41 protein-coding genes (2 of these 41 cut by a window edge) are annotated in these 57,671 nt (G+C 59.4%); 14 read left to right on the plus strand and 27 right to left on the minus strand.

Annotated elements, in window-relative coordinates:
- From purF to dut, 4 genes are all read right to left on the minus strand, one after another.
- Positions 1 to 938, minus strand: partial view of an amidophosphoribosyltransferase gene (gene purF / locus P4G45_RS16095; RefSeq protein WP_373694209.1) — the 5' portion only. It extends 535 nt beyond the left edge of the window; only the first 938 of its 1,473 coding nucleotides appear in the window; the start codon lies at positions 936 to 938; its stop codon lies off the left edge, out of view.
- Between the two features lie 14 nt (positions 939 to 952).
- A complete protein-coding gene (purL, locus tag P4G45_RS16100) occupies positions 953 to 3,280 on the minus strand; it encodes a phosphoribosylformylglycinamidine synthase subunit PurL (RefSeq protein WP_348267490.1) in 2,328 nt (775 codons plus the stop codon).
- Positions 3,281 to 3,357: 77 nt separating this feature from the next.
- A complete protein-coding gene (locus P4G45_RS16105; RefSeq protein WP_348267491.1) occupies positions 3,358 to 4,281 on the minus strand; it encodes a DUF5996 family protein in 924 nt (307 codons plus the stop codon).
- A 56-nt stretch (positions 4,282 to 4,337) separates the two neighbouring features.
- Positions 4,338 to 4,835, minus strand: a complete 498-nt coding sequence (dut, locus tag P4G45_RS16110; protein WP_348267492.1) for a dUTP diphosphatase — start codon at positions 4,833 to 4,835, stop codon at positions 4,338 to 4,340.
- A gap of 85 nt (positions 4,836 to 4,920) precedes the next feature.
- Here dut and P4G45_RS16115 point away from each other — a divergent pair, with 85 nt between their 5' ends.
- The gene (locus P4G45_RS16115; protein ID WP_348267493.1) at positions 4,921 to 5,886 is read left to right on the plus strand and encodes a glycosyltransferase; all 966 of its coding nucleotides are present in this window, start codon (positions 4,921 to 4,923) and stop codon (positions 5,884 to 5,886) included.
- Here the strand turns inward: P4G45_RS16115 and P4G45_RS16120 are convergent.
- The gene (locus P4G45_RS16120) at positions 5,883 to 6,710 is read right to left on the minus strand and encodes a methyltransferase domain-containing protein (protein WP_348267494.1); all 828 of its coding nucleotides are present in this window, start codon (positions 6,708 to 6,710) and stop codon (positions 5,883 to 5,885) included. The two genes, P4G45_RS16115 and P4G45_RS16120, sit on opposite strands and share 4 nt — an antisense overlap.
- A 389-nt stretch (positions 6,711 to 7,099) precedes the next feature.
- On the opposite strand from P4G45_RS16120, the gene P4G45_RS16125 reads away from it, so the two are divergent.
- Complete coding sequence (locus P4G45_RS16125; protein WP_348267495.1) at positions 7,100 to 8,203, plus strand: D-alanine--D-alanine ligase; 1,104 nt, start codon at positions 7,100 to 7,102, stop codon at positions 8,201 to 8,203.
- Between the two features lie 34 nt (positions 8,204 to 8,237).
- Here P4G45_RS16125 and P4G45_RS16130 read toward each other — a convergent pair whose 3' ends face one another.
- Positions 8,238 to 11,150: an aconitate hydratase gene (locus P4G45_RS16130; protein ID WP_348267496.1), complete on the minus strand. Its 2,913-nt coding sequence runs from the start codon at positions 11,148 to 11,150 to the stop codon at positions 8,238 to 8,240.
- A 346-nt stretch (positions 11,151 to 11,496) separates the two neighbouring features.
- Here P4G45_RS16130 and P4G45_RS16135 point away from each other — a divergent pair, with 346 nt between their 5' ends.
- The 3 genes from P4G45_RS16135 to P4G45_RS16145 all read left to right on the plus strand — a co-directional run bounded on the left by P4G45_RS16135 (position 11,497) and on the right by P4G45_RS16145 (position 15,040).
- Positions 11,497 to 12,525, plus strand: coding sequence for an MBL fold metallo-hydrolase (locus tag P4G45_RS16135; protein ID WP_348267497.1), 1,029 nt, complete (start codon positions 11,497 to 11,499; stop codon positions 12,523 to 12,525).
- Positions 12,526 to 12,641: 116 nt separating this feature from the next.
- Positions 12,642 to 14,387 carry a hypothetical protein gene (locus tag P4G45_RS16140; protein ID WP_348267498.1) on the plus strand — a complete coding sequence of 582 codons (1,746 nt, stop codon included), beginning with the start codon at positions 12,642 to 12,644 and terminating at the stop codon, positions 14,385 to 14,387.
- A 242-nt stretch (positions 14,388 to 14,629) separates the two neighbouring features.
- Complete coding sequence (locus P4G45_RS16145; RefSeq protein ID WP_348267499.1) at positions 14,630 to 15,040, plus strand: hypothetical protein; 411 nt, start codon at positions 14,630 to 14,632, stop codon at positions 15,038 to 15,040.
- Positions 15,041 to 15,180: 140 nt separating this feature from the next.
- On the opposite strand, the gene P4G45_RS16150 is transcribed toward P4G45_RS16145, so the two are convergent.
- The gene (locus tag P4G45_RS16150) at positions 15,181 to 16,842 is read right to left on the minus strand and encodes a M28 family peptidase (RefSeq protein WP_348267500.1); all 1,662 of its coding nucleotides are present in this window, start codon (positions 16,840 to 16,842) and stop codon (positions 15,181 to 15,183) included.
- A 10-nt stretch (positions 16,843 to 16,852) separates the two neighbouring features.
- The gene (locus tag P4G45_RS16155; protein ID WP_348267501.1) at positions 16,853 to 18,019 is read right to left on the minus strand and encodes an A/G-specific adenine glycosylase; all 1,167 of its coding nucleotides are present in this window, start codon (positions 18,017 to 18,019) and stop codon (positions 16,853 to 16,855) included.
- A 56-nt stretch (positions 18,020 to 18,075) separates the two neighbouring features.
- Between P4G45_RS16155 and P4G45_RS16160 the strand changes: the two genes are divergently transcribed.
- The 3 genes from P4G45_RS16160 to P4G45_RS16170 all read left to right on the plus strand — a co-directional run bounded on the left by P4G45_RS16160 (position 18,076) and on the right by P4G45_RS16170 (position 23,590).
- Complete coding sequence (locus P4G45_RS16160) at positions 18,076 to 19,443, plus strand: alpha-L-rhamnosidase (protein WP_348267502.1); 1,368 nt, start codon at positions 18,076 to 18,078, stop codon at positions 19,441 to 19,443.
- A gap of 26 nt (positions 19,444 to 19,469) precedes the next feature.
- Positions 19,470 to 19,892, plus strand: a complete 423-nt coding sequence (locus P4G45_RS16165) for a helix-turn-helix transcriptional regulator (RefSeq protein ID WP_348267503.1) — start codon at positions 19,470 to 19,472, stop codon at positions 19,890 to 19,892.
- 356 nt (positions 19,893 to 20,248) lie between these two features.
- On the plus strand, positions 20,249 to 23,590 hold the full coding sequence (locus P4G45_RS16170; RefSeq protein ID WP_348267504.1) for a TonB-dependent receptor: 3,342 nt from the start codon (positions 20,249 to 20,251) through the stop codon (positions 23,588 to 23,590).
- Positions 23,591 to 23,613: 23 nt separating this feature from the next.
- Here the strand turns inward: P4G45_RS16170 and P4G45_RS16175 are convergent, their stop codons facing one another.
- The 3 genes from P4G45_RS16175 to P4G45_RS16185 form a co-directional block, all read right to left on the minus strand.
- Positions 23,614 to 24,246, minus strand: a complete 633-nt coding sequence (locus tag P4G45_RS16175; protein WP_348267505.1) for a YdeI/OmpD-associated family protein — start codon at positions 24,244 to 24,246, stop codon at positions 23,614 to 23,616.
- An 11-nt stretch (positions 24,247 to 24,257) separates the two neighbouring features.
- Positions 24,258 to 26,012 (minus strand): L,D-transpeptidase family protein, encoded by a 1,755-nt coding sequence (locus P4G45_RS16180; protein WP_348267506.1) that lies wholly within the window; start codon positions 26,010 to 26,012, stop codon positions 24,258 to 24,260.
- Between the two features lie 86 nt (positions 26,013 to 26,098).
- On the minus strand, positions 26,099 to 27,301 hold the full coding sequence (locus tag P4G45_RS16185; RefSeq protein ID WP_348267507.1) for a hypothetical protein: 1,203 nt from the start codon (positions 27,299 to 27,301) through the stop codon (positions 26,099 to 26,101).
- Positions 27,302 to 27,404: 103 nt separating this feature from the next.
- Between P4G45_RS16185 and P4G45_RS16190 the strand changes: the two genes are divergently transcribed.
- Positions 27,405 to 27,842 carry a DUF2251 domain-containing protein gene (locus P4G45_RS16190; RefSeq protein WP_348267508.1) on the plus strand — a complete coding sequence of 146 codons (438 nt, stop codon included), beginning with the start codon at positions 27,405 to 27,407 and terminating at the stop codon, positions 27,840 to 27,842.
- Between the two features lie 74 nt (positions 27,843 to 27,916).
- On the opposite strand, the gene P4G45_RS16195 is transcribed toward P4G45_RS16190, so the two are convergent.
- Together P4G45_RS16195 and P4G45_RS16200 are read right to left on the minus strand one after the other, a co-directional pair.
- A complete protein-coding gene (locus tag P4G45_RS16195; RefSeq protein ID WP_348267509.1) occupies positions 27,917 to 28,444 on the minus strand; it encodes a 5'-3'-deoxyribonucleotidase in 528 nt (175 codons plus the stop codon).
- 30 nt (positions 28,445 to 28,474) lie between these two features.
- Positions 28,475 to 29,254, minus strand: a complete 780-nt coding sequence (locus tag P4G45_RS16200; protein ID WP_348267510.1) for a C4-type zinc ribbon domain-containing protein — start codon at positions 29,252 to 29,254, stop codon at positions 28,475 to 28,477.
- A 340-nt stretch (positions 29,255 to 29,594) separates the two neighbouring features.
- Between P4G45_RS16200 and P4G45_RS16205 the strand changes: the two genes are divergently transcribed.
- Together P4G45_RS16205 and P4G45_RS16210 are read left to right on the plus strand one after the other, a co-directional pair.
- Positions 29,595 to 30,881, plus strand: a complete 1,287-nt coding sequence (locus tag P4G45_RS16205; protein ID WP_348267511.1) for a hypothetical protein — start codon at positions 29,595 to 29,597, stop codon at positions 30,879 to 30,881.
- Positions 30,882 to 31,064: 183 nt separating this feature from the next.
- The gene (locus tag P4G45_RS16210) at positions 31,065 to 32,717 is read left to right on the plus strand and encodes a DHA2 family efflux MFS transporter permease subunit (RefSeq protein WP_348267512.1); all 1,653 of its coding nucleotides are present in this window, start codon (positions 31,065 to 31,067) and stop codon (positions 32,715 to 32,717) included.
- 74 nt (positions 32,718 to 32,791) lie between these two features.
- Here P4G45_RS16210 and P4G45_RS16215 read toward each other — a convergent pair whose 3' ends face one another.
- The 6 genes from P4G45_RS16215 to prfA all read right to left on the minus strand — a co-directional run bounded on the left by P4G45_RS16215 (position 32,792) and on the right by prfA (position 42,486).
- On the minus strand, positions 32,792 to 34,639 hold the full coding sequence (locus P4G45_RS16215; RefSeq protein ID WP_348267513.1) for a beta-galactosidase family protein: 1,848 nt from the start codon (positions 34,637 to 34,639) through the stop codon (positions 32,792 to 32,794).
- Between the two features lie 161 nt (positions 34,640 to 34,800).
- Positions 34,801 to 38,202 carry a carboxypeptidase regulatory-like domain-containing protein gene (locus tag P4G45_RS16220; protein ID WP_348267514.1) on the minus strand — a complete coding sequence of 1,134 codons (3,402 nt, stop codon included), beginning with the start codon at positions 38,200 to 38,202 and terminating at the stop codon, positions 34,801 to 34,803.
- 179 nt (positions 38,203 to 38,381) lie between these two features.
- Positions 38,382 to 39,236, minus strand: coding sequence for a peptide chain release factor N(5)-glutamine methyltransferase (gene prmC / locus P4G45_RS16225; RefSeq protein ID WP_348267515.1), 855 nt, complete (start codon positions 39,234 to 39,236; stop codon positions 38,382 to 38,384).
- Between the two features lie 34 nt (positions 39,237 to 39,270).
- Complete coding sequence (locus tag P4G45_RS16230) at positions 39,271 to 40,128, minus strand: VOC family protein (protein WP_348267516.1); 858 nt, start codon at positions 40,126 to 40,128, stop codon at positions 39,271 to 39,273.
- Positions 40,125 to 41,306 (minus strand): alpha/beta hydrolase-fold protein, encoded by a 1,182-nt coding sequence (locus P4G45_RS16235; protein ID WP_348267517.1) that lies wholly within the window; start codon positions 41,304 to 41,306, stop codon positions 40,125 to 40,127. Before P4G45_RS16235 ends, P4G45_RS16230 begins: the two co-directional genes overlap by 4 nt.
- A 103-nt stretch (positions 41,307 to 41,409) precedes the next feature.
- Positions 41,410 to 42,486, minus strand: coding sequence for a peptide chain release factor 1 (gene prfA / locus P4G45_RS16240; protein ID WP_348267518.1), 1,077 nt, complete (start codon positions 42,484 to 42,486; stop codon positions 41,410 to 41,412).
- Positions 42,487 to 42,722: 236 nt separating this feature from the next.
- On the opposite strand from prfA, the gene P4G45_RS16245 reads away from it, so the two are divergent.
- A complete protein-coding gene (locus P4G45_RS16245; protein ID WP_348267519.1) occupies positions 42,723 to 44,534 on the plus strand; it encodes an ATP-dependent DNA ligase in 1,812 nt (603 codons plus the stop codon).
- A 50-nt stretch (positions 44,535 to 44,584) separates the two neighbouring features.
- On the opposite strand, the gene P4G45_RS16250 is transcribed toward P4G45_RS16245, so the two are convergent.
- Entirely contained in the window at positions 44,585 to 45,085 is a 501-nt protein-coding gene (locus P4G45_RS16250; RefSeq protein WP_348267520.1) for a PEP-CTERM sorting domain-containing protein, read from the minus strand.
- A 220-nt stretch (positions 45,086 to 45,305) separates the two neighbouring features.
- Between P4G45_RS16250 and P4G45_RS16255 the strand changes: the two genes are divergently transcribed.
- Complete coding sequence (locus P4G45_RS16255) at positions 45,306 to 46,340, plus strand: aldo/keto reductase (protein ID WP_348269277.1); 1,035 nt, start codon at positions 45,306 to 45,308, stop codon at positions 46,338 to 46,340.
- 143 nt (positions 46,341 to 46,483) lie between these two features.
- A complete protein-coding gene (locus P4G45_RS16260; RefSeq protein WP_348267521.1) occupies positions 46,484 to 46,834 on the plus strand; it encodes a DUF4440 domain-containing protein in 351 nt (116 codons plus the stop codon).
- Between the two features lie 9 nt (positions 46,835 to 46,843).
- Here P4G45_RS16260 and P4G45_RS16265 read toward each other — a convergent pair whose 3' ends face one another.
- The 7 genes from P4G45_RS16265 to P4G45_RS16295 all read right to left on the minus strand — a co-directional run.
- Positions 46,844 to 48,541, minus strand: coding sequence for an NAD(P)/FAD-dependent oxidoreductase (locus P4G45_RS16265; protein ID WP_348267522.1), 1,698 nt, complete (start codon positions 48,539 to 48,541; stop codon positions 46,844 to 46,846).
- Positions 48,542 to 48,692: 151 nt separating this feature from the next.
- Entirely contained in the window at positions 48,693 to 51,311 is a 2,619-nt protein-coding gene (clpB, locus tag P4G45_RS16270) for an ATP-dependent chaperone ClpB (RefSeq protein ID WP_348267523.1), read from the minus strand.
- Between the two features lie 108 nt (positions 51,312 to 51,419).
- Positions 51,420 to 51,941 (minus strand): Hsp20/alpha crystallin family protein, encoded by a 522-nt coding sequence (locus P4G45_RS16275; protein ID WP_348267524.1) that lies wholly within the window; start codon positions 51,939 to 51,941, stop codon positions 51,420 to 51,422.
- A 175-nt stretch (positions 51,942 to 52,116) separates the two neighbouring features.
- Positions 52,117 to 55,446, minus strand: coding sequence for a carboxypeptidase regulatory-like domain-containing protein (locus tag P4G45_RS16280; RefSeq protein ID WP_348267525.1), 3,330 nt, complete (start codon positions 55,444 to 55,446; stop codon positions 52,117 to 52,119).
- A gap of 326 nt (positions 55,447 to 55,772) precedes the next feature.
- Positions 55,773 to 56,765, minus strand: coding sequence for a transaldolase (locus tag P4G45_RS16285; protein ID WP_348267526.1), 993 nt, complete (start codon positions 56,763 to 56,765; stop codon positions 55,773 to 55,775).
- A 97-nt stretch (positions 56,766 to 56,862) separates the two neighbouring features.
- Entirely contained in the window at positions 56,863 to 57,660 is a 798-nt protein-coding gene (locus P4G45_RS16290) for a fumarylacetoacetate hydrolase family protein (RefSeq protein WP_348267527.1), read from the minus strand.
- A gap of 2 nt (positions 57,661 to 57,662) precedes the next feature.
- Positions 57,663 to 57,671, minus strand: the end of a protein-coding gene (locus P4G45_RS16295; protein WP_348267528.1) for a fibronectin type III domain-containing protein. The gene runs 1,101 nt beyond the window's last position; 9 of the gene's 1,110 nt are visible here — the last part of the coding sequence; its start codon lies beyond the right edge, outside the window; it ends in the stop codon at positions 57,663 to 57,665.

Consider the following 57,671-nt stretch of genomic DNA (forward strand, 5'->3'; position numbering starts at 1 on the left):
CCTGAGTCCGGCACTGGAACGATCAGGTCGGCAGGAACGCCCGACTCCCGCGCGAGTTGCCGCCCCATCTCCGCCCGCGACTGCTGCACCCATCGTCCAAAGACCTTCGAGTCGGGCCGCGCAAAATAAACATGCTCGAAGATGCAGCTCGCCTGCTCGGTCGTCGTATCGAAGTACCGCGAAGTGACTCCATCCTCCGAGACCATAATCAGCTCGCCCGGCTTCACGTCGCGCTCGTACTTGGCATGAAGCAGGTCGAAGGCACAGGTCTCAGAAGCAAAGACAAATGTATCCGGAGCGCCATCAACTCCCGGAATTCTTCCCATCGACAGCGGCCTGAAGCCATGCGGATCGCGCGCCGCGAAGATGCGGTTGCGCGTCATCATCACAATCGAAAACGCTCCCTCGACCTGCCGCAGAGAATCGGCGATGCAGTCCACCAGTGTCGAATGTTTCGAGTGCGCGATCAACTGGATGATGATCTCCGAGTCGCTCGTCGTCTGGAACAGCGCGCCATCGCGCTCCAGCCGCTCTCGGGCCGTGCCCAGGTTTACCAGGTTGCCGTTATGCGCAATGGCTATCAAACCCTTGGTGCTGTCGACCGAGATTGGCTGCGCATTCAGCAGCGCCGAATCACCCGTAGTCGAGTAGCGCGTATGCCCAATCGCGATATGCCCCGGCAGCTTGGCCAGCACCTCGTCGGTAAAGATCTCCGACACCAGGCCCATGCCTTTGATGTCGTTCACATTCTGCCCATCAGCCGAGGCAATGCCGCCGGACTCCTGCCCACGATGTTGCAGCGAGTACAGTCCCCAGTAAGTCATCCGCGCCGCATCGGGATGGTTATAAATCGCCATCACCCCGCACTCTTCGCGCAGCTTATCGAACGGGGTACCGTCTTCCTCGCCCAACTCCAATTCCACTTCTCCCAGCGCCACTGATTTCAAATCGCTCACGCCGTCACTACCTCCGCCGCCAACTGCGACTCCATTGCCAGGCTCCAAGGCTCTTTCAGCCCGTTCAATGCCGCCTCAACCAGAGGGACCTCGCCCGCAAAGATCTCTACTCTCTCGGGAATCGTCTCACCAAGATCGAGCGGCCAGATATCACCCGCCTCATCCAACAGTGTGCAAATGATTCCGTAGTCCTCCACGGAACAGGTCACCAGCACTTCCGTTGCATTCTCTGCGAACAGAGCGGTCACATACTCGGCCTCCGATAACGCGCCAAGTGTCGCCTTCACTCCGATATTGTGTTGAAAGCCGGACTCAGCCAGAGCCACAGCCAATCCACCATCCGCAATGTCCTTCGCCGAGTGAATCAGTCCACGCTCGGCGAGTAGCGCCAGCGCCTTATGGAGTGCTGCCTCGGCGCTCAGATCCAGCCATGGTGGGCCACCCCACAGCGCTCCGTACGTCGACTTGGCGTACTCCGAACTTCCCAGCTCGTGCTGCTGTGATGCGGGAGTCTCAAGGGTCGATTGCAGCAGCAACACCTTGTCCCCGACGCGCTGAAAATGTGCCGGCACGCTCTTCGTTACATCGTCAATAATCCCAACAATTCCCAACACCGGAGTCGGATAGATCCCCTCGCCCTTGGTCTCGTTGTAGAGCGAAACATTCCCACCTGTAACCGGCGTTCCCAGGGCGATACAAGCCTCAGCGATGCCATCGATTGCGCTCGAAAGCTGTGCCATAATCTCCGGCTTCTCCGGATTCCCAAAGTTCAGGCAGTTTGTCGCCGCGACCGGCTTAGCGCCGGTACAAGCAACTTTTCTAGCAGCCTCGGCTACAGCGTGCATCGCTCCCAGCTTCGGATCGAGGTAGGTCCAGCGTCCATTCCCCGCCAGAGCCATAGCCAGCCCGCGCTGTGTGCCCTTGATGCGCATCACGCCAGCTTCGCCGCCCGGCCCCTGCACAGTATTGGTCTGCACCATCGAGTCATACTGCTCAAACACCCAGCGCTTATCGCAGATATTCGCGCTGGCCAGCAGCTTCTTCAAATCGGCGGTGTAGTCCCGCGGCTTCTTCAAATCTTCCAGAACCGCTGCCGGAGGATCCACCGGCACCGGAGCCGTCCACGTTCCCACGGGGCGGTGGTACACCGGAGCGTCGTCAGTCAAACTCTTGTTCGGAATATCAGCGACCAGTTCGCCATGCTGCGTAATCCGCATGTTCGGCTCAGCCGTGACTGTCCCGACGATCGAGGCATCCAGTCCCCACTTCGTGAAGACGTCGAGAACCTCCTGCGCCCGAGGCTTGTCCGCCACCAGCAGCATCCGCTCCTGCGACTCAGAAAGCATAATCTCGTAGCTCGACATCCCTGTCTCGCGTTGCGGCACCAGATCAAGCTCGACTGTCAAACCCAGATCGCCACGAGCGCCCATCTCGCAGGTCGAGCATGTCAAACCCGCTGCGCCCATGTCCTGAATCCCAAGAACCGCTCCGGTCGCCATCGCCTCAAGGCATGCTTCCAGCAGCAGCTTCTCCATAAACGGATCGCCCATCTGCACATTGGGCCGCTTCTGCTCACTGCCTTCGGTGAACTCCTCCGAGGCCATCGTGGCGCCATGAATCCCATCACGTCCGGTCTTGGCGCCGACATAAATCACCGGATTGCCCACACCGGTCGCCTTGGCATAGAAGATCTCGTCGCGCTTTACCAGCCCCAGCGCAAACGCATTCAGCAGCGGATTGCCGGAGTAGCAGGTCTCAAACCGTGTCTCTCCACCCAGATTAGGAACCCCAAAGCAATTCCCATATCCGGCTACGCCGTGAACAATGCCAGTGGCCACGGCATGGTTCCGCCGCCGCAGCGTCTCATCCGGCTCGGCTTCGTCCAGAGGTCCAAACCGCAGCGAATCCATCACCGCCAGCGGGCGCGCATTCATCGTGAAAATATCGCGCAGAATACCGCCGACGCCTGTAGCCGCGCCCTGATATGGCTCGATATACGAGGGATGATTGTGCGATTCAATCTTAAAAGCGCAGGCCCAGCCATCGCCTACGTCGATGATCCCGGCATTCTCTCCGGGCCCCTGCACCACCAGATCGCTCTTGGTCGGCAGCCGCTTCAAATGCACGCGCGACGACTTATAAGAGCAATGCTCCGACCACATCACGGAAAAAATCCCCAGCTCGGTCAGGCTGGGCGTACGTCCAAGCGCAGCTTCAATGCGCGTGTACTCGTCCGGCGTAATGCTGTGCTGCTTAAGCAGCGCCGGAGTAATGGTAGCGGGGGAGGGTGTCTGAACTGGGTGCTGAACTTGCGTATTGGGCATGGCTCGCTATTAAGATTGTCGCACGTGCGGCGACCCGTCGTTGCCCCTTGGCGTTCGTACGGCACTAAACCCTTTCCCTACTGCCGTTCGAGCGCGGCGCGGTCCCACTTCGCCGCATCGGCCGCAGCCGCATACGCACTTTCTAAAAACTCCATCAACGCCGTCTCCGGCGAGGCCTGCGACCGCACATCTTCGTACTTCAAGATGAACTCCCCCAATGCCTTATCCCATCCAGCCGCAGCCGGTCGAATCTTCGCCTCCGCCAATCCCTCAGGGACCGGAGCCGCATAGCAATAAAACGCCGCCGCGCCGTAACCCCCATTCCCCGGCCAGAATCCCGCACTGATGACCTCATGCGAGTAAGCCTCCCGCTGGATTGCATCCGCCCCTGCACGCGGAGGAGCCGGCCGCCCCGAGAACCTCGTCACCGCCAAATCAAAGCTGCCCCAGAAGAAGTGCACCGGGCTCACCTTCCCCAGAAACCCCGTGCCAAACCGTCGAAAGACCTTCTCCGTCTCCATCAGCACCCGCCAGAACCGCTGCGCGTACTCCCGGTCATACGACCTATGCTCCGTATCCAGATCAAACCGGATCGGATTCGCCAGCTCGCAAGGCATCGGATCGATCTTCACGTCAACCCCCAGCGAAACCAGGCATCCTCGATACTCCTTATAGAAATCCGCCACCGTCTGCGCCCTCAACGGCACCGACATTGCCTTCCCCGATCCCATCCGAAAGTGCAGCTCGTGCGCCACAAAATCAAACTCGATATCCAGCACATCGTCGCCCCCCTTACCGACATAGTCCATCGCGGACGTGCCAAGCCCCCGCGCGGTCACATACAGCGGCACATTCCACCAATGATTCTGAAGAGGAGTCAGCGCCAGCCGTGTCTTGCCGACGATCTGCGTCCACATGTGCAGCGTATTCGCCGTTGCTGCCCACTCGTCCCACACCAGCGACGGCCACGCCGCCGCGCCGTTCGTCACCATCCCGGCCATAGCATCCTCCTTCAGAAACAGTGGAGAAAAGCATACTCCGTCGCCATGCCGTGGAGCTAAGCGCCCGTACTCCCAAATCCTGCAGACCCACGCGCCGCCTCGTCCAGTTCCGCCACCTCTTCAAACTGCGCCTCAATCCGCTGCACGATGCGAAGCTGCGCGATCCGCTCCCCGGCCTTCACCTCAACCGTGGCCGCGCTCAAATTCGTGACCACGACCTTCAACTCACCGCGATATCCGGGATCGATTACGCCAGCCAGCGTGGTCACCCCACGCACCGCCAGCCCTGAGCGGTCTTCCACCAGCGCTCCATGTGTCGAAGGAAACTCCATCGCAATGCCGGTCGGCACCGCTACCGTCGCCCCAGCGGCAATCGCCACGTCGGCTACGGCATAAACATCGGCCGCCAGGTCCCCGTAGACGCCGGTGTGCGCGTATTTTGGCAGTTGAGCCTCCGGATGCATCTTCAAAACCTTAATCTTCGGAGACTGGCCCCGCGGCGAGCCCACACCACTCTGCAAATCATCCAACTCCATCGCTGCAACAGAAGCCATTCGTGTGCTCTCTCAATCGAAATTTGGCGTACCACTCCATTGTCACCGAAACACGCCGTCAGCCGCTGTGAGTTAATAGTCAAATATGGCCGTCAGCGTTGCAGCAACCGTCCTCAACGAAGTGGACGACATCCCCGGTCTCGTAGCCAGCCTCACCGACCAGATCCTCGTTCCCGCCGAGATCATCATCGTCGACGGCGGCTCCGCCGACGGCACCTGGGAGTGGCTGCTCAATGCCAAAGCTCAATACCCCACCCTCATCCCCATCCGCGACGAGAGCTGCAACCTGAAACAATCTCCCGGCCCCATTGCGCGTGGACGCAACGTAGCGATCGCCGCCGCCACCTCCGACGTAATCGCCTGCGCCGACGCAGGCTGCACCTACCGCCCCGACTGGCTCAGCCGCCTGACCGCCCCCATCGTCGCCGGTGCTTCCGAATATGCGGTAGGCGGCTCCTGCATCGACCCCGCCTCCTCCACAGTCTGGGACATAGCCTCCGCCCCCTTCTTCGGCGTCAAGCTCAATCCCAACGAGCCCACAAAATCCTGCACTGCCCGCTCCATGGCCTTCCGCAAAGAACTCTGGCAGCGCGTAGGCGGCTTCCCCGAGACCGTCTTCCTTGGCGAAGATACCCTATTCGACGCGAAGGTTCGCAAGCTTGTCACTCCAGCCTTCCCCGAGCGCGCCAAGGCCTTCTACCGCCCCCGTCACGCCTTGAAATCAGCGCTCAGCCAGCTCGCAAGCTACGCCATAGCCGACGGCGCAATTGGTATCCGTCCCGCGCGCCTGTTCCGCAACCTGGCACGCTGCGTCGTCGAGGTGCTGGCCATCATCGACCTGCGTTGGAACCCCATCCCGCTGTTGTGTATCCTCGCGCTCGAAAACTACTTCGCCTTCCGCCTCGACTGGCGCAGCCTGCAAAAGGCGACCTTCCGTGTTCTGGCAGCCCGCTTAGTCTTCTCCCTGATGGTGCCGTGGGTGGTCAGCTGGAATCAGATCAAGGGTGGAATCACAAAAGCTCACCAGGCCAACCGTCAAAACGCGAGTTAGGCCTTCTTTCGCAACGTAAAGATCACAAAGCTGTACTCCAACCCGAACTGCTCCCAACGCACCGGCCGCTCACTGCAGTCCAGATCAACAGGACCGGTGCTCTCGAATCCAATCTGCTCCGCCAGTCGCAGAATCTCCTGAATCTCTGCCTTGGTAAAGACTTTGATTGCAGCCCCATGCGCCATCTTCCCCCGCGTATCGATCGCCGTCGGATAGTAATCCGTCGAGGTAATCAGCAGTCCCCCGGGCTTGAGCACCCGATGCATCTCCCGCAAATAGCCCTCCAACGGAACCCCATGCTCGATCACACTCATGCAGCTCACGGCGTCAAAGTAGCCGTCGGCAAAAGAGGTCTGCGTAATATCGCCGTGCAGGTAGCGAATCGGCCCCCGGCGAGCTTCGCCGGTAAACGAAAGATTGATCCCATAGAGGTTGCGGTAACCATACGCAAACAGCGTCGGCAGCACATTGCTGTAAAACTCCGCGCCCGCATCGAGGACCCGCGCCGAGGTCGTCGTTGAGCCGAGAATGGCAAACACCGCCGCAAGATGGTCCCAGTTCTTCTCATCCCCCCGGTGCAGTGGAAGCCGCGCCACTTTGGCCTCTTCCAACGCTCTCTCCCATTCAGCCCGGCTCTTCAGGGTTCCATTCGGCAGCGGCAGCTTCGGTTTCGCCACAGGCTGTCCCGTGCCGAACTTCAGTTTGAGATAGAGCCGGTAGGCGGCCTCGGGCCGTAATGCGCCGCTCTTGATACGGCGAAAAAGCCTCCGCGACAATGGCATCGGAGAAGCAGCAGGTTGCGGCGAAGGGTTCGGCTGAGGCATCAGCTTTACTATAAGGTGACTTGGCCATTGCCGCCGCATGTTGAAAGAGGTGTCATCTGCGCTAATCTGATTGCCATGGAGAGTCTATCCACCCAGCAGAGGGCAACCGAGCAACTCCCCGAGGAGTGCCCGCTCGAAACTGAGCACCACAGCCGCTTCTGCCCGACATGCAGCTCTCGCCTTGAAGACAGCCGCTGCAAGCTGGTCTGCCGAACCTGCGGCTTTTTTCTCAGCTGCGCGGACTTTTACTAGGCAAACACCTAAACCATCGTTCACCTTCGGTCTTCAACGTTGTGAGCGACCGTATCAGCCGTGGTTCGAGATGGATGATCCACAGCGATGCGGAAGTCATTCTGTCAGAAACTGAAGGTAGGAAATTCGACGAAAATATGAAGAAAAAACAACGCATTGGCATTCTCTTCGGCGGTCGCTCCGGCGAACACGAGATCTCCCTACTCTCCGCTGCCTCCATCCTGAAAGCGATCGACAAAAAGAAGTACGAAGTGGTTCCTATCGGGATCACCAAACAGGGCCATTGGGTCGGCTCCGACGAAGCGCAGGCTTTGCTGACCGGCAATGGAAGCCAGCCTGAACCGCTGCAGCTAAGTGCCGGTTCAGACCTCGTTCACCAGAGCAACAATCTTACGCAGACAGTCGATGTTGTCTTTCCCGTGCTGCATGGAACGTTTGGAGAGGATGGGACGATTCAGGGCCTCTTTGAGCTGGCCGACATTGCCTATGTTGGCTCGGGCGTTCTTGGGTCCGCCGCAGGCATGGACAAGGACGTGATGAAGAAGCTCTTTGCCGCCGCCGGACTGCCGCAGACGCCGTACCTCGCGCTGACCCGCGCCGAGTGGAAGGCTGACCCGAGGCGTTGCACGCGCCAGATCGAAAAAGCGCTGCAATATCCTGTGTTCGTGAAGCCCGCAAATCTCGGTTCGAGCGTCGGCATCTCCAAGGTGCATGACCGCTCCGAATTGGCCCCCGCGATGGATCTTGCCGCTGGCTTCGACCGCAAGCTGGTCATCGAGCAGGGAGTGGGCGGGCCGGGCGTGAAACCCCGAGAGCTTGAGGTGGCTGTGCTCGGCAATGATGCTCCCGAGGCTTCGGTGGTGGGAGAGATCGTTCCCGATAAAGAGTTCTACGACTATGAGGCGAAGTACGTCTCCGATGCCAGCATTCCGATCATTCCAGCCAAACTGACTGCGGCGGAATCGAAGCAGATCCGCGCCATGGCGATCGCCGCCTTTCGCGCCTGCGATTGCGCCGGGCTGGCCCGCGTGGATTTTTTGATGGAGCCGGCGCGCAAAGGGAAGAAGGCGCAAATCTATCTGAACGAGATCAATACGATGCCCGGCTTTACCAGCATCAGCATGTATCCCAAGCTGTGGGGTGCGACGGGGCTGCCGTACAAACAGCTCATCGACCGCCTGATTGCGCTGGCTGTGGAGCGGCATAAAGAAAAGCTGGAGACCAGCTTCAGCCTGAAATAGTGGACAGATTAGCGGCTGAAGCTGGTCTCGGTGGTTACGCCGATGCCGTACTCTTGCTGGCAAGTTGCCGCAGAACGTACTGCAGGATTCCACCGTTCTGGTAGTAGAGGATCTCCTGCGGTGTGTCGATGCGCACGGTGGCGGCAAACTCGATGGTCTTGCCGAGGTCCGATTCGGCGAAGACAGTGATCTCCTTGCCATCGGCGAACTTGCCGTCGAGCATGGCCTTCAGTTGTCCCGCAACGTCGCCAATGGCATAGACCTCTTCGCCCGTCAGGTGCAGCGATTCGGCGTTCTGTCCGGGCAGGAATTGCAGCGGAAGAATGCCCATGCCAACCAGGTTCGAGCGGTGAATGCGCTCATAGCTCTCCGCGATGACGAAGCGAACGCCCAGCAGCAGCGGCCCCTTGGCGGCCCAGTCGCGCGATGAGCCGGAACCGTACTCCTTGCCCGCGATGATGGCCAGTGGCGTGCCACGCTCGGCGTACTTCACCGAGGCATCATAGATCGACATCGGGACGTCATCCGGCAGAAACCGGGTCACGCCGCCCTCGGTTCCTGGAGCGAGCCGGTTGCGCAGCCGCACGTTGGCAAAGGTACCGCGCACCATGACCTCATGGTTGCCGCGCCGCGAACCGTAGCTGTTGAAGTCCGCAGGCTTCACGCCATGCTCGCTCAGATATTTTCCCGCCGGGCCATCTTTCTTGATCGAACCAGCCGGAGAGATATGGTCGGTGGTTACGCTGTCACCCAGAACCGCCAGCACACGCGCGCCATGGATGTCCTTCACCGGCTCCGGCTGCGCGCCCATGCCGTCGAAGTAGGGGGCCTTGCGGATGTAGGTCGAATCCGCCTCCCATCCATAGGTGTTGCCCTCTGGGAATTTCAGGTGCTGCCAGTTCTGGTCGCCCTCGGTGACGGTGCCATACTCATGCCGAAACATCTCCGAATCGATGGATGAGGCAACCGTGGCTGCGACCTCGGCCTGAGTTGGCCAGATGTCCCGCAAATATACCGGTTGGTCGTCCTTGCCCTTACCAATCGGCTCGGTATCGAAGTTGTGTTTGATATGCCCGGCGAGAGCATACGCAACCACCAGCGGAGGACTCATCAGATAATTGGCCCGGACCTCGGGCGAGATGCGCCCCTCAAAGTTCCGGTTCCCCGAAAGAACGGAGACGGCAACCAGACCGTGGTCTTCAATGGTCTTGGAGACGTCGGTTGGCAGCGGCCCTGAGTTGCCGATGCAGGTGGTGCATCCATACCCGACCACCTGGAAACGAAGCGCATCGAGATAAGGCATCAGCCCGGACTTCACAAAATAATCCGTGACGACGCGAGACCCCGGAGCCAGCGAAGTCTTCACCCATGGCGGCGTCCGAAGCCCCTTCTCCACGGCTTTTTTAGCCAGCAGACCAGCGGCGATCATCACGTAAGGATTCGACGTATTGGTGCACGACGTGATCGCAGCAATCACAATCGAGCCGTGGTCGAGATACTTCTCTGGATCGATGCCGAACCGGCCTTGGATCGAGACCTGGGGCGCATCCATTACAGCCGTCTCCCCGTCTTTCTTGCGAAGTGTGGCGACCGGAACCGTGGCTGCTTCGACAACCGGCGCGGGAACTCCGATGTGGCTATTAACGTCGCCGTAGGCGCTCGGATGGCCACCTTCTCCCTCCCAGCGGACGAGTTGCCGGTTCACGCCGCCATTCGCATTGGGCCCCAGCAATGAGGGAAGCTGCTGCTCGAACGACGCTCCCACTTCGGGCAGCAGCACCCGGTCCTGCGGGCGCTTCGGTCCGGCCACACTTGGCCGCACGGTGTCGAGATCGAGCGAGGTGGTCACCGAATACTCGGCCTCCTGCGCATCGGGCGTGTGGAACAGGCCCTGCTCACGATAGTAACTCTCGACCAGCGCAATCTGTTCCTCGGTGCGTCCCGTCAGGCGCAGATAATTCAGCGTCTCGGCGTCAACCGGGAAGATTCCGCACGTCGCTCCGTACTCAGGAGCCATATTCGCAATGGTGGCGCGGTTGGCCAGCGGCAGTTCGGAGACGCCCGAGCCATAGAACTCGACGAACTTGCCCACGACGCCCAACTTGCGAAGCTGCTCGGTCACGGTCAACACCAGATCAGTGGCGGTGGTCCCTTCCTTCAGCTTGCCTATCAGTTTGAAGCCGACCACCTGGGGCACCAGCATCGAAACCGGCTGTCCAAGCATGGCCGCCTCAGCCTCGATACCGCCGACGCCCCATCCCAGCACGCCGAGACCATTAATCATGGTCGTATGCGAGTCGGTCCCGACCAGCGTGTCAGGATACGCGGAGACAGTTCCATCGGCATCTGGCTGGGTCGTGAATACCACGCGGGCCAGATACTCGAGGTTCACCTGATGACAGATGCCCATCCCCGGGGGCACCGCCGAGAAGTTGCGGAACGCCGTCTGGCCCCACTTCAGAAATGCATACCGCTCGCGGTTCCGCTGAAACTCCATGGCCGCGTTCAGATCGTAGGCCAGTGTTGTCCCGAACTCATCCACCTGTACTGAATGATCGATGACCAGTTCCGCAGGTTGCAGCGGGTTGATGCGCTCCGGATCGCCGCCCAGGGCGCGCATGGCATCGCGCATCGCAGCCAGATCGACGACGGCGGGAACCCCGGTGAAGTCCTGCATCAGCACGCGGGCAGGCATGTAGGCGATCTCGCGTGAAGGCTCGGCCTTGGGGTCCCAATTGGCGAGAAACTTGATGTCTTCGGCGGTGACGGTGCGGCCATCCTCGTGACGAAGCAAGTTTTCGAGCAGGATGCGCAGCGAAAATGGAAGCCGCGTCAGATTGATACCCGCATCGGCAAGCGCCTGCAGGCGAAAGATACTGTAGTTGGTGGAACCAGACTTCAAAGTGGACTTGCTTTTGAAAGAATCAGGATGCGATTGGGTCGGCATGGTCTCTTCTCCAGAGGAGCGCTACTGTTTCCATTACGGAGCGCGAAGTGAGGGCCGAAGGCGCGGAGTGCAGCGCGAACGGCAAGGGGTGAAGCCTATCAAAATTCTGCGAAGGGGTATAGCTAGCAGCGCCCGCGGTCAGGACGACCGTGGCGAAAGCGCTTCGTGCATGGAAGACAGCCAGCCATCGGCTCCATTTTACTTCGATTCTCCCTCGCTGCGGTAGGTGGCATCCGGTGTTGTCTTTTTATAATGAGACCGCCAAGCCGCCACCGCCGCACTTGTGCAATCATTTCCAGTGTCGGCCAGAAAGCTCTGGCGCAGTTCCGATTTACAGGAGAAGTTAATGAAGCGATTCCTCGCCGCCGCCCTCTTGATGGCAACCCCTCTCGCCTTCGCTCAAAAGGACCAACGGAAGACTGGAGACCTGAAGGTTTACTTTGCCGACGTCGAAGGCGGCCAGGCAACGCTCTTCGTGCCGCCCAGCGGCGAAAACATGCTGGTCGATGCAGGTTGGCCCGGAGCCGAGAATGCCAATAAGATCGTTGCCCTCTGCAAGCTCGCCGGGGTGAAAAAGATCGATAACCTCGTCATCACCCACTACCATACGGATCACGTGGGCGGCGTTCCCGATGTCGCTGCACGAATTCCCGTAGCTCGCTTTATCGATCACGGCGTCAATAGAGAAGATAACGACAGAGTTACCGTCTCCGGTTGGCAGGCTTATCAGAATTTGCTGGCGAAGGGGCATTACGCTCATCTCACGGTCAAGCCCGGCGATGTGCTGCCCAGCGTCGGAATGCACGTCGTGTTTGTCAGCGCGGACGGCAACGTCATCGACAAGCCGCTCGCAGGAGCCGGAGACACGAACGCCGCCTGCGCCGCCTCTCCGCTCAAGCCTGTTGAAAACACGGAAAACGACCGCTCGATTGGCATGATCATCACCTTCGGCAAGCTGCGCATCGCCGACCTCGGCGACCTTACCTGGAACAAGGAGCGGCTGTTGATGTGCCCGGTCAATAAGCTGGGCAAGGTGGATGTTTACATTGTGTCGCATCACGGCTTCGACCGCAGTTCAAGCCCGGCGCTGGTCGATGCAATCGATCCGCGCGTTTCGATTATGGACAACGGGGCGACCAAGGGCGCGGAGCCAGGGGCATGGACGATCGTCGATCACTCTCCCGGCCTTAAAGATCTCTGGCAGCTTCACACCGCTATCCATACTGACGCTGCCCATAACGTCAACGACGGTCACATCGCTAATCTTCCCGGTCCTGACGCTGCCCACTATCTTCTTCTTACCGGACACCGAGATGCGAGCTTTGACGTCACCAACTCCCGCACCAGTCAAACGGTGGATTATCCAGCCCCATAGTCTGGAAGCAATGCAGTCAAACGAATAAAGATGCACCCGAAGCAGGCGTATGTTCTTGCCCGAAGGTGCATCTTATTCGTGAAGTATGGGTTAAGAAAGCAAGAGGGCCCCGCAAGATGAGCACTTCTTCCAGTAAGTTCGGCTGCAAATACCTGTTAGGCATGACACTCAGCGTGGCTGCGATCACCGGCACCCTCACCCTCTCCGGTTGCCACCGGCAGCCGACCGCAGGCCAGTCGGCAAACGACTCGGGTGCGGACCCTGCGGATGCAAACATGGCTCCAGTCGACCAGTCCCAGCCCGTGGACCAATCGAACCAATCCCAACAAGGTTCGGCTATGGCCGTCCCGGTCCAGGCACCTGCTCGTGCCCTGGGACAGCGCCAGCAGAACGAAAGCCAGCAACAGGCCGAGGAGTATCGGCAGAACGGCGGGCAGGCTCCAGAAGAGAACCCTTCTTATGCGAACGCTCCAGACAATCAGAACGATCAGAATTACAACGACCAAAACTATGACGATCAAGTAGATGCAGGTCAGCAGGCCATTGAAGAAGCCGATCAGCCGCCGCCACCATTGCCAACCTACGAGCAGCCCGAAGCACCTGCGCCAAACTACATCTGGACGCCGGGCTATTGGAGCTATTCTCCCGTCGGCTATTACTGGGTGCCGGGCGCATGGGTCGCCGCTCCCTATGAAGGCGCGCTGTGGACCCCGGGTTATTGGGCTTTCTACGGCAATCGCTATCGTTTCTATCGCGGCTACTGGGGCCTCCATATCGGTTTCTACGGAGGGGTACCCTATGGCTGCGGCTATACCGGCTACGGTTATCAGGGTGGCTACTGGCGCGGCAACAACTTCTATTACAACCGCGCGGTGAACCGGGTCAACGTAAACAGGATCACCAACGTCTACAGCCACACCGTCACCGTCAATAACTACAACAGCACGCGCGTCTCCTATAACGGGGGGCGAGGTGGTATTCAGGCGCGGCCAAAGCCCGCAGAGCTGATCGCCATGCGCGGACCGAAGATTCCACCTATGTCGGCGCAGGTGCAGAACCAGCACCGGGCAGCCCAGAATCGGCAGCAGTTTTTCAATCAAAACAAAGGTCGCCCGGCACTCGCCGCCGTCGCCACGCCGCTCGTCGCCGACAGAGGCATTCAACGGCCGGTTGCGCGTCCTACCCTGCCGAATCAGCCTCAGGCACGACCAAATCAGCCTCAGGTGCGCCCTGGCCAGGGGAATCAGCCGAACCGCACAGAGATACGACCCAATCAACCTCAGGTGCGTCCGAGCCAGCCTCAGGTTCGCCCGAACCAGCCCCAGGTGCGCCCCGTCCAACCAAACCAGCCAAGTCGTGAAGCGGTGCGGCCAAACCAGCCCCAGGTACGGCCCAACCAGCCGAATCACTTAAATAGTCCGCAGGTACGGCCCAACCAGCCCCAGACCAGGCCTGTCCAGCCGCAACAACGACCTGAGCAAATCCAAAACCGGCCTGCCCAGCAGGTACGGCCAGCCCAACCCCAGACCCGTCCCGTTGAGCCGCAACAACGGCCTGAGCAAATCCAGAACCGGCCTGCCCAGGAGGTAAGGCCAGCCCAGCCGCAGGTCAGGCCTCAGCCGCAGCAAAGGCCGAATTATCAACCGCAGCAAAGGCCCATTCAGCCCGTAGCACCACAACGTCCGGTACAGCAGCCAAGACCCATGGAACAGCAAAGACAGGTCCAACAAGAAAGACCGATGCCGCAGCCAGGCAGGCCTGAGGCGCGACCTGCCCCCCAGCAGGTCCGTCCGCAGCAGCAGGCTCGTCCCCAGCAGCAGGCCAGACCTGATACCCAAAACGACAACCGAGATCGGCATTAACGTCTCGCTCGAGACGCCCCGGAAAATCAAATGCACCTTGCGTCGCCCACTGACGTGACCGGGAAGAAAAAGCTGTAATCACAGAAATTTTTACCAGGAACCTGCTGAGATAGTGCGCGCCGGGAAGGGTAGCCTGGCGCGCAGCAAACTAATCTGCGTGTCCGCTGTTATTGGGATATCTCCGCGCTGCCTTTGCACATCCTATGTGGCCAGCACCGTGCCCTTAAAGGAGGACACACATCATGAATCGCAAACAATCTCTTGCAACCCACTTGGCGCTGCTCGCTATGCTTTCCCCGGGCGGCGCCATTCTGGCTCAGGAGCCGGCGGCAGCTCCACCTGCAACCCAGGAGCCGGCGGCACCTACTTCTCCAACAGCCCCAACAACCCCGACAGCTCCCACAGAGCCGACGGCACCCACCGCACCTACAGAGCCAACCACCCCAGCAGCGCCTGCGGAAGCTCCGGCTGCAACGGCTCCTGAAACGCCACCCGCGACCTCTCCCGAGGCGCCGAAAGCAACAGACCCGGGAAACACCAGCACGATGCCAAGCGACAGCACAACGACCACAACGCAGAAGAAGAGCAAGCATCACAAAGGCACCACCACGGCCCCTCAGACTCCCGATCAGACGACTCCTCCGCCTCAATAATGCAGGCCTGTAGCTCCGCCGAAGGTTCTTAAGTGAAACGCTGTGCGCCTGGGATATCCGCGCACAGCGTTTTTACCTTGATTGTTCGCCACCAGCGCGACTGGCCCTCGACTCCCACGAAAGCAAAGCGCTTGCTTCAATTACTTTGACTGCTCACTGGCCTTTCGTGCGGCCTCAAACTCGTCGCCTGTATTCCAGTGGATCGTCGATGGTGCTGACAGCGCCTCCCAACCCAGCTCCATGCCGAATCGTGCGAGCTTGGCGTTTCCGCGAAAGTCCATGTCCGGCGAATAGTTGTCGCTGAAGTTGTGATAGCGATGCTCGTTGTAGTCCTTCTCCTCGGCCTCGCCCCACGCGCGGTCATGACCTTCGTAGAGGCTGCCCGGATCGACTGAGAACGCCGGAATGCCGACACGAGAGAGACTGAAGTGGTCGGAGCGGTAGTAGCTGCCCGCCTCAGGCCGTGGGTCGGGAACGATGGTGAGATCGAAGCGTTTCGCTGTTGCCTGCACGGTGGGGTAGAAGCTGGTCCGTTGCGCGCCGTTCACGTTGATCTCGCGTGGAATGCCGATCGGCAGGATCATGTCATAATTCACGTCCAGCGCGATCTGGGCCGCCGGAACGGGCGGGTGTTGACCGAGATATTCGCTGCCAAGCAGACCCTGTTCTTCGGCGGTAACCGATGCGAAGATGACGTCGTGTGGTGGCCGCACCGTCATGGCGCTCCATGCACGCGCCATCTCCAACAGAATCCCGCAGCCGGTGCCGTTGTCCGCTGCGCCGTTATAAATGTTGTCGCCTTTCATGCCGGGCACGAATCCCAGATGGTCGTAATGCGCCGTGTAAATCACCGCCTGGTCCTTGCCGCTCTTCGTCCCCGGCAGGATGCCCACCACGTTGGCCGATTGGAACGGGCGCACCGTACTTTCTACATGCGCCTTCAATCGCACCGGCAATTCCACCGCCTTGAACCCGCGCTTGCCCGCCGCCGTCATCTCGCTATCGAGATTCATGCCACTGGCCTCAAACAACCTTCGCGCGACATCGAGCTGAATCCAACTGGCCGCCTCAAGCTGCGGCATCTTATTGTCGCGGAGATTTGTCTTTTCGCTTGTGTTCGAGTTGCGCACTACGTCCCAGCCGTAGCTGGCGAGATCGGTGCGGTGAATGATCAGCGCGCCCACCGCGCCCATTCGTGCCGCCTGCTCGAACTTGTAGGTCCAGCGCCCGTAGTAGGTCAGCGCTTTGCCACCAAAAAACTTTGGGTCGTTCGACGGCGGATCGCCGACGATGCAGAGGATCACCTTTCCTTTGACATCAACGCCCGCATAGTCGTTCCAGCCAAACTCCGGCGCCGTGACGCCATAGCCGACAAAGACAATTGGCGCGTCGATATTCACGCTCGGCGTCAGCTTCTCATTCGTCACCGTGTAGTCGTCCGCGAACTTGAGATTAATTGCGTTACCCTTCTGCGGAACAAGCGCAAAGGTCGTATGCTCCGGCACTACCTTCATGCCCACAAAGTTGATCCACTGCAGATACGTGCCGTTATCGCCAGCGGGCTTCAATCCATCGAGAGCGAATTGCGTCGCGATGTACTTTGCCGCGAGGTCGCCGCCGCGCAGACCGGGATAGCGGCCCTCCAGCAGATCGTCCGACAGGAACTTTACCTGCGCGCGAATCTTCTCAGCATCGATGGAAGCCTCAGCCTTCTTCACCGCTGGAGGAACAGCCTGCGCCAATGCGCCCAGAGACACCGCAAACACAAATAATCCAGCCGCCACAACTGCTTTCATCTTCATCGACCGCTCCTCAAAATCTTCCCTGTAGAACTTCCATCTGCTCTTCATCCGGCATCTGCAACGGCTGCACTGACATCACGCCCAGCCGCTGAAGCACTTTGCGCGCCAGCCCGGTTAGCGGCACTGAACCTAATTTACTCGTTCGCGTCCAGTGCAGATCGCTCTTTGCCGCGGGCACGGCCCGGCGTAGACCACGGTCCTGCGGGCCACGCGCCGCGTACACCTGGACATAGTAGTTCGTGTTCGTAATCGAATGCCGCAGACGCAATATTGGTTCACGGCCCTCAAGCGCATCCTGTGGCAGCGGCGGCAGCTCGTACATCCCCGGCATCAGGCTTGCATCGGCGGCGCGCTGCTCCAGCAGAACGTCGGTTGCCGTACCGCTCTTGCGCAGGCTCAGCAGATAGGCTGCCGGGCGGCTGCGCTGCACGGCGCGCGGTGGAGTCAGATGCTCGCCGCGGGTTTTGCACATCGAGTAGACCGGACAATGCATACACAGAGGAGCACGGGGCAGGCAGATCGTCGCGCCCAACTCCATCATGGCCTGGTTATGGTCTCCCGCTGCGTTGTTCTGCTCGGCGACTCTTCGCCTCGGTACAAGTGCGGCTGCCTGCGCCTGCACGAAGGTGCGTGCGGCAGCCGTGTTCTCTTCAGGCCGCCCGGTGAGCCGCAGCAGCACTCGCTCCACATTGCCATCGACGACGGCTATGCTCTCGCCAAATGCGATGCTCGCAATTGCGGCGCATGTGTACTCGCCGATGCCGGGCAGCGTGCGCAGGCCCGCCGACGTATTGGGCAGCACGCCGCCCAGCTCTGAAGTCACAAACATAGCGGCGCGGTGCAACATACGCGCGCGGCGGTAGTAACCCAGGCCCGACCACGCCGCCAGCACCTCCTGCTCCGGCGCCAGCGCCAGCGCCAGCATGGAAGGAAACCGCTGCAGAAATCTTTCGTAGTGCTCGATCACCGCGGCTACCCGCGTCTGCTGCAGCATCACCTCAGAAACCCACGTCCGGTAAGGGTCGTTAACGCCCCGCCACGGCAGCGCACGCGCATGGCTGCGGTACCAGGCCGTCAACTTACGCCGAAAAAGAGCTGCATCCAGATCAGCTTCGCTCACAGCCTCCGACGAGGGCGCAAAATCGTTCGCGCCGTCGTTCTTTGATGGTTCACGCATGAATGCAAGTCTATCGTCTACTGCTGCGAACCAGCATCAGGCCCTACACTTAAGTCATGATGCAGCAGGGAAAGCGCCCACTCCAACGAAGAGACTTCCTCAAGCTGACCGCGCTCGCCGCCGGCGCTGGCCTAATGCCTCCGCTCACTCGCGCAGAGGTTGAGAAAACCCCGAGCACACCTGTGCCCATCTTTCCTTCGGCAGACCCGCGCTGGCAACGCACCTGGGACGCGGCACTCGCTGCGCTTGCCGGCAATATCCACACCTTGCCTCGCTATCCACATCCCGTTCTCGTCGAAGGCAGCGTCTATCCCGGCATCTGGCAGGAGTGCGCTCCGCAGGAAGGCCTCGTCTACGGCACGCTGAGTCCCTACATTACTCCAGCTTCGAACGATGCGTCGCCGCTGCAGGTGGCCCGCAACAACCACATGGCCTTCTTCGCTTTACAGCGGCCTGACGGTCAGTTGCCTGCGTCCGTCAAGCTCTCCGACCCACTGCAAAACGCCGGGGGCTACGGCCAGATCCAGATGGTTGTTCCCATCGCCGCCACCGCCTGGGAGCTGTCGCAGCTCACCGGCGACGACGAGCTGCTGGTCGCTGCATATCTCGCATGTAGCCGCTGGGATGCATGGCTTCGCCAATACCGCGACACTCGCAAGACCGGCCTGGTCGAGGGCTTCTGCACCTACGACACCGGCCACGACAACAGCCCTCGCTGGAAGGGCATCCCCAACCGCTGCCCCGATGCTGACGCGCGCAAATGCCCCGACCTGCCTACCATGCCGCGCCTCTGTCCGGACCTCTCGGCCACCGTCTATGGAGCCCGCGTCGCGCTCGCGCAGATGGCCACCGCGCTCGCCAAGCACCATGAGGCCGACCGCTGGCTGGCCGACGCCGAGACCATCCGACGCCTCATCATCGACAAGCTCTACGACCCCAAGGACGCCGCCTTTTACGATCTCGACGCGCAGAATAACTTTGTTCGCGTCCGCTCCGACGTCATCAGCCGCGTCCTCGGCGAACACGTCCTCAAACTGTCCGATCCTAAGGACGCCGCCATCTTCGAGGCGGTCTGGACGCGCCAAATCCACAATCCCAAGGCCTTCTGGGCTCCGTACCCCTTAACCTCCATTGCCATGGACGATCCCAGCTTCGTGCGCCCCATCCCGCGTAACAGTTGGGGAGGAGCGTCGCAGGCGCTCACCGCTCTGCGTGCGCCGCGATGGATGTCGCACTATGGCAAACAGGCGGAGCTCAATCACCTAATGCAGCAGTGGTGCGAGGCCATCAGCCGCCACACCGAGTTCCGCCAGCAGATGGACCCACTCACCGGCGACTTCACCCAGGCCGACCCGAGCGGCTACTCGCCCGCCGCGCTAGTCTACCTCGACTTCATCCATCGCCTCAGCAAATCCGCCGTATGACGAAATAGGTGCTAAAACTATAGGCCATGGCAACGACGAACCACATGCTGACACCGCGGGAAGCGGCCCGATTGCTGGGCATCAGCTATCCGACCATCAAGCAATGGATACTAAGCGGCAAGCTGAAGACTGTTCAGACTCCGGGCGGCCATCACCGCATCGCAGAAGCCACGCTGCGGCCCTTTCTGGCTAAAGACAGCGCCAAGCCGGAGCTGCAATCGCGCGAACGCTATCGGCGTGTCAGCGGCAGAAATCAGCTTGCGGGCAAGGTCGTCAGCATTCGCGTCGAAGGGCTGCTGGCGGAGGTCGTGCTTGCCGTCGGGGATGCGCATGTGACGGCAATCATCACGGCAAATGCAGTGCGCGAGCTTCAGTTAAAGAAGGGCGACACCGCAGCAGCTCTCATCAAGTCGACCGACGTGATGATCGAGCGGCTCATCGAGCCTTAGAACCTGTCGAGCAGCGACTGCGGAAGTGCCTTCTGCTGTTGCGGTTCCCCTTCCAATCCCAAATTCCGTCATCTCGACCGGAGGCGCGGAGCCCCAGCAAGCGTTATCTGCTCGCTGGGTGCAAGGCGGCGCTGTTGCCGCCGCTGTGGAGAGCCACTGTATTTCGTCGTTGAGCCTCTGCAATGCAATCCGAACCGAATCGTTGACTATACGTTTTGGATTGAATAAATTCATTACAGCGCCACGATGCGTTTCCAGCTGGACGCGAGCCTCCCAGACTGCGTCCACTTTGCCCATACCGTCTACCAATCCATCCCGGGTCTATCTCCGGCCTGCGTTTTCAGGAGCGGCTTTAAATGAAGCTTCATCGTGCATTCCCTCTCTTTATCCTCTTTGTTCTGATTGGCGCATCCTCTGCCTTTGCTCAAATCGCGGCGGACATCCGGGGACGCGTGCTGGATTCTTCCGGCGCCGCCGTGGCCCATGCGCAGGTCGAGTTGACCGAGCCCTCGACGAATCTGCATCAGGTGACAGTCACATCTGGCGCGGGCGATTACCTCTTTACCCATCTCAATCCCGGCTCCTATCGCCTGGATGTCACCGCGCCGGGCTTCAGGCATTTGAGCCGGACCGGAGTCACCGTCATTGTGGGTCAGACGGTAAGTGCCGATCTCCCCCTGACCGCCGGCGGTGATCAACAGACGGTGACGGTCAACAGCGATGCTCCTCTACTGCAGGCAGAGACGAGCAATATCCAGACCAACATCGCGGGCAGGACTGTGATTGCGATGCCTCTGAACACGCGAAATTTCGTGCAGCTTTCTACCCTGGCCCCCGGCGTCGAGTTGCCGCCCGGCACGCTGCTGCCACGCATCGACGGTGGCCGCCCGCGGACGAATGAGTATCTCTACGACGGCATCTCCGCGCTGCAGCCTGAACCAGGTCAGGTCGCTTTCTTTCCCATCCTCGACGATATTCAGGAATTCACCATCGAATCGGACAATGTGCCGGCGGAGTTTGGCCGCTTCAACGGCGGCGTGGTGAACGTAGCGACGCGCTCCGGCTCCAATGCATTTCACGGCAGCCTGTTCGAGTTCTTTCGCAATGAGAGTTTGAATGCGCGCAATTATTTTTCGAAGGCGCCCGCCCGCAAGCCGGAGTATCGGAGAAATCTGTTCGGAGCGACCCTCGGCGGCCCGGTCCTCCACAACCGCCTCTTCTTCTTCGGCGACTACCAGGGAGTGAAGCAGTTGATCGGCGTGACGCGAATCTCGACGATTCCGACGCTCGCCGAGCGGCAGGGCATCTTCACCGGAGTCTCGAAGATCTACAATCCGGCATCGACCACGGTGGTCGGTGGAAAGTATGTCCGGCAGGAGTTTCCCAACGATGTAATTAGCTCCCCTCTCGATCCGGCGGCAAAGGCACTTCTCGCCCGCTTTCCTACGCCGACCAATCTGACCGCGGCGGCGAACAACTACACCCGCACGGCAAACGATGCCGACCATCAGAACCAGTTCGATATCCGCATCGATGGCGCGATCGGAGCCAAAGACCGCGCCTTTGGCCGCTACTCCTATTACAGCGAAGTCGAACAGCCGGTGACGCCCTTGCCGGATGGAAGCGGCGCGCTTAGCGGCTCTGTTCTCGGCACCGGAGGCGTACCCGGCCTCTCTCATGTCCTCGGCCAGCAGGCTGTAGTTAACGAGACGCACACCTTCTCGCCGCACCTGCTCAACGACTTCAGGCTGGGATACACCCGCCGCGGCAACACCACCGCCGGAACAAATCTCGCCGATACAGCATCCGCCTCGCTGGGAATCCCCGGCATCCCCACCAATGCCGCATTCAATAATGCTCTGCCGCTGTTCACCTTTACCGGCTTTCAACAGCTTGGCCCATCGGCCAGCACCTTCGCGCAATACCAGACAGCAGTGTGGCAGCCGGTGGAGACGGTCGTCTTTACCAAAGGCCGTCACGCATTCAAGGCTGGCCTCGACTTCCGCTGGTATCAGCTCAATGCCATCTCTCCCCCAAACCCGACCGGATCTTTCGCCTTCACCACCACCGGCACTAACCAGCAGGGCGTCACCAACAGCGGCAACTCCGTGGCCAGCTTCCTGCTAGGTCAGGTCGATACCTTCCAGATCGACTTGCAGCAAAACAAGATTCGCCCGCGCGATCACATCGAGGAGTTTTTCCTGCAGGATGACTGGAAGGCCTCCGACCGGCTTACGCTCAACATCGGTGCGCGGTGGACGCTCCACTTCCCATCGACCGAGAAAGACAATCAGGGCGCAGTCTTCAACCTGCAGACACAGCAACTGGACTATCTGGGCAAGAATGGAAATTCGCGTAGCGCTCGCGAACTGCATTACACCAACGTCGCCCCACGCGTCGGCTTCACCTATCTGGCGACGCCCGGGACCGTGGTTAGGGCAGGGTTCGGCATCGTCTTCATCGACCAATCCGGAATCACTACGCCCTTTACGACTCCGCAGTTTCCCTTCATACAGAACGTTCAGCAGAAGACGCAGGACAGCGTCAATGCGGCATTCGCTCTCTCCGGCGGACCGTCGGTCGCGCCGATTCCGTTCACCCCCGACGCAGGCCTGGGACAGAGTGTCTACACCGTTAAGAAGTCTGCCGGCTCAGGCTATGTTCAACAATGGAATCTCGCTGTGCAGCGAGAGATCACGCGCAATCTGTCTGCCGAGATCGCATACGTCGGCTCCCACATCGTTCACGTCGGCGTTCCCGATTCAAATCTGAATCAGCTCACCGCGTCTCAACTGGCGCAGGGGCCATCGCTGCTCACGCAGGTCCGAAACCCCTACAGCGGTCAACTGCCCGCGTCGAGTTCCATTGGCGGCAAAACGGTCAGCGAGGCTCAGCTTCTGAAGCCGTACCCGCGCTTCCTGAACATTGCGACTTACCGCAACAACAGCGGCACGACGAACTACAACGCCATTGAAGGCAAGGTCGAACAGAGGTTCTCGCACGGATTTTCTCTCCTGTTTGCCTATACCCATTCGAAGCTGATCGACGATGCCTCGTCTGTGTTTTCGTCTACCGTACTCTCGTCGCCGAACTCCAGCAGCCTCGTCGCCGCCGACACCTTCCGGCCATATCTCGAACGCGATTCTTCAAACGGCGACATGCCCAACGTGACATCGTTCAGCGGCATCTACGATCTGCCTGCCGGGCGCGGCCACAGGCTCGCGGCAGGCGGCACAGGCAATGCTCTGCTCGGCGGATGGGCGCTGAACGCCATCATGTCGCTGCAATCGGGAATGCCGGTTACGGTCACTCAGGCGACTAACAACAATGCCTTTGCAGGATTCGCGTTGCAGCGGCCGAATCTCGTCGGCAAGCCTAACCTTCCATCAGACAAACGAACGACGGCGAAGTTTTTCAATACCAGCGCCTTTGCCACGGTTCCCCAGTTCGAGATCGGCGATGCTTCGCGCAATCCAGTGCGCGGCCCCGCGTATCGAGATCTCGATATTGCGCTCATCAAGCACACCAGTCTCCCCGGCGAAGCCAATATGGAGTTCCGTGCCGAGCTCTTCAACATCACCAACACGCCTGCCTTCTCGCAGCCTAACGGAAGTTTTGGGTCCGCCGCATTCGGCAGCATTATCAGCACAACAACCGACCCCCGAGTAGTGCAATTCGCGATTCGCCTGAGCAGATAAGTGCCTGAGCGATAAGTGAAGGTTTAGCAGTTCTGATACTTCCAGTTCCGTTGCTTGCCCTCCGCAATCCACTCCACTGCCTGAGCGACGCGCTTCTCCTTCGTCTCTGGACGCTTCGCTTCTGCAATCCATTCCGAATATTCGCGCTGAGCGCTTGCAGTGAATTCTGCAAACACCTTTGCCGCCGTCTTGTTCTTCTTTAGCGCGGCAGCCAGCTCTGCTGGGACCTCTGGCGCGGGTCTGGTCTTCTTCGGCCCTCGTGCGAACGATTTTGTGCGCTGCCCCGAGTCAATGAATACCGCCGCCTGCCGGTAGTATCCAAGGAGCACCTTGTCCGGAGGCAGATCTTTCAAGCTGGCAATGCGTCCGAGCGATCCCATGCCGCCATCGGATTGCAGGCCATCTGCTTCCAACACGGCCCGCATCTCCGGCCCCCAAAATCCTGCGCTGCAATGTTGCTTAAAGGCCGCGATATGCCCAAGGATGACTCCCCGCAGCACAAAGGAAGGCATTCCCCATTTGATCTCCTCTTCCACATCGGGACTGGCCTTGTGTACCAGTTCGCGCAGATGCGTCAGAATAGGCTGCGCGAACGGCTGTGCTTTCGCGATATAAGCATCCACTTTCGGGTTCATGGCTGGAGCGTCGATCTTCATCACGCAGCAGTCTACACGGTGTCTCCGGCCGTCGTCTTAGCCACGATCGGCTCCGGCTTCACCGGATACGGCGGTCCCTTGGCCAGCACCGCTTGCAGATCGGCGTCGTACCGGTAGATGTCGTCAAAGAAGTGGACCTGCCCGTCATCCTCGACTTCTGCCGTCACGTAAAAGATCACAATTGGAATCGGCGTCTTCAACCCCACCGTGCGATTATTCTGGCTCTCGTCCTCGAATGCAGCCTGAACCTTGCTGAGGTCCCACGGCTGCTTGTCCTTGTCCAGTTGCCCGTCGAGCACCCACACCGCCAGATCCGCCGGCTTCTGCACGCGAATGCACCCATGGCTGAAGTCGCGCCGTGAGTGATCGAACAAATACGGCGCAGGCGTCGAGTGAAGATAGATGTCGTACTGGTTGGGGAACATGAACTTCACCAGCCCCAGGGAGTTCTTCGGCCCCGGCTTCTCCCTCACCACCACGTTGCCCTGTGCTATCTCCTTGGCCGTGTAGTGCGTCTGCACCTTACCGTGGGCAGTCACCTCAAAGTTGTGGCTCTCCAGATAATGAGGGTCCGCCGCGACATGCGGAGCCAACTCCGTCTTCGCGATGTCAATCGGCACATTCCAGTAAGGCCTGAACACCAGATACCGCATCATGTGCGCGAACACCGGCGTCTGATGCTCCCCCATCACCTTGCCGACTACCACCTTCATCTTGAAATCGAGCTTGTGGTCAGGGGTATATCCGCGCAGCATAAACTCGGGCAGGTTCACGATCAGGCGCGCATTCAGATACTGGTCAGGCAGCCAACGCCACCGCTCCAGCGCATCCTGCAACTGCACCACCCGCTCCGTCAGCGGAACATTCATCGAAGCGATCGTCTGCGGTCCCAGCTTCCCGTTCTCTTCCAGCCCATGCCGGTTCTGATAGTGCTTCACATCTTCTGATAATTCCTTGGTAAACACACTGGCAGCGGGATTAGTTTCCGCCCCAGCCTCATCCGCCGGAGCATCCCCTTCAAGCTGAAGCCGCTTCAACAGCTCCCCAGCCGCGGCATAATGTTCACCTGCCGAAACTGCCTTCATTACCATCGGCAGCGGTTGTGCGCCATCGGCCTGTTGCTGCTTCGCCAAATCGAGATAGTGCGCCAGGGCCGCCTCTGTCTGACGGTATTGCTCGGAATCCGGCTCAACCCCGGCGATCAACTTCGGAACATCGGTCGCATCCACGACGTGGTCGGAGACAAATTCAGCCAGATTATATTTCTTTGACTGCACGTTGATATCGAAGTTGAAGTGCGACGGATTCACCCGGCCGATCCGCAGGTCGGAGATATACCGCATCACATTCACCGTCATCGCGACGTCGAACAGCGAAATCGCATCCGGCGACTTCCCTGATAGCTTCTGCTCCCGTCCCGCCCACAGCGAGGCGTCGTAGTCTTCAGGATTCAACCCCTTCGCTCCGGCGTTCTTGAACTGCTCGATAAACGCCAAGGCGGTCGCGGTCGGCTTGCCGTCGCGCGTCCACGCCAGTTCGTAATTGCGGTCGTCGTAGAACGTCGTCACCGCACTCTGATAGTCGGAAAAATTGGGCCAGCGCAGGCTGGGCAGCTTCTTGGTCGCCACCAGAGCCTGCAAATTGCCCGCATAATCCGTCGTATTTTCAGCCGATTTCGATTTGCGATGCCGACGGCATCCACCCACGACCAGTAAAACTGTAAGGGCACACACAGCACCCATCCTGCTCAACGAAACTTTCATCATCTGCGGCCGAACCATCCTTCAGGCAGCCACTTGGGTGCCTACTCATTATGCAGAACTATCCCTTTGGATGCACATTCCGATTAAGTTCACTGCGCGATCCCCGGCAGCATCGTCAAACAAATCATTGCCTGCGTCAGAAGCACGGCCCCTGTCAGTCCAAGAAACATCTTCCGGTACCGCGTCTCGAACAAGTCGGAGAACACTCCGCCAAGAAATGTAAACAGAAATGGCAAAGCCCACAGCCACGGCGTCGTCACGACCTGCGTCGTCACCAGTGGAAACAGCAGCGCCGCCATCACCAGCGGAACCGTATTGCCAAAGTAGCGGCAGCGCCTGATCCCCACATAAAGCACTGCAGCGACGCCCGTCGCCGCCACGATCGGCCCATTCCCCATATTTCCGAAGAACCGGCGCACTCCATCCAGCGACAACCAGAACCGTCCCGCGCCCCCGGTAAACACATAGCTGAACGGAGCCGGACGAAACGCATAAAACGCAAACAGAATCACCAGCGCGCCTACCGCCGAGGACACAAGTATCTGCATCACGTAGCTGCGCCGCCGCTCCGCCAGATAGATCATCAGCACCAGCGCCGCCACAAAGCCGAACATCGCCGCCAGCAGATGCGCTGCCGCCGTCAGCCCCAGCGCCACGGTCAACAGCGCGATCCTCGGCTTCCACTTCCGCCGCGGTCCCTGCATCGCATGGGCCACGCCCATCGCCGTATACACCAGCCCGTACAGACCCCACATCGCCAGCACATCGTTATTCGGAGTCACCGAAAACCGCACCACCTCCGGACAACAGCAGTACAGGCCCAGCGCAAAAAACGCGCCTTCATTCCCAAACAGCCGCCGCGTCACCCACCACAGCCCCACGCCCAGCCACATCGCAAAAAAGATAAACGGCAGATGCAGCAGATACTTAACGCTGCCAATTTCGTGCCGCGCCTCCCACGTCGAGCCATTCAACGAGCCGCTTGCATACAGCCGATTCTCAGGACTACGCAGCTTGTCCACACCCAGCAACACCACCCGCTGCGCCGTCAGCGGAAATCCAGCCACCCGATAGGCAAAGGTCCCATCGCCACCCAGATTGCCGCAGGTTGTAAAGTATCCAGCCAGCGGCGAAGGCCGCTCCCACATCTCGCGCCCGCACCGGGCAAAACGATAATCGTGTTCGGAGATCTCCTGCCGGTTCACTACCCAAAGGCACTCCGCCAGAAAAAATAAAAGCAGCAGCGCCGCCAGCTGCTGTGGCCGGCCAATCTGAATCTTCAAAAGCCTCATGCTCGACGCACCAACCAAACACCTCCACAACGCGAGTTCTCAGTTCTCCGAAACCCGAGAACTGTTTCTAAGCCTGATCTCTCCATTTATCGTATCGTGAGATATGCAGTCGCTTTCCTTTACCCCCGGTCGCGCCTTTCTCTCAGTCGATTCCCCCACCGTTCCCTGGACCGTTGTCTTCGAAGATGAAGGCATCGCCGGTTATTTCTACGCCTGCGACCGGTCGCAGACGGAGCACGAGCACAGCATCCTCGACGCCATGCTCATCTACAACGTTGCCGCGCTGGCTAAAAGCGACGCCGAGCTGGAGCGCCCCGAGCCCGAGCGCATCGCCACCATCGAGTGGTCGCGCGACGGCTTCCAGGCCGTCTTATACCTCGACGGCTTTCCGCAGGCACTCTTCGATTTCCAGGCTCACTGTGGCTACTGTCGCATGGACTTCCCCAACTTCATGGCCGAGCAGGGCGACACCTGGCGCAAATCCACCCACGCCTGGTCCGATGCCGCCTTACAGCGGTTCGAATCCGCCCTGTACGTCTGACCGCGGATCACACTGATCAAGGATCAACGCGGATTTAACGATTCCGCGCAATCCGCGGTCGTGGCCTTCGGCACCTACCCCAGAAACATCTGCTCGACCTCAAGCCAGTTCTTCACTCGCTTGAACCCCTTAACCTTCGCATTATGCGGCGAACTGTATAGAATCCCCGTGCCTTGAAAGCGCTGCAACTGCCGCGGATTATCGTCGATCAGGTAGTCTGCCTTCAGTATCCCTTTGTCTCCGCAATAGACAATGTGCGATGGCGGAATAAATGGGAAATGCTTCTCCAGCCAACGGAACTTCTGCGCAAACGAAGTCGGAATCTCCATTGCCGCCGTGGCAATAAACACCTCGTAGTTGTGCTGTAGCCTCTGCATCACCCGCTGCGACTGCGGCATCACTGTCAAGCTTTCGAAGAAGTCCTCGGACCGCAGATACGCCTCCAGCGCCCCGTGCCGGTCGCTCGACACAATCTCCCACAGCCACTTGCCTTCCAGATCGGCAACCGTAAGCTGCTCCTCATAATCACGGTTGTAACGCAGCAGATGCTCCGCCACCGCATCCGCCATCACCTCGTCCATGTCGACACAAATTCGCTTCAAAGCAAACTCACCTGGTTCCTGTTCTCTGCACTAAAGCGACCTGATAATCGAAGCCGCAATACTTTCCACCGGCACCGTCTTTCGCTGTGGAGCGTCCCTCGCCGGATCGTAGTACAGCAGTCGGCCGCAGCTCTCGCACGTCATGATGTCCTCGTCGTTGCTGCGATCGCGCAGGTCGTTCCAGCGCTGCGGACGCAGCATCATCTGGCAGGCCATGCACTTCTGGTTCAGGGCTTCAGCTAGTCCCGTTCCCTTACCCTTCGCAATCCGGTCATAGTTCGAGAGCGCCGATTCGCCAATCTCCGGCCGCAACGCAGCCCGCTTCTGATCGACCTCTGCCAGCGCCTTCTTATCCAGCGCAATCGTCTCCGATGCCCGCAGCCGCTCGCGCTCGAGCGTCTTCGTCGCGTCCTCCACCGCCTCATCCGCAATGGCCTTCTGGGACTCGAGCGCCTCGGTGCGCTCCATGCTCTCGAGCTCCGCGTCTTCCAGGCGGCTGACCTCGACCTGGGCAAAGCCAATCTCGTGCTCGAACGCCGTCACCTGCACCGTCGTCGTCGCCTGATCCAGTTGCTTGCGGACGCGGCTGATCTTCGCCTGATGGTCCTTCACGTCCGACTCCTGCCGCCGCCGGAGAACCTCTTCCTTCGCAATCAGGTCGAGCACCACCGCCCGCTGCCCCACAACTGCCTTGGTCTTCGCCTCCAGCTCTGCGACCCGCTTCGGCAGGGCGACCATCTCGTCCCGCAGGCGCTTCGCTTCGACGTCGAGCTGCTGCAACACAATCAACTTCTCAAGATCCGGATGCATTGGCACCTCCCATCCCATTATTAGACTCCGTCATGCGGAGGAAACGGCGGAAACTCGAAGTCTAGCATCCCGCTTGCCCAAAATATGGCACCGACAGACCAGCCCTCCCATGGTGATCGCCGCGTCGAGAACCCAACAAGTCCAAGAAAGCCCTCAGACAATCATCTTTTCTCTGTTCAAAAGATCTGTACCGAAGTTGGCACCCTCTCCGCCAATTGAGGACACAACCCCAATAGAGGATAATAAGTCTATTGAGAAGGCGTAACCCTGCATCTCTAACAGCGTAAACCGCCTCTTGTCGCACTTGCCTGCCACCACTTTCCCCAGGACTGGAAACCAGATGCAACTTTGGAATGAATATGAAGGAAGAATCGTCGCTGACGAATTCCCGCTGAAAGAACTTCTCGAACCAGAAGGCAGAAGCGCTTTCTTTTCAACGACAAATGGCTCTGGCGCCCCAGCCGTCATCCGCCTCATCGAGGCCCACTTCGACGAACCCGAGATCCTCAGTCGATGGACTGCCGTCTCCAAGATCGATCAGCCAAACCTTATCAAGCTCAAGAAATTCGGCCAGACGACCCTCGATGAGACTGCGCTCCTCTACGCCGTCATGGAGCCTACCGACGGTAGCCTCGCCGACATCCTCAAAGAGCGGCCTCTCTCCCAAAAAGAGACCATGCAGATCGCCACCAGCCTGGTTCCCGCGCTCCAGGCCCTGCACAGTGCCAATCTCGTCCACGAGCACGTCGAACCAGCCAACGTCCTTGCTGTCGGCGAAGAAGTTAAACTCCGCAGCGATTGCATCCGCGAAGCGCCCGAGGGCGCAGAGGCCAATGAATTCAAGGCACGCGACGTTCACGGTCTCGTCATCGTCCTGCTCCAGGCGCTCACCCAGCAGCGATATCTTCCTGCGGGAACAACGTTGCCCGCGCCCTTTCACGAGATCGTCACCAATGGCCTCAGCGGAGCCTGGGGTCTTCCCCAGATTGCGGCAGCGCTTGCGCCCTCATCTCCCGTGACTACGTCAAGGCCCACACCAAAGCGCGAAGTCTCTTCCGCTACTGCTTCATCCACCTCAACGCCGATAACTAACACGCCATCTGCTATGCCAGAACTGCCACATCGCGTCGTCGCTCCACTCGTTACGTCAGACGAGCCGAGCCGCGTTCTCCCCTGGACGACCATCGCTGCGGTAGTCATTCTGGCGCTCTTTATCGGTTGGCACTTCCTGCACAAGACTCCGGCAGCAATCCCCACGCTGGCTACGATGCCTAGCCAGTCCAGCCCCAACGTCACAGCGGCCAAAGCGACAATGCCTCCAGTTCGGGCATCCTCGGCGGCGTCCACCAAGGCGGCCGCGACCGCTACAGGATCACGCACTCAATGGCGTGTCGTGGCCTATACCTACAACCGCCAGAGTCAGGCACAGGATAAAGTCGCCCAGATCATCAGCAAACACGCCAGTCTCAACCCCGAGGTCTTTGCTCCCAGGGGCCGCGCACCTTATCTTGTCACGGTTGGCGGCCCGATGAGCCACGATGAGGCCATGGCCTTTCGGCGAAAAGCCCGCTCCGAGGGTCTTCCACGTGATACCTACGCTCAGAACTTTCCATCAAACGCCCGCTGAAGCGGCTTTGCCTCTGCTGCGGACCGGATAAGATCGTGAGGGCCGTTTTTCTTGGGAAAAACGGCGTCAAGATCAAAACCACTTTAACCACCTGAGGCAAGACCGCGGCCCCGTCGAACCCGCTGAAAAACAGGCGCGAATTCTCTGCATCGCGTCTGTTTTTTGGCAATCCAATCTACATTCATGGCTACAACCACTGTTGATCTACCCAGCGCGAAGCTTAAAACGCGCCACGCCGAAGGCCACTCCGAGCACTCGGAAGAGCGGCCTTGGCGCCCCAGCATAAATCCGTGGATCGTCGCCATGACCGTCACCCTGGCGACCTTCATGGAGGTGCTCGACTCCTCCATCGCCAACGTGGCGTTGCCGCACATCGCTGGCGGTCTCGGCTCGACGCAAGACGAGGCGACCTGGGTACTCACCGCCTATCTCGTCGCCAACGCCATCATTCTTCCCGCCGGCGCCTACATGACGACGTTCATCGGGCGCAAGAAGTTCTACATGATCTGCGTCGCCCTGTTCGGCGTCAGTTCCATGCTCTGCGGACTCGCGCCTTCGCTGCCGATCCTCGTCTTCTGCCGCATCCTGCAGGGCGCGGGCGGCGGCGGACTTGCCCCGTCCGAACAGGCCATCCTCGCCGATACCTTTCCTCCGGAGAAGCGCGGACAGGCCTTCGCCATGTACGGCCTTGCCGTCGTCGTCGCGCCTGCCATCGGGCCTACGCTTGGCGGCTACATCACCGACCGCTTCGACTGGCGCTGGATCTTCTTCCTCAACGTTCCCATCTGCCTGCTGTCGCTGTTTCTTACTTCGCGCATCGTCGAAGACCCACCCTACGTCAAGAAACAAGTGCGGGAGACCCAGCGCGATGGCATCAAGCTCGACTTTACCGGCTTTGCTCTGCTTGGCCTGACCTTCGGCTCGCTCGAGTTCCTGCTGGATAAGGGTCAGGAGGACGACTGGTTCTCTTCGCACCTCATTACCTTCTTTGCCATCGTCTGTGTCGTCGCTTTCGTCTTCATGATCTATTGGGAGCTGCGGCAGCTTCGCATCGGCCACCGCCCCATCATCAATCTGACGCTGTTCAAGCGGCGCAACTTCGCCATCAGCTTCCTGCTGATGTTTGTGCTCGGCTTCGCGCTCTACGGAACTACCGTCCTCATTCCGCAGTTCGTGCAGACGCTGCTGGGCTATACCGCCGAACTCGCCGGGCTCGTACTCTCCCCCGCGGGCTTCATCATGATGGCCATGATGCCCATCGTCGGCTTTCTCTCAGGCAAGGTCGACGCGCGTAAACTCATCGCCTTCGGCTTCCTGATGCTGACCTCGGCGCTGGTCGAGATGCATACGCTGAACCTCGGCGTCAGCTACAAGTACCTCGCCTTTTTGCGCATCTTTCAGGCCTCCGGGCTAGCGTTTCTCTTCATCCCCATCAATACGATTGCCTATATTGGCGTGAAGCAGTCGGAGAACAACGACGTCTCCGGCCTGACCAACCTTGCGCGTAACATCGGCGGATCGTGCGGTACGGCTTTTATGGCAACGATGCTGTTGCGCCGCACCGCCGCGCACGAAAACAACATGGTGCGCAACCTCACGACCGCCAATCCTGCCTTCAATTCACAGGTCGACGCGCTCAAGGGCTCTTTCGGCCAGGGCTTTCAGGCGGTTCACTCGGCTGAGGCTTACATCTACAGCCAGCTTCACCGTCAGGCTGCGATGCTGGCATATCTGGACATCATCCAGTACCTCGCCATCTTCTGCGCCTGCATGTTGCCGCTGCTCTTCCTGATCCCCCGCCCACCAAAGCATGCCAGCAAGTCCGCCGGGCACTAACCAAATCTTCTTCCTGAAAGAGTGAGGCCCAGCGATGACGCTGGGCCTTTGGTATTTAATGCCCGATCCCGAGCTTACTTAATGGATGGGCCCGGAGCACCGAGGACAGGCTTGTGCAGTTCCCGAACCACACGGCCCAGCTTGCCTTCGAGATCGAAGACGACGATCTGGTTCTTCCCCTTCACCAGCCACGGCCCCGGAGCGTAGAGCGCCTTTTGCGGTCCGACGTTCCAGATGCGGCCCAGCGTCTGTCCATTGAGCCAGAGTTCGCCTTTGGTGAACTCGCTAGTGTCAAGGAAGGTGTCTCCGGTAGCGGCAAGATCGAAGCTGCCGCGGTAGAAACATGCTCCCTCGCAGGGTTTCGTCGAGTAGGGCAGCTTGTCGACTGCCTTCATGGGCAGCGGAAAGATCTCCCATCCCAGCAGCGGCGTTCCGTTCAACGTCACCTGCTTCGTAATGCCTGCGCGCTCCCCGCCGATCGTCTTCCCGAAGTTCACCCGGCCAGTGTTTTCGACGAGAATATCAAGCTGCGCGTTTGGCTTCGCCGCAGGAAGTGCAAGCGTGTTCTGTTTCAATCTGCGGTCGACGCTGCCAACGAGCTTGCCGTCGAGATAGACCTGCGCGTAGCTGTGCAGATCGTCGAGAGCCAGTTCACCGGCAGCAGCATTTTTAAGGTGCGTGCGGTAGAGGATGTATCCATAAGCCTGGTCGACATCCTCCATGCTCAGCACTTTGTCGGAGTGAATCGGCGCGGGCAGATTCTTCCACAAGGAAGCCGACTCCGCCAGCGTCACCGCCGGTGTAGTGATAGCTGCAGGGACATTGGGGATGGGCGGCGGCGTTTTCCCGGTGGCCTTGGCGATAACATCGCGGAAGGCACGATACTTTACGGTGGGCCGTCCGCTCTCATCGAGGGGCGCATCGTAGTCGTAGCTCGTAACGTCAGGCTCGTAGCTGCCTTTGCCGTCGCTGTTGGCGCCGTTCATCCAGCCGAAGCTGGTGCCGCCGTGGAACATGTAGATGCTGACCGAATAGCCCTGACGCAGCATCCAGTCGAGGTTGGCCGCTTCATTCTGAGCATTGGTGTGCGCGTGTTTGCTTCCCCAGTGATCGAACCAGCCCGCCCAGTACTCACTATTAATGAAGGGGCCATTGGGGCGATATTTTTTGAGCACCGCAAAGGCCTTTTGCGCTGCCCCGGCCTCTCCTCCGCCAAAGTTGATCCCGACCGGAAGCTCCGGCAGCGACCCGTTCGGCACCTGCTCAGGCCCGTCGGCCGTATAAAGCTGCGATTTCGTAAATCCTGCATCGACGAGCATCTTGTGGATCTGCTCCATGTACACATGGTCGTTGCCGTAGGAGCCGTACTCGTTTTCCACCTGGGTGAGAATGATGGGACCGCCGTTGCCGATCTGCAGTGGCGCGAGTTCCTTGCCGAGACGCGCGATCCACTGCTTCGTCGGCGCAATAAATTTAGGGTCGCTGCTGCGCACAACCATGCTGTGGTCCTTCAACAGCCATGCCGGATAGCCGCCCCACTCCCACTCGGCGCAGACATAAGGGCCGGGACGCAGGATAACGTAGAGGCCCTCCTGTTGGGCCTCGCGGATAAACTCAGCTACGTCCCTGTTACCGGAGAAGTCGTAGACGCCGGGCCTCTGCTCATGCTCGTTCCAGAAGACGTAGGTCGTGATGGTATTGAGGCCCATAGCCTTCGCCATCCTGAAGCGGGCACGCCAGTCCGCGCGAGGGATGCGCGGGTAGTGCATCTCGCCGGAGATGACCTGAAACGGCTTGCCATCGAGCGCGAAGTGATTTCCCTGCACGGCGAAGGTATGCGGCGTATGGGGTTGCGCGGCCCGTGCGTGAACCATCGAGAGCGAACAGAGCAGCAGCAGAAAAAGAGAGAATTTGAAACGCACAAAACACCTCAATAGTGGGGCTCTGTCAGCAGACATTGGTGGAGACGACTTGATGACTCTGCCATTCTATGACGGTTAAGCGAGGTAATGAGAAATGGAAAACGCAAAGAAACGGCGGCCATTGCTGGCCGCCCTTCTGTAGTGGATTCAAGTCAGTCAGGCTAGAAAGTGAACTTTCCGGCCAGTTGGAATATGCGCGGATCGGCGGCGGCGGTTGCATCGCCGAAGGTACTGCCCGAACTGAGCGTGGTGGTGAATCTGTTGAAGTTGGGATGATTGAGAGCATTGAATGCCTCCAGCCGCAGTTGGAAGGCAAGGCGCTCATGTATAGGGAAGGTACGGCTGAGTGCAGCGTCCACGTTGTAGTAGTTGGGTTGGCGAAAGGCGTTGCGGCCAAGGTTGCCGAGCGTACCGATAGCGTTCGTCGTAAAGGCGGCGCTGTTGAGGTAGGCAAGGTTGCCCGGCGTCTTTTGGTAGATCTGCGCATGGGTGTAGACCGCATTGGGATTGATCACGTTCGGCCGGTCGTTACCTTGTCCGGTGAGCGAGTTATCGGTGCCGGTGGTGACGTTGAGAGGCAGGCCGCTCAGAATCCGAACGATGGGAGCAATCTGCCAGTTGTTAACCACTCCTCCCGCAATTCCATGCAGGCTGGAGAAGTGGCTTGACGCAACGATAGAGGTGTTGAAGATGTGGCGCACATCAAAGCCGCAGTTGGCGCGGTCGAGACGCGGATTGTTGGAATCCTCAAAGATCGGCAGCGCGATATCGCCCGGTGCGTCGCCGACGCTGATGCAATGCGACCAGGTGTAGTTCGCGAGGAAGCTGAAGTTATTGGACATGCGGTGCTGAATAGCCGCAATGACACCGCTATAGGTGGAGTCGTTGCCATCGCTGATGAGGGTCATGGTCGGGCTGTAGCCCTGTCCCTGCACCGGGTTGGCGAGCGAGAGAACGGTGCGGAGGTTGGAGTTGCCCGTCGAGGAGCAAGCCTTGCCCACGCCGGGGGAGATGGTCAGAGCACCGCAGGAGCCAGGGCCTGTCCATATGCCGGGGATGTAGACAGCCTGGTTAATACCCCGGCCGAGCCAGAGGTGAGAGTTGTGATCGCCGAGATAGTTGATGGAGAAGCTCCAGCCGCGGCCGAGGTCCTGTTGGACGCTGGCCGTCCACTGATTGACGGTCGGCGTTTGAATGTGGCGAGGCATAAGAATATAGAGCGTGTTGGTCGGGAACGGGGCGCTGGCGTTGGGCGGATAGACTCCCGGGAACGGATCGCCGCCGGGGTATCCGGCCCACGGTTGGCTGAAGCTGAACTGACCGTTCAGGTCGATCTCGTTGACGAACGGAGGATTGGACGTCAGGCGCTGCGAGGTATACAGAGCAGGCGAGTCATACATGATCGCGCCGCCGAAGCGGAAGATCGTCCTGCCCGTTCCATAAGGATCGTAGGTGAGCGCCGCTCTCGGAGAGAAATTGGCGAGCCGATTGTCGGTAAAAGATTTGGGCACCCCGGCATCGCCGTAGTAGAACGATCCCGCTGGCGCATTGGGGAACTTGGTGCTGTGCTGGTTGGCATCAAAGGCGGAGCGGATAAAGGTGCTGCCACGTCCGAACTTGTCGGTCTGGTAGAGATTTGGCTCCCAGCGGAGGCCGATGTTAACGGTGAGGCGCTGGGTGAAGTGGTAGGTATCCTGCCCGTAGATGCTGAACATGGTCTGGCGATACGTCGTCTGCTGGGCGCGGCTCTGGCTGAAGCTGCTCATCTGGCCGGTCAGGAAGTCGATGAGCGGTTCGCCGACGTTCTTGTTCTTCGCGCCGCTGAGCTGGCCGCTGAAGGTGTAGTCGCCGTTGAAGAGATAGCCCGTGTTGGTGTTGTCGCCGGTACGGATGATCTCGCCGCCGAAGGCAAACTGGTGTTTGCCGTGGAGGTAGTCGACATCGTTGGTGAAGTCTTCGGTGTTGACGTTGAAGAAGCCGGGCGCGCAGGTGCCGCAGCCGGTCGAGAAGTTATTAGTGACGTTGAGCCGTAGGTCGACCGGAGCATAGACATACAGGTTGGCCCCAAGCGTGGTGGCATTGATGCCTCCGGCGGTAGGACCACGGGTGTCCCGGCGGCGGCTGTAAGTTCCGTGGAAGGTGTTCACCAGATGCGGCGTGACGATGAAGGTATCACCTAGTGTGAACGTTTGGACCCGTTCCGAATTACCCGCCGTGCTTGTGAGCAGGATGTTCGTCGGCGAGTAGTAGCTGGGCTGGTTGTAGTTGGTGATGAAGTAGCGGCCAAAGAGGGAGTGCCGTGCGCTCCAGGTGTAATCCAGCCGGCCAATGTACTGGTCCTCCGTACTGTTGGCGGGAAGGGCGATGTTGACCAGGCCATACTGGTCGGCCTGCGAGTTGGGCAGGTACTTGATCAGGTTCAGGGTCTGCTGGTTGAGACTGCTCTGCGGAATCTTGCGGGTCGCGGAGATGTCAGCGCCGGTGACAGGATCGACGATTTTCGTCGATGCGATTCCGCATCTGCTGGCTGTCTTGGAAGGCTGCTGGCTGAAGTCTCCGGTCAACTCTGCTGGAGTGGGAATGCAGTAGGAGGTGGCGTTGCCGACTTGCTTGTTACGCGTCCCCTGATAGCCGCCGAAGAAGAAGAGCTTGTCGGTGATGATCTTGCCGCCGAGCGTACCGCCGAACTGGTTGCGCTTGAGGGTGTCCTTCGCGGTTGAGAAGAAGTTAGTGGAGTTGATGATGTTGTTGCGCAGAAATTCGAAGACCGTGCCATGCCACTGGTTGGTGCCGGAGTTGGTGACGACGTTGACCAGAGCGCCGGGATGGACGCCGTTGCGGGCAGGAAGGCTATTATTTTCGACCGAGAATTCGTGCAGCGCATCGGGGAACGGAAAGGGCAGGTTGACGTTGGTGAAGTTGTCGACGTGGTATCCGCCGTCGAGGACGTAGTTGTTGTAGTTGCCCTGTCCGCCAGCGACGGCGATGACGGTAGAACTCTGGTAGTTCTTGCTGCCGGTCAGGTCGCCGGTGGGTGCGGTCACGGCACCGCCAGAGATGAGGATAAGGTCAGTGGCCTGACGACCGTTGAGGGGAAGCTCCGTGATGCGCTTCTGATCGATGACCTGTTTGAAGCTGCTGGTTTCGGTGTCGAGAGCAGCACCGGTTGCCTGAACCTCGACTTGCTCGGTCGAACTGCCGACGGTCAGGGCTGGGTTGATCTGGATGTTGTTTCCGACCTCCAGAACACCGGTGCGAGTGTAGCCCTGAAAGCCCGGCGCCGCGATGACCAGACTGTAGGCGCCGACTGGAAGATTCGGGAGACTGAAGATGCCGGCGCCGTCGGTAGCAGTGGCCCGCGAGGTATGGGTGCCGGTATTGGTAAAGGTGACTTTGGCGTTCGGGATGGAAGCGCCGGTGGGGTCAGTGACCGTGCCCTGAACACTTGCGGTACCCGCAGTCTGTGCATGCGCGAGAAAGGATGTGCCGATCAGGAGGGCAGTCAACACGAGAAGCGAACAGAAGCGCTTCATGGGGACGCCGGATGAGCTTAGGAATTTCATTTTGGTAGGACCTCCTAAATTGGTGCTGCTTAATCCCTCTTGCAATTGGCTTCGTGACCGGACTCGGTTGAGGGTGTGTGAGGAATATAGGCGGCAAGTTAAACGGCTGTCAACCGGAATGATTCCGTGACAGAAATTTCGAAGAGTTCTCCCGAGCGTATTCCGCCGCCCGGCGACGGCTATTTTTGGGCCAGGGCAACGCGAGGAATCTGCTGAAGATCTGCAATAAAGCCGACATTTCGCCAATTACCCAGCAAATCAGCGAGTGCTTCCTTCTGGCCATGGCCGATTTCGAGCGCAAGCAGGCCCCCGGGATTGAGCGCTGCGTGTGCCTGCGGGATCAGTCGCCGGTAGATATCGAGGCCAAGTCCGCCGCTGAAAAGAGCTTGCGCAGGCTCATAATCGCGCACTTCGGGATGGAGTCCATCGCGATCACTCTCCGGGATATAGGGAGGATTACTGACGATGGCGTCGAAGGCTCCGGTCCGGTCTTTTTGCGGGAGGCCCGTGAGCAGGTCGGACAGGAGGAAGTGAACGCAGCCAGTCAAATGGTGAGCAGCGGCGTTTTGCCGGGCGACCTCAAGGGCTTCGGCGGAGAGGTCGAGTGCGGTGACCCGGGCCAGACGCAGATGCGCGGCGAGGGCCAGCGCGATAGCCCCGGTGCCGGTGCCGATGTCGAGTATCTTGAGGGGTTGGTCGCGGGGAAGCCGGTCAAGGACAGCTTCAACCAGGTGTTCCGTCTCGGGGCGGGGGATGAGCGTGGCCGGAGTGACCTTGAGTTGCAGGCCAAAGAACTCCTGCTGGCCGGTGATGTACTGAATTGGCTCGCAGCCAAGGCGGCGGGTGATGGCTGCCTGATAGAGGGCAAGCTGCTCGGAAGTAAGGGAACGATCGGGATGAGCAAGAAGCGTGGCGCGATCGAGACCAAGCAGATGCAGAAGCAGAAGCTCCGCATCGCGATGGCCACGGTCGCGAAGATGAGGACTCGCGGCGAGCTGTTCGGTAGCGAGCGTGAGTGCCTGACGTAAGGTCATGTTGCTGTTGCTATTGTCTCGCGCTTTGGCTCGATCAACGTGCCTCGATAACGATGAGATTGCCGTCGGGATCGGTCACGGTGAGTGCCTTCTTCGATTTTTTGAAGATCACGTGGGCCTGCTTCAGCAGTTTGGAGGAGCGTCCCAGACTGGAGGTGGAGAGAAGGATGCGGCCTTTGCTGCCCAGACTGGCGACCGGCACGATTTCTACCTGCTCGCCGGAATCTCCGGGAAGGTTGAGCGTCATGGGGTGATGAGCGTCCGGGGTGAACTGAAGCTGCTTCAGGTAGAAGTCGCGGGCGGCGGCGGGGTCCTGCATGGCGAGGGTGACTGAGACGAGCTTCGTCCCGACGCGGTCGGTGCCGAGGTGCTGGCCGCGGTCGCTGTAGTGGCGCGAGCCGGGCATGTACTGCGTGTACTCGATGTTCTGCGGCCCGGTCGCCTGCATGGGACCTTTCAGCGTGAACAGCAGATTGCCCGCCCCGGCCTTGCGAATCTTGAAGTTGGGTGTGACGCCGCGCGCGATGTAATCGTCATAGACCGCCTGCAGGTTGTCGCTCTCAAAGCACAGGTGAAGAAAGCCGATCTCAGTATCTTTGGCGGTGGTGGGGTACAGCTCGATGAACTGGCGGTCGTCCAGCTTGATGAAGGACTGGTAGACAGCGCCGTTCTTGCTGAGGGCGAAGGCCTCGTCGAAGCCAAGCTTCTTGTAGAAGTCGCGCGCAGCGTCGAGATTGTGGACGCGGATGGCGATGTGGGCAATGCCATTGAGCGCCGGTGTCTGCTGCTGACCTTGAGCCTTCGCAGAGCTGACGCAGAGGAGGCTCGCGAGGGCGAGGGAAGCGATCGATGCGACGGAGCGGACGCGGCTGCGGAGGGATTGCCTGATCATTTGTCGATTTTATTACCGGATTTATTTCTCGAGGTCGCCCCTGCAATGGGATAGCCCTGCCATAGGTACTCGAGGGCCTCGGGCAGCGTCTGCTGTTTCACAGCGCGGTCGGTGTGGCCGGCGTTGCGGGCGAAGACGAACTGATAGTGATAGCCTTTGGCGGCCAGCACCTTGGCCATGTCCTCGTTGGCAACGACCCAATCGTGCATGTTGTCCCGCATCGCATTCGGGTTGAAGAGGTCGCGGTCGCCCACCTCCATCCAGATGCGCAGCGGCTTGGCTGGAGAGTCAGGGATGAGGTGTTCGTGAAACTCCCATGCTCCATGCGGAGTCTTCGCATCGGAGGGCCATTGCTGGTTCACATAGGTGCCCGAATAGGTGAGGACACGGTGGTACAGCTCGGGGTGATACCACGCCATGATCAGGGCGCACGATCCGCCGGAGCTGCCGCCCATGGTGGCGCGGCCATCGGGATCATGGGTCAGTTCCACGTGGAACTTCGTCTCCACCAGAGGCAGCACTTCTTTTTCTACGAACTCCGCATACCGGCCCGACATGGTGTCGTACTCCAGACCGCGCTCGCTTCCTTGTGCATCGCCGCTGCCGTTGCTGATGGAGATGGCGATCATCACCGGCACCTTGTGCTCGGCAATCAGGTTGTCCAGCGCGGTGAACAATGCATGGTCGGGGCCGTCCGCTCCGACGATGAAGGGAGCGGCGGTGCCGGGAACATATTGTTTGGGTACATAGACCGCCACGCGACGGGTGTAGGCAGCGGGATGGCTTGTGGTCACCACCAGCTTGGGGGGGTCGGTGGGATCGGGGGTGCCGAAGGTGCCCGCCTCCCGTGCGATGCCGGGATAGATCTTGCTGTCAGCCGATTGCATGACGAACTCGGACACCGTCCCCTGCGGCACACCTGCCTGCACGGACATCTCCGGCGCGGGGTTGTGAGTCGGGCCGATGATGAAGTTTCCGTCGGCATCGGCTGGAGCGTTGGTGCCATCGGGCAGTTCCTTCGCTGCCACATAGCCCGGCGTGTGCGGATCGCGGGTAGGGGGCGTGGGGCGTGCCGGGTGGGTCGAGGCCTGTGGAGTCTGAGCCACAGACTGCGCCGGCGTGAGAGCTGCACCGGCCATTAGGCTGCCCAAAAACGCGATGCTCAAAAGACGGAGCATGTGGGGAACTCCTTTTTGCCTCAGCGATGTAGAAACTGACGGCGTTCCCGACAATCGTACATCTGGACAACCCACTTCGAGCTTCGTGAGCCAAAGTCTCCGCTCAGGCGGCTTCGCCTTCGGCCTTGAGCTTCTCCGCAGTGTAGTGTGCGATCAGGGCATCAACAGTCGGTTGCAGCAGGCCTTCCATCACCATGTTGAGTTGGTGGTTGGTGAGGCCGATGCGGTGGTCGGTGAGCCGGTTTTGCGGGAAGTTGTAGGTGCGGATCTTCTCGCTGCGGTCGCCCGAGCCTACCTGCTGCTTGCGATCCTTGGCCTGCTCCTGATGGATGCGCTCGGCCTCGACCTCGTAGAGGCGGGCGCGGAGGACGCGCATGCCCTTTTCGCGGTTCTTGATCTGCGATTTTTCATCCTGGCAGCTTACGACGGTGTTGGTCGGAATGTGCGTGATGCGGACGGCGGAATAGGTCGTATTGACCGACTGGCCGCCGGGACCGGACGAGCAGAAGGTATCGATGCGCAGGTCCTTGGCTTCGATCTTGACGTCTACCTCTTCAGCCTCAGGCAGCACCGCCACCGTGATGGCGGAGGTATGAACACGGCCCTGCGTCTCCGTCGCCGGTACGCGCTGCACGCGGTGGACGCCGGACTCGTACTTCATCTGCGAGTAGACCTTGTCGCCTTCGAAGATGGCCGTGACTTCCTTCATGCCGCCGCCGATGCCGGTCTCCGAGGTGGAGAGAACTTCGACCTTCCACTTGTGCTGCTCGGCGAAGCGGAGATACATGCGAAACATCTCCGAGACGAAGATCGCCGCCTCGTCGCCGCCGGTTCCGGCGCGTAGTTCGATGATAATGTTCTTGTCGTCGTTGGGGTCTTTGGGCAGCAGAAGAACTTTCAGCTCTTCCTCAACCTGCGCGAGGCGAGGTTCCAGGGACGTGAGTTCTTCCTGCGCCATGGCGCGGAGATCGGGGTCGGATTCGGCGAGCATGGCCTTGGCCTCGGCGATGCCTTCCTTGAGCTTGCGATACTCGCGGAACTTTTCGACGGTCGGCTCAAGGTCGCGGTGCGCCTTGGCGATAGCCTGAAACTTCTTCTGGTCCTGGACCAGCGTGGGGTCGGACATCTGCTGGCCGAGGTCTTCGTAACGGGCTTCGAGTTGGTCGAGGCGATCAAACATATAGAAAAATCCTTATAGCAAAGTCTTTTGTATTTGCAGTTGTTCTGGGTCTTTGGTCATTGCGTGTTCTGGGAGGTGGAGCAGGAGAAGGCGCAGCTAGGCAAAGTCGTGACGGTCGGGCGACTCGGTCACGCGGGGACAAAACACCGAATTTGCGGATGCGTTCATTGCTATTTAGATGTTACTCCTGCCGCGCCGGGTTCGGAATGCATCTTTTACCTGAGAGGTCTTGAGATATGGCTTTGTTTCGAGAAGTGGCCGATCTCGCTGAGACACTGGCTGCGGAGCCGGGTCGGTTGAAGAAGCGTGCCGCGATTGCCAAGGCGATTGCAGCAGTCCACGCGGCTGCGCCGGAGAGCGACGACGCCGGATTGTTTGCGCTGTATCTGTCGGGCACACCCTTTGCCGAGGCCGACCCCCGCAAGCTGAACGCCGGAGGAGCGCTGTTGACCAAGGCGCTCCTGTCAGTAAGCGGAGCCACAAGTGCTGCCCTTCACGCAGCATACAAACGGCATGGCGATCTGGGGGCCGCGGCCTTTGATTTACTGCACGACCGGGAACAGGGATCACGGATCAGGGATCAGGCTTTAGCGCTGGACGAGGTGGCCACGGCATTTGCGGCCATGGTCACGGCGAAGACTACGGCGGCCCGAGCTGCCCTTGTGGAAGGACTATTGCGTCGCGCCACTCCTCTGGAAGCAAAGTATCTGCTGAAGCTGATGAGCGGAGACATGCGCATTGGCGTCAAGCAGAGTCTGGTCGAAGAGGCGATAGCGGTTGCGGCTGAAGCCCCGGTTGCGGAGGTTCGCAACGCCGTGATGCTGGAGGCCGACCTTGCCTCGGCACTGCGGCGGGCGTTCGCGGGAACGCTGGCGGAGGCTCGGATGCGGCTGTTTCATCCGCTGGGGTTCATGCTGGCCAGCCCGGTCGACTCGCCCGAAGAAGCCGCGGAGCGGTTCGCCAACAAGCAGAATGCTGCCTCCGTCGAAGCATTTCTCGAGGACAAGTACGACGGCATGCGGGCGCAGGTGCACTGCGGCGACGCCGAGCAGCCGGGCCGCGTCACCATCTATTCGCGAAACCGCGAGGACGTGACCGAGAGCTTCCCCGATCTCGCCGAGGCGTTTGCGCAGGTGCGCGAGCCGCTGATCTTTGATGGAGAGATCCTTGGCTGGGACATCAAAGCTGGCCGGGCTCTGCCGTTCGCCGTACTGGGACAGCGCATCGGCAGGAAGCGCGTCTCCAACGAATGGCGGCAGCAGGTTCCGGTGGTATTCATTGCGTTCGATCTGATGTACGCAGGCGGCGAGTTACTGCTCAATCTGCCGCTCGGCGAGAGGCGCAACCGGCTCGAGGCCGCGGCGGAGCGCCTGGTCGAGAAGCTACGCTCTCCGCTGACGGTTGATGAGCGCAAGAGCGCAGCGCAGACAGCGATGTTCATGCAGCCCGACGGCGAGGGCGTAGAACGCATGATCCTATCGCCTGCGCGTCTGGTTCAATCGGCGGAAGATATCGAGCGCGCCTACGCCGATGCCCGCGCCCGGGCGAATGAGGGAGTAATGCTGAAGGCCGCCGCCTCGGAGTATCAACCGGGACGGCGCGGGCTGGCGTGGGTGAAGTTGAAGCGCGAACTAGCCACGCTCGACGTTGTTGTGACCGGTGCGGAACTTGGGCACGGAAAACGTGCGGGCATCCTCAGCGACTACACCTTCGCCGTGCGCAGTGCTGACAGCGAGCTGCTCAATGTGGGCAAGGCATACTCCGGCCTGACCGACGCCGAGATAGCGGAGATGAGCGCATGGATGATGGAACACACGCTCGAAGACCAGGGCTACTTCCGCACCGTCGAGCCGCTGATGGTGCTCGAAGTCGCCTTCAACAACATCATGCGCAGCAACCGCCATGCCAGTGGATTCGCGCTGCGGTTTCCACGGATTATCCGCATCCGCACAGACAAGCCCGTAAGCGAGATCGACACGGTGGAGCGAGTAGAGGAGATCTATCAATCGCAGGTGGACAAGCCGGTAGAGAATGCAACAAGCCACTGAAAAAGGCCGCCATCGGGCGACCCTTTTCAGCAAAGCAGTTTGATTGCAGGTTAGACGAAGAGCTTTCTGCGAACGACGCCAGCAGCAGCCAGCAATCCACTGCCGAGCAGTACAAGGCTGGAAGGCTCAGGCACCGGGCTGGAGTCAGGTCCGAGGACATTGCCTGTGGACAGGCCATTGCTGTCCAGAATGGCAAAGTCAACGAGGCCGGGAGCTGCCAGAGAGGTAATGCTCAAAGTGCCCACCGAAAAAGGAATGCTTCTTCCTTGTTCGATTGAAAAGAGACTTCCGACAGTGACTGATGTGGAATCGAAGTTCGCTATACCGAAGTCATCGGCGAGAGCGCCGCTCAATTCAGCATCGGTCACTCCGGAGAGGCCAGTGAGTTGAAAGCCATCGAGAAAAAAGATGGTTGTATGCTCGTCAAAAGTGAGGGCATAGTTGTAGGTATTGCCGGTATGGTTTTCCAGGGTGATGGAGTCGGCTTTCGCCAGAGGGGCGAACGCGAAGGCAGAGGCGAGCAGTGCAACGACAAACAATTTGATCTTCAAAGCAGGTCTCCCAGTTTTTGGTGAATATGCGCCTGGAGAATGCATTTGAATGTCCAAACCTCTTTGCCTTTATTTTGTTATAGATAGAAAGTGGAAATTTAGGTAACTCTGCAAAATCTTGCGTGCCCTGCGCCAGGCAGCGCCACTATGCAATCTCGCGGCAAATGAAAATCGATCCACTTCGCGCATCGCAGGCGATGTCAGCGCCATCGAACCCATTATGGAATACAGACAGCTTGGTAAATCAGGATTGAAGGTGCCGGAGCTTTGCTTCGGAGCGGGAACGTTTGGCGCAGCTAACGAGTTCTTCAAAGCATGGTCGGAGACGACGCAGGCTGAGGCGGACCGCATCGTCGGCATCTGCATGGATGCTGGGTTGAACTTCTTCGACACCGCCGATATCTACTCCGACGGCGGCAGCGAGACGGCGCTGGGCAAGGCACTGGCGCACCACAACCGGGAAGACGTGCTGATCTCGACCAAGGCTACCTTCCGCTTCGGCAAAGGGCCGAACGATGTCGGGTCGAGCCGCTACCACCTGATCCAATCGCTCGAGCGCAGCCTCAAGCGCCTGGGCACGGACTATGTGGATGTCTATCATCTGCATGCTTTCGACGCGACGACTCCGGTAGAAGAGACTCTGAACACGCTGGACAAGTTCGTGCGCGAGGGCAAGGTACGGTATATCGCCTGCTCGAATTTCTCCGGCTGGCATCTGATGAAGTCGCTCAGCGTGAGCGAGCGTTACGGCTGGGCGCGTTATGTAGGACAGCAGTGCTACTACTCATTGGTGGGGCGCGACTATGAGTGGGAGCTGATGCCGCTGGCGCTCGATCAGGGGGTAGGCGCGCTGGTCTGGTCACCGCTCGGCTGGGGTCGCCTTACGGGCAAGATTCGGCGGGAGACTGGCATCCCCAAAGACAGCCGTTTGAACACCAAGGTGGTCGTGGACAGCGGCCCGCAGGTTCCGGAGGAGTATCTCTACAAGGTCGTTGATGCGCTCGACGAGGTGGCGAAAGAGACCGGCAAGACCGTCCCGCAGATCGCACTGAACTGGGTGCTGGGCCGTCCTACCGTTTCGACCGTAATTATTGGCGCGCGCAACGAGGAGCAGTTACGGGCGAACCTTGGCGCTGTGGGTTGGAAGCTGACCCCGGAACAGGTGCAGAAGCTCGACGCGGCCAGCGAAGTTCCGCTCGCATACCCCTACTGGCATCAGCGGCAGTTCGAGGAGCGTAACCCTAAGCCGGTCTAGACTTTATTCGAAGGTTGGCGCAAATCGTGACAATGGGAATGAGGCCGGGCGGGGTTTCATTCCCATAATTGCACTGCATTTCAGCCTCAACTTTCACGAGACTGGCTGAAACTTACTTTTAGCGGTAACGTCATATTACTCACATGAACGCGGCAGAACTGCAAGACCACCTCCATACGCTTGAAGAGCGGCTCTTCCACCCCAGCCGTGAGAAGAACCGCGCCGACCTTATCCCCTTGTTTGCTCAGGATTTTCAGGAATACTGTAGCTCAGGTCGAATCTACAGCCGCCAACAGGCCATCGACGACCTGATGGCAAGTTCCCCCCGCAACGCCACCATCAGCCATTTCTATGTCACGGTGCTGGCTCCCGACGTTGCGCTCGCGACCTATCATGCCACGACTGCTCTGCACACCTCGCATCGATCCTCTCTCTGGGTCTTTCGCGATAAGCGCTGGCAGTTGCTGTTTCATCAGGGCACCATCGCCTCGTGAGGTGGTACTTCACGAGGTTTTTTCCTCGTGATACTGCTGCTCCGTATTGATCTCCCAGAGAGCGCGCTTGTCCACGTTTCCAGCCAGAATTCCATCGACCGCCGTCATCGCGGTGAGCATGCTGTGGTCCTGGTTGTTGTACTTGTGCATTCCGTTGCGGCCCACCAGAAACAGGTTCTCAAAACTATCCGTAAACGACCGCAGCTCGTCGAAACGGTTGTAAGTGCCAAAGTAGGCAGGGTAGGTCTTTGGCACCCGGACCACATGACCATCCCTCACGTCCTCGGCGTTAAGGATGCCAATCTTCGCGACTTCGGCGATGGCAAATCTCTTCAGGTCCTCGTCGGACATCTTCCACAGATCATCGGTTTCGTAGCAGAAATATTCAAGCCCGATCCATACCTTATCTGGGTCGGCCACAAGATGCGGGCTCCAGTTATTAAAAATTTGTAACCGTCCCAGGAGCACATCCGGCTCCTGCACATAGATCCAGGTATCTTTCAGCAGGCCGCCATCGGATTCATGTACTTTCAACCGGTCCACCAGCAGACCCACGGTGATAAAGTCGCGGTACTGCAAGCCCTCGCTGACCTCGCGCACGTTTTCCGGCACAGACGCATCGATCGCCTGCACCAACTCGCGCATCGGCATGGTCGAAAAGAAGTAGTCTCCCGCAAAGGTCTGGCGTTCGCCGGCATCGTTCGTCGCATCGATGGAGACGACCCGCTTGCCGTCGCAATGGATCCTGTCGACCCGCCACCCGAGATTGATCTCTCCTCCTCCGGCGCGGACGAGATCGGCCACATGCTCCCATAGCTGTCCCGGCCCGAACTTCGGATAGAGGAAGCGCTCGATCAGGCTGGTTTCAGTCTCCTTTTGCGAGACATCTTTCGACTTCTTTCGACTCAATGTCTCCTTTGCAAAATGCTTCACTGCGGCGATGAGGCTCAGCCCTTTAATTCGCTGCGCACCCCATTCGGCGGAGATTTGTTCGCAGGGTTTCCCCCAGACCTTCTCCGTATAGCTTTTGAAGAAAGTCAGATAGAGCTGCCGCCCAAATCGGTTGATCAGGAAATCCTCGAGGCTCTTCTCCGGCTTGATCTGGCTTACCTGCGATATTGTGTAACTGACGACGACCTTAATTGTTTGAGCCACGCCCAAATTCTTCAGCGTAGTAGCAGTCAGCGTAATCGGATAGTCGAAAAACTTTCGCAGATAATAAATCCGGCTCTTTCGCGGACGAACCAACATCACCAGATCAGGATCGACGGGCATTGCCACCATTGTTGCGGTGTAGCCGGACTCGCTGGAGTTGAGTGCGACCTCGACGCCTGTTTGATTGGGGTGGGCCTGCTCTCTTTTAGCGAGCAGCGGGCCAGCCCCACGAAGGACGGGCTCTTCCAGCAAGCGGGCAGGAATAGCCACAACGCAACGATCACCTTCTGCACTCGCCGTTTGAGGGCAGGAGCTATCCACCTCAAGCGGCATCAGATCGAGCCACCACTGCATCACCCGGTCGCTCTTCGAGAAGAAGCGGTGCCCGCCAATGTCCATGCGGTTGCCTTTGTAGCGGACGGTCCGAGAGATGCCGCCAACTTCGTGGCTGGCCTCGAGCACAATCGGAGTTACATCACTGCGCCGGAGAAACTCAAGCGCCGCGGTGAGCCCCGCTGGCCCCGCGCCAATAATGATCGCTCGTTTAGCCATCAATCGCTGTAGGCCTGTCGCCCCCCTGAGTCAGACCCAAGTATAGGGTCAAGAGTGAGCAACAGTTTTCACTTCGGGGAGCTGCCCCAGAAGTATCTCTGCAGCGAGTTCTCCGCGAAGCCATCCGAAGTTGAGCCGCCCTGCATTTCCATCAAGGTGCAACGCGATCGGTAACGCTAAACAGCAGGTCACCCTTGCTCCCTGCATCCACCACCACATGATCGCCATGGAGCACGCTGCCGTCGAGAATCTTGACCGCCAGCTTGTCCTGCACCATCCGCTGGATGGCCCGCTTCAGTGGCCGCGCACCGTAGGCGCGGTCGTATCCGGCGGTGAAGATTGCGTGACGTGCCTTGTCGGTCAGCTCAAGCGTGATCTTGCGGTCGTCCAGCAACGTTTGCAGGTCCTTGAGCCGCAGATCGACGATGTGGGTCAACTGCTCGTCACCCAGCGGATGGAAGACGACGATGTCGTCCACGCGATTGAGGAACTCCGGCCGGAACTGCTGACGCAGCGCATCCATCACGCGCCCTTTCGCCTCTTCGAAGCCCTCTTCGCCTGACGCCCAGGCCGTGGACAACTGCGACGCGCCGACGTTCGAGGTCATGATGAGCACGGTATTTTTGAAGTCGACCGTGCGCCCCTTCGAGTCCGTCAGCCGCCCGTCGTCGAGCACCTGCAGCAGCACATTGAAGACGTCGGGATGCGCCTTCTCGATCTCGTCGAAGAGAATGACTGCGTAAGGGCGGCGGCGAACAGCTTCGGTCAGTTGACCGCCTTCGTCGTAGCCGACGTAGCCCGGAGGCGCGCCGATCAGCCGCGCCACGGCATGTTTCTCCATGTACTCGCTCATGTCGATGCGCACCATGGCCGCCTCGTCATCGAAGAGAAATTCGGCGAGCGCACGCGCAGTCTCGGTTTTACCGACGCCGGTTGGCCCAAGAAAGATGAATGAGCCGATAGGCCGCTTCGGATCGCTCAACCCTGCGCGGCTGCGGCGAATGGCGTTGGCCACTGCGCTGAGCGCCTCGTCCTGTCCAACGACCCGCTCGCGCAGACGGTCTTCCATCTGCACCAGCTTCTGAGTTTCCCCTTCAAGCATCTTGTTGATGGGGATGCCGGTCCATTTGGAGACGATGGCGGCGACGTCCTCTTCGTCGACCTCTTCTTTCAGCAGCCGCGTCGAATTTCCGGCGACATTATCCTGCGTCGTCGTCAGGGTCTTCAACTCCGCTTCCATCTTGGGAATCTCGCCGTACTGTAGTTCGGCGGCGCGTTGGAGATTGCCCTTGCGGGTCTCTTCGCCCGCCTGGAAACGCAGCGACTCCAGCTTTTCCTTCAACTCGGCGATACGGCCGATAGCGCCGCGTTCGGTCTGCCAGCGGGCGCGCAGGCCAGCCGCTTTTTCTTTCACCTCGGCAAGCTCGCGCTCGACGATCTCCAGACGTTCTTTGGAGCCGGGGTCGGTCTCGCGTTTGAGCGCGGCGCGTTCGATTTCAAGTGAGGTTCCGCGACGCTCCAGATCGTCAATCTCGACCGGGACAGAGCCGATCTGAATAGCCAGTGCTGCCGCTGCTTCGTCGACGAGGTCGATAGCCTTATCGGGCAGAAAACGGTCGGAGATATAGCGATGGGATAGTGTCGCCGCCGCGACGATGGCCGAGTCCTTGATCCGCACCTTGTGGTGCGCCTCGTACCTTTCTTTCAGTCCGCGCAGAATGGCAATGGTGTCCTCAACGTTAGGCTCGCCCACATAGACGACCTGGAAGCGGCGTTCGAGGGCGGCGTCCTTCTCGATATATTTGCGGTATTCGTTGAGTGTCGTGGCTCCGATGGCACGCAGGCCGCCGCGGGCCAACGCCGGTTTGAGCATATTCGAGGCGTCCATTGCGCCCTCGGCTGCACCCGCGCCAACCAGGGTATGCAACTCATCGATGAACAAGATGACCTCACCGTTCGATTCTTCGATCTCTTTGAGAACGGCTTTGAGGCGATCTTCAAACTCGCCGCGAAATTTTGCCCCTGCGATCATCGCGCCGAGGTCGAGCGCGCAGACGCGCTTGTTCTTGAGAATCTCGGGAACGTCGCCGAGGAAGATCCGGCGCGCCAAACCTTCTACGATTGCGGTCTTGCCCACACCAGGCTCTCCGATGAGCACCGGATTATTTTTCGTTCGGCGGGAGAGCACCTGTACGACGCGGCGAATCTCCTCGTCGCGGCCAATGACGGGGTCGAGTTTGCCGCGACGGGCTAAATCGGTGAGGTCCTTGGCGTATTTTTCGAGTGCCTGAAACTTTCCTTCGGGGTTCTGGTCGGTAACGCGTTGCGAGCCGCGCACGGCGCTGAGGGCCTTGAGAATTGCCTCATGCGTTCCGCCCAGCGTCGCCAGCGCAGATTGCACGGCGTCGCCCTTTTGCTGCGACAGCGCCAACAGCAGGTGTTCGGTCGAGAGGTAATCGTCCTTGAAGTTTTCAGCTTCCTTGAAGGCCTGCTCCAACACTTTTTGCAAAGCCGCGCTCATGCTGGGCTGCGCCCCGCCCTGAACCTTAGGCAGCTTGGCGATGGCGGAGTTGACGCCCGAGAGCAGTTGCTCGACCAGTACGCCGACCTTTTCAAGGACTGGGATCACGACGCCTTCACGATCTTCGAGCAGCGCCGCCATCAGGTGCAGAGGAAGCACCTCCGGATTCCCGTTTTCCGCCGCGTGGCCGCTGGCAGCCTGAACCGCCTCCTGCGACTTGACTGTCAACCGTTCCCACTTGATCGCCATGCGCATGCTCCTTTTAGTCTTCTATGTCTTTGATCCAAATTATTTACAAAAAAGGCGGCGCCATTTGGAAAATGGCCCCGCCCCTATCTTGCGCCAACATTATGCACTTCAGGCTGCGGATTTTGAAGATTGCTTCACTTCTTCGGGTTTGCCCGCCTCGATATGCTTTGAGCTGCCGACTGCGATCTTTACCTGCTTCGGTTTGGACTCCGCCTTCTTGGGTAGAGAGATACTCAACACCCCAGCATCATAATTCGCCTCGACGGCATTCGTATCTACCGTCTGCGGAAGGCTGAAGCTGCGGACAAAGCTGCCATACCGGCGTTCGATGCGATGGAAGTTCTCCTCCTTCTCATCGGTCTCGAACTTTCGCTCTCCCTTGATTGTCAGAGTCTGGTTTTCGACATGGATGTCGAAGTCGTCCTGCTTGACTCCCGGCGCTTCGACTTTCAATACCAGCTTATGTTCGTCCTCGTACACGTCTACCGCCGGAATGAAGCTGCCAGACATAATCTCATCGCCGGCGTCAGGCCGGGCAAAGTCGTTGAAGATTGAGTTGAGACGATTCTGTAAGACAGCCACGTCCGGAAGTGGCGAACGGAACGGCACAAATCGGGTTAGGGTAGTCATTTTTTCCTCTCCTCAAAATAATTGACCGGGATTGAGTGTCGGTCTACCAATATAGACGCGACGTGGATAAAAAGGTTGCATATTATTTGATAGCAACTCGCTCATATTTATTCGAATGCAAAAAGAAACCGCGCCTCCTGGAGGCGCGGTTTCTTTTGTATTGATTCGGTTGGGGTTAGAAGATCAGCTTCGCTCCAAACTGCATCTGCCGGTTGGGGTAGGCTCCGTTGAGGCGGCCAAAGCCTCCATCGGAGACATTCGTATCCAGCGAGCTGTAGTTCGTGTGGTTCAGGACGTTGAAGGCATCCGCCTGAAGCTTGAACTGGACCCGCTCGTGGAAGTCGAACAGCTTCGAGAGAGTCACGTCGCCCTGTTGCAGGCCGGGAAGGATAACGCTGCCGACGCCCGCCGAACCGAAAGCGCCAGCCGCAGGCGCCCTGAAGGCAGCCGGGTTGAGCCATTGTGCCTGGTGGCCGGAGAGGGTAAAGCGATTATCCTTGGCGTATTTATTGCCGCCAATGTAGTCGGCACGGCGATTGCCGGTCGAAGAACTGCCCTGAATGGTCCAGTACGGCCCGCTCTGGACACGAACGACGCCAGTGACCTGGATCCCGCCAACCGCTTCACGCAGAAGAAGGTTCCTGTTGTGGAAGGTGGGAAGCTGCCAGACCACGGTCGAGACGAAGGCGTGCTTGCGGTCGATGCTCAGCTCGCCATAGTTGTAGTTGAGGTCACGCCAGTTCTCCAGCGTGGAGCCATTGCTTTGCGAGTCCCCGAGCCCTTTGGCGAAGGTGTAGCCCACAGTGTAGGTAACCTGACCGGTCCGCTTGGAGAGGTAGACCTGTAACGAGTTGTAGTTGGCGTTGGAATCGCTGCGATACTGGGCGATGCTGGTGAAGCCCCTGTAGGGGTTATAGAAGTTGGTGCTGTTTTTGGGGTTCGCTGCCACGGACGGCAGGTCGGGGAAGTTAATGTTCGGGCTCCGCAACTGATGATGGCTGACGCTGCCGACGTAAGTGGTCTCAAGTAGCATCCCCTTGGGCAGTTCGCGCTGGATGCCGAAGCTGTATTGCTCGGTATAGGGGGTCTTGAGGTTGGGATCAATGGCATTGATTCCACCCTGCAGGCCAGTGTTGTTCGGTGTGCCGGCGCTGATATTGCCGAGGTTGGCGAAGTCGAACTCGACATTCTGCAGGAAGGGCTGAATATTGACCTGACTGAAGGTGACGTTGCCTTCAGCGCGATAGTAGAAGACTCCGTAGCCGCCGCGGACAGAGGTCTTATCTCCAGCAGCGTAGGCGAAACCAAGGCGTGGACCGAAAGCACCGCCCATCTTATAGAAGCCACGGGGGGCGCCGGCGGGAATCAGGGAATAGGCCGCTGTGTTGATGTTGGGGACACGGTTCACCTGATCAGAGGGAATGCCGTTGCCTGCGCGGACCAAGCCATTGTAAGGATTGCCCGAACCGGGGATGACCTTGCCTGCGGTGGTGACGGTGATGGCTTTGGCCGGGTTGTAGACCGAGGGATCGAAGTTGGACATGTTATTGCCCTGCGTGTACATCGCCGGAATGTACTGCCAGCGGACGCCGTACTCGATGCTGAGGTTCCGGGTCGCCTTCCAGGTATCCTGCGCGAAGGCCTCCGGCTGGTTGAAGCGGAAGTGTCCGGTGGGATCGGCACTGGCTTCCTGGTAGCTGTTGAAGTTGCCGAGCAAGGCATCGGCGAGAGCGTAACCCGTGGTCTGCGGATTTCCGCTCGCATTGAAGCTGAGTTTGCCGGTGTAGTAAGGCCGTCCGTTCTGATCGACGCGGTTGCGGATGTAGACGCCGCCGAACTTGAAGAGGTGATTGCCCTTGACGATGGAGATGGTGTCACCCACCTGAATGTCGGTCGTCGGCGAGTTCAAGGCAAAGTTTGGACCCTGGAAGCCAGCGAAGGACGTGATGCCGACCTCGGGGATGCCATTGGGATACTTGCCAGCGGTCGGAAAGAGCTTGGCATATTGGAAGCCGAAGGTCTCGCGCTTCCAATCCTCTCCAACGGGAGGAATATGCTGCGAGACGAAGGCGAAGGTGGCGGTGGCCTGGTTAATGATGGTCGGGCGCACGGTCCAGGTTTCAGAGAGCAGGTAGCTCTGGCCGGGGCGGTTGCGCTGGGTGGGGGTGGTGGGAAGATTGCCGCCGTCGGAGAAGGTACCGAAGGGATCGATCAGGCTGTTGTGGTCGCTGATCCAGCGGCCATAGATGCTGTTCGCCTGGTTGATGCGGAAGTCCAGCCGGACGATGTCTTCGCGGAAGTCGAGTGGATTGGTAGGCGTGAGGGTGAGGTTATTCGCCGCATTGGTGGCATCGATGTACTGGCCGAGCTTATTCTCGGCCGCGTATACATTCGCGATCGCGCGGCCATCGGTCGAAATCATCGACGCGATGTTGTTGTTCGGGATGGGCGTCGTGGTTCCGGGATAGTACAGTTGTACGGCTTTGCCGTTGACCGTGAGACCAGAGAAGTTGCCGGCGAGTTCAGCGGAGCTCGGCGTAGTGCGCTGCGTTGGGCTCTGATCCTGGCGAAGGCGCTTCCACTCTTCGCCGGCGAAGAAGAACAGGCGATCCTTGATAATCGGGCCGCCGATGCCATAGCCAAAGTCGTTGAAGACGAGGTGCGTCTTGAAGGTGGAGAAGAAGGGGCGGGAATCGAAGAGGTTGTTGCGAACGTACTCGAACACCGTGCCGTGGAACTGGTTGGTGCCGCTCTTGGTGACGATGTTGAAGGCCGGGCCGGAGTTGCGGCCATACTCTGCGGAGAAGTTTGACGTCTCGATCTTGACCTCTTGAATGAAGTCGGGGCCGACGTTATTCACAAGGCTGCCGTTGCTGCCGGAGACCATGTTGAACGCGCCATCTACGGTGAGGTTGGCCGAGTCGGACTTGTTGCCGTTGATGTTCTGGTTACCGGCAGAGAGGCTGGTGGTCTCGGAGAAGACATCGGGGTTGGTGACGACCGCGCCGGGAATGAGCGTCATGAGCTGCGTGTAGTTGCGTCCGTTGAGAGGAAGATTCTCAACCTGCTTGCTGTCGATGACGTGGGCGAGTTCGCCGCTGGTGGTGTTGAGCGTCTCTCCCTGGATCGCAGTGACGGTGACCGCCTCGGTGGTCGCGCCGATCTGCATCTCGAAGTTGGCGGTCAAGTGGGCGTCGGCGCTGACGGAGAGGCCGGTGCGGGTTTCGCCGCGGAAGCCGGACTTGGCGATGGTGATGGAGTAGTTGCCAATGGGAAGATTCGTGGCAGTGTAGAAGCCGCTGTCATCGGAGGTGATAGTGCGAACGGCCCGGGTGCCGACGTTGGTAATAGTAATGGTCGCGCCAGGAATGACGCTGCCGGTCGCGTCGACCACGTTACCTGCGATCTGTCCGAGAGAGGTCTGCGCGTGAAGCGAGCCGGTGAGGCTGAGGGTCAGCAGCAGGGCGAGACTCAGCGCTGCTGTCTTGAAAAACTTACGAAACATGGTACCTCCTGAAAGTTTGTCGTTGGCGTCGGGGAACTCGCCCTCACTTACTTTCTGTGAGATTGTTTGAACTTTGAATTACCGCTGATGAACGATAACAATATAGAGGGCCTGTTTCTTTTGTCAATCGTTATAGTGCTGGCTTTGATGACAAGAAAGGAACGCAGTGCCGGGGTGGAACTGCTTGTCTTTGAGAGGAATCGTTGGAGAAATCTACGCAATCGATGCCCTAAGAATCTGGATATGGCGCATCCACAATTTCAGGGACGGAAACAGCAAAGGCAGCCAATTCTGGCTGCCTTTGGTCGAACTAGAGGTGAGGGTGCTTATGCGTTGACGGGCTGCTTCATCTCGCTGACGTGCTTGGCGAGCAGCTCTTCGAGGCCTTCGAGTGCCTTGGAGAAACCGTCGATGCCTTCCTTCAGCTTGTCGGTCGCCATGCGATCGGCGGCGTGCATCTTGTCGAAGGTGGCCTTGTCCATGGGGATCTTTTCGATCTTGAGATCCTTCGCCTTGGAGGCGTCGAGCTTGCGCTCGAGCGTTCCCTGTGCGGCTTCGAGTTCGCCGAGCAGCTTGGGCGCGATGGTGAGCAGATCGCAACCGGCAAGCTCGATGATCTCGCCGATGTTGCGGAAGCTGGCTCCCATAACCACAGTCTTGTAGCCGAAGTGCTTGTAGTAGTTATAGATGGTGGTGACGGACTGGACGCCGGGATCTTCAGCGCCGGTGTAGTCCTTGCCCGTGTCCTTCTTGTACCAGTCGAGGATGCGACCGACGAAGGGCGAGATGAGGGTGACCTTGGCTTCAGCGCAAGCAATCGCCTGGTGCAGACCGAAGAGCAGGGTCATGTTGCAGTGAATCCCCTCTTTTTCGAGGATCTCAGCAGCCTTGATGCCCTCCCAGGTGGAGGCAAGCTTGATGAGGACGCGCTCGCGGGAGACGCCGGCCTTCTCGTACTGCGCGATGATTTCGCGTGCAGTCGCGATGGACTTCTCGGTGTCGTAAGAGAGGCGGGCGTCAACCTCGGTGGACACGCGGCCAGGAACGATCTCGAGGATTTTGAGGCCGAAGGCCACGGCAAGATTCTTGAAGGCGAGGGCAGCGACGTCCTTGTCGGTGGCCTTGTCGCCGGCGTCTTTCTTGGCCTGCTGCAGAACGCTGTCCACGATGGACTGATATTCGGGCTTTTCTGCCGCCGCTGCGATGAGCGAGGGATTCGTAGTGGAATCCTGCGGCTTGTACTGCTGAATCGAGTTAATGTCGCCGGTATCGGAGACGACGGTGGTCATGCCGCGTAGCTGTTCGAGTAGAGAGGCCATTTTAATTGCTCCTTGCTGTCTTATTAGATTTTATCAAGGTTGAAAGGGTTACGCGCTGTTTTCGGGATTCGCGTGAAATTCACGGGATGCAAGGTCTTTAGTCGGGCTGGAAGGTGTTTTCGAGCACCCCAAGACCGTCTATCTCTATTTGGATGCGGTCTCCGGAATTGACGGGGCCTACACCAGCAGGAGTTCCGGTGGGAATCAGGTCGCCGGGTTCGAGGGTCATGGCGGCGGCGATGTAGCGCAGGAGATGCGCGATGGGAAAGATAAGGTCGCGGGTGGTGCCTTGCTGCTTGACCTCTCCGTTGAGCCGCGTCGTCAGGGTGACGGCTTCGCCTCCCACCGGATCGATCTCGTCAGAGACAATGGGGCCGACCGGGCAGAAAGTGTCGAAGCCTTTGCCGCGAGTCCATTGGCCATCGCTCTTCTGCAGGTCGCGGGCGGTGACGTCGTTGACGATGGTGTAGCCGCGGATATAGGGGCGAACATCCTCGTCGGGGCCTAGGTTGCGGCAACGTCGACCGATGACGATGCCGAGTTCGCCCTCGTAGTCGACCCTTTTAGAAAGGGCAGGCATGCGGATGATGCCGTTGGGAGCGAGCAGCGATGACGGGGGCTTGAGGAAGAGAAGAGGCTCCCTGGGGACTTCGTTGCCCAGTTCGGTGGCGTGATCGCGGTAGTTGCGGCCAATACAGAGAATCTTGGAGGGAGCTACGGGCGCCAGCAGATGGAGATCTTTGAGCGGCTGAGGCTCGAAGGCGGCGGCAGATTGGGCAATGCGGTCTTCTTCGGGGGCGGGCATGGGTCGAACGGCCCAAAGGGCATCGCCGCGCTGCTCGACGAAGGCGTAGAGAGGACCGTGTTCGGAGGAGAGGAATTTGCAGTAGCGCATGGTTATTGGCT

The sequence above is a fragment of the Edaphobacter paludis genome (assembly GCF_039993895.1).
Lineage (GTDB): Bacteria > Acidobacteriota > Terriglobia > Terriglobales > Acidobacteriaceae > Edaphobacter > Edaphobacter paludis.

Bases quoted from the DNA above. Each gene is read 5' to 3' on its own strand.
- P4G45_RS16145 (WP_348267499.1), top strand. From the start codon at position 14,630: ATGAATCGCAAACAATCTCTTGCAACCCACTTGGCGCTGCTCGCTATG.
- P4G45_RS16275 (WP_348267524.1), bottom strand. From the start codon at position 51,941: ATGACTACCCTAACCCGATTTGTGCCGTTCCGTTCGCCACTTCCGGAC.
- P4G45_RS16260 (WP_348267521.1), top strand. From the start codon at position 46,484: ATGAACGCGGCAGAACTGCAAGACCACCTCCATACGCTTGAAGAGCGG.
- P4G45_RS16180 (WP_348267506.1), bottom strand. From the start codon at position 26,012: ATGATGAAAGTTTCGTTGAGCAGGATGGGTGCTGTGTGTGCCCTTACA.
- P4G45_RS16285 (WP_348267526.1), bottom strand. From the start codon at position 56,765: ATGGCCTCTCTACTCGAACAGCTACGCGGCATGACCACCGTCGTCTCC.
- P4G45_RS16130 (WP_348267496.1), bottom strand. From the start codon at position 11,150: ATGCCGACCCAATCGCATCCTGATTCTTTCAAAAGCAAGTCCACTTTG.
- P4G45_RS16150 (WP_348267500.1), bottom strand. From the start codon at position 16,842: ATGAAGATGAAAGCAGTTGTGGCGGCTGGATTATTTGTGTTTGCGGTG.
- P4G45_RS16235 (WP_348267517.1), bottom strand. From the start codon at position 41,306: ATGCTCCGTCTTTTGAGCATCGCGTTTTTGGGCAGCCTAATGGCCGGT.
- P4G45_RS16120 (WP_348267494.1), bottom strand. From the start codon at position 6,710: ATGCCTCAGCCGAACCCTTCGCCGCAACCTGCTGCTTCTCCGATGCCA.
- P4G45_RS16200 (WP_348267510.1), bottom strand. From the start codon at position 29,254: ATGCATCCGGATCTTGAGAAGTTGATTGTGTTGCAGCAGCTCGACGTC.
- P4G45_RS16140 (WP_348267498.1), top strand. From the start codon at position 12,642: ATGAGCACTTCTTCCAGTAAGTTCGGCTGCAAATACCTGTTAGGCATG.
- clpB (WP_348267523.1), bottom strand. From the start codon at position 51,311: ATGGCGATCAAGTGGGAACGGTTGACAGTCAAGTCGCAGGAGGCGGTT.
- P4G45_RS16155 (WP_348267501.1), bottom strand. From the start codon at position 18,019: ATGCGTGAACCATCAAAGAACGACGGCGCGAACGATTTTGCGCCCTCG.
- P4G45_RS16160 (WP_348267502.1), top strand. From the start codon at position 18,076: ATGATGCAGCAGGGAAAGCGCCCACTCCAACGAAGAGACTTCCTCAAG.
- P4G45_RS16185 (WP_348267507.1), bottom strand. From the start codon at position 27,301: ATGAGGCTTTTGAAGATTCAGATTGGCCGGCCACAGCAGCTGGCGGCG.
- dut (WP_348267492.1), bottom strand. From the start codon at position 4,835: ATGGCTTCTGTTGCAGCGATGGAGTTGGATGATTTGCAGAGTGGTGTG.
- P4G45_RS16135 (WP_348267497.1), top strand. From the start codon at position 11,497: ATGAAGCGATTCCTCGCCGCCGCCCTCTTGATGGCAACCCCTCTCGCC.
- P4G45_RS16220 (WP_348267514.1), bottom strand. From the start codon at position 38,202: ATGAAATTCCTAAGCTCATCCGGCGTCCCCATGAAGCGCTTCTGTTCG.
- P4G45_RS16205 (WP_348267511.1), top strand. From the start codon at position 29,595: ATGCAACTTTGGAATGAATATGAAGGAAGAATCGTCGCTGACGAATTC.
- P4G45_RS16165 (WP_348267503.1), top strand. From the start codon at position 19,470: ATGGCAACGACGAACCACATGCTGACACCGCGGGAAGCGGCCCGATTG.
- prfA (WP_348267518.1), bottom strand. From the start codon at position 42,486: ATGTTTGATCGCCTCGACCAACTCGAAGCCCGTTACGAAGACCTCGGC.
- P4G45_RS16255 (WP_348269277.1), top strand. From the start codon at position 45,306: ATGGAATACAGACAGCTTGGTAAATCAGGATTGAAGGTGCCGGAGCTT.
- prmC (WP_348267515.1), bottom strand. From the start codon at position 39,236: ATGACCTTACGTCAGGCACTCACGCTCGCTACCGAACAGCTCGCCGCG.
- P4G45_RS16290 (WP_348267527.1), bottom strand. From the start codon at position 57,660: ATGCGCTACTGCAAATTCCTCTCCTCCGAACACGGTCCTCTCTACGCC.
- P4G45_RS16280 (WP_348267525.1), bottom strand. From the start codon at position 55,446: ATGTTTCGTAAGTTTTTCAAGACAGCAGCGCTGAGTCTCGCCCTGCTG.
- P4G45_RS16170 (WP_348267504.1), top strand. From the start codon at position 20,249: ATGAAGCTTCATCGTGCATTCCCTCTCTTTATCCTCTTTGTTCTGATT.
- P4G45_RS16210 (WP_348267512.1), top strand. From the start codon at position 31,065: ATGGCTACAACCACTGTTGATCTACCCAGCGCGAAGCTTAAAACGCGC.
- P4G45_RS16230 (WP_348267516.1), bottom strand. From the start codon at position 40,128: ATGATCAGGCAATCCCTCCGCAGCCGCGTCCGCTCCGTCGCATCGATC.
- P4G45_RS16190 (WP_348267508.1), top strand. From the start codon at position 27,405: ATGCAGTCGCTTTCCTTTACCCCCGGTCGCGCCTTTCTCTCAGTCGAT.
- P4G45_RS16115 (WP_348267493.1), top strand. From the start codon at position 4,921: ATGGCCGTCAGCGTTGCAGCAACCGTCCTCAACGAAGTGGACGACATC.
- P4G45_RS16105 (WP_348267491.1), bottom strand. From the start codon at position 4,281: ATGGCCGGGATGGTGACGAACGGCGCGGCGGCGTGGCCGTCGCTGGTG.
- P4G45_RS16125 (WP_348267495.1), top strand. From the start codon at position 7,100: ATGAAGAAAAAACAACGCATTGGCATTCTCTTCGGCGGTCGCTCCGGC.
- P4G45_RS16245 (WP_348267519.1), top strand. From the start codon at position 42,723: ATGGCTTTGTTTCGAGAAGTGGCCGATCTCGCTGAGACACTGGCTGCG.
- P4G45_RS16265 (WP_348267522.1), bottom strand. From the start codon at position 48,541: ATGGCTAAACGAGCGATCATTATTGGCGCGGGGCCAGCGGGGCTCACC.
- P4G45_RS16175 (WP_348267505.1), bottom strand. From the start codon at position 24,246: ATGAAGATCGACGCTCCAGCCATGAACCCGAAAGTGGATGCTTATATC.
- purL (WP_348267490.1), bottom strand. From the start codon at position 3,280: ATGCCCAATACGCAAGTTCAGCACCCAGTTCAGACACCCTCCCCCGCT.